Source organism: Ornithinibacillus halotolerans (genome assembly GCF_014637405.1).
GTDB lineage: Bacteria > Bacillota > Bacilli > Bacillales > Amphibacillaceae > Ornithinibacillus > Ornithinibacillus halotolerans.
This window is the reverse complement of record NZ_BMEY01000004.1, coordinates 1-57671: the sequence shown is the minus strand read 5'-3', so window position 1 is coordinate 57671 and position 57671 is coordinate 1. Positions and strand designations below refer to the sequence as shown.

The window sequence follows — 57671 nt, the reverse complement described above, 5'->3', positions numbered from 1 at the left end:
AATTGAGGTAGGGACAAAAACTAAATTTTCTATTTTTAAAACCGACAATACGATACATTAGCTTCGGAAATATACGTAGACTCCTTGAAAAAGAAGAACGCTTTTTCTCACGAAGATGTCTTGCTGTCGAAGCATTCCTTGGGACTGGGACTGCGATTACTCGCCCCATCGAAAACCGTCTGCCCAGCGGGAGGAAAGGCATCGGTGAGACCCCGAGAATGCACCTGCGTCTGCAAGTATTGCTACGCAGTGTGTTTCCTCGGTGCAAGGCAGCAAGGAAGCAAATTCTTTGTAGTAGCCTGGCTCAACAGCCGCCTTAGGATGCGCAAAGTATATTTCCGGGGCGTGTTTGTTGCAGTGATTTAATAACACATTTCTCTATTTTTACATTGTATAGAGTATCTTTAATTGGCATTAAAATGCTAATAAATATTTTTCGACAAAACACCAAATCCCTTTGTCGGATAAAATCGAATAACCATGAAAAATCAAGCAAATTCAAGTAAATAAAAGAAAAAATAAAAAAATACAATGTTTTTCGAAAAAAAGAAGGAATCTCTAAACTTTTGTCGAATACATAAAAAGACATATAGTGAATTAAAGGAGGAGCATTTGTGGAGAAAATATCAGTTTGTTTAGTAGACGATAATAGAGATTTAATTAATTTAATGGAGGAATTTTTCGAAGATCAACCAGATATCGAGGTTGTTGGAACAGCATATAATGGAAAAGACTGCCTTACACTAGTTGAGGAGAAGAAACCAGATGTATTAATACTAGATATTATTATGCCGCATGTAGATGGACTTGCAGTATTGAGTATGCTGAGAGAAAAAGGAAGACCGAGTAATGATCCGTACGTGATTATGTTAACGGCATTTGGCCAAGAAGAGGTAATGAAAAAAGCAGTCGATTTAGGCGCATCTTACTTTATCTTAAAGCCATTTGATCTAGAAAATTTAGCTGAACAAATTAGACAAGTGAACGGCAGGTCTTCAGTTTCTAGTCAATCTAACTCTGTATTTAAAAAAGATAGAAAGAAAAAGGACTTAGAAGCAAGTATTACGAACATTATTCACGAAATTGGTGTTCCAGCACATATTAAGGGATATATGTATTTACGAGAAGCAATCACAATGGTATATAATGATATCGAATTACTCGGCTCAATAACGAAAGTTCTATATCCAGATATTGCTAAAAAGTTTAATACTACCTCTTCACGGGTTGAACGTGCAATTCGACATGCTATAGAGGTTGCCTGGAGTAGAGGTAATATTGATTCTATTTCTGCATTATTTGGATATACGGTTAGTATTTCTAAGGCGAAACCAACTAACTCTGAATTTATCGCGATGGTTGCCGACCGTCTTCGTTTGGATCATAAAGCAAGCTAATACATAAAAAAAATTACTGTATGTTATGTACAGTAATTTTTTTTATTTCTGGTTTATCTATTCTCTTTTAACTTTGATTTTTTCACCTTTTGATTTTTCCGATCTCGATGAATAATAAAGCCACCAAGAAAGGCCAGTCCAGCAAGGAAAAGTATTAAACCAACCGTAAATTGTATCCCTGTATGAAAGAATATCGGATGGAAGTCATCAAATAATGTGTCTCTCATTAATTTTATACCAATAGCTGCGATAACACCGGGAATAAAGATAATTAAAACTGCAACTAATCTAACCATATTTTCTCCTTCTCAATCTCTTTATTATAACTAGTATATCAGAAGATAATTAGATGGTGAAAATATAATGATTTGCCTAAATTCTGTTCATCTATTATGATAGAAAAGTAGAATTAATTTATAATAATACAATACAGCATTAACCACAATATTTTTTAATATTTAAAAAATATTTTTTATTTGTTGAAAAATAAAGCGCTTACATTTACAATGATAATGGGTTTTATAGTATAATATAAAAGATTCATGTATTTGGAAGTATTTTCTTTCATATGATTAACGTCAGCAAATAATGTCAAAGATAGTCCGTATAAAAATATTACATATTTAGAGGAGGAATTTTAATGGATATTTTTAAAGAAATGGAATTATACGATTACGAGGAATTAGTCTTCTGTCAAGATAAGAACTCTGGCTTAAAAGCAATTATTGCAATACACGATACTACACTTGGACCAGCACTAGGTGGTACAAGAATGTGGACATATGCTTCAGAAGAAGAAGCTATTATTGATGCTTTACGCTTAGCAAGAGGAATGACTTACAAAAATGCTGCTGCTGGACTTAATTTAGGTGGAGGGAAAACCGTTATTATCGGTGATCCTCGAAAAGATAAAAATCCTGAAATGTTCCGCGCATTTGGAAGATACATACAAGGCTTAAATGGCCGTTATATAACTGCTGAAGATGTTGGAACAACGGAAGAAGATATGGATCTAATACATATGGAAACCGACTTTGTAACAGGAATATCAGCTGAAAGTGCAGGCTCATCCGGAAATCCATCACCGGTGACAGCTTATGGTGTTTATAAAGGTATGAAAGCTGCAGCTTTAGAGGCTTATGGCAATGATTCGCTAGAAGGAAAAACAGTGGCTGTACAAGGAATTGGAAATGTCGCTTATGCTCTATGTGAGTATTTACATAAAGAAGGGGCTAAGCTTGTAGTAACAGATATTAATAAAGCTGCTGTTGAACGAGCGGTAGAAGCATTTGGAGCTAAAGCGGTTGACCCAGATGACATTTATGATGTGGACTGTGATATATATGCCCCATGTGCTTTAGGTGCTACAGTTAACGACGATACAATCCCACGTCTAAAAGCAAAAATAGTTGCAGGTTCTGCAAATAACCAATTAAAATCAACAGAGCATGGCGATATTCTTTACGAAAAAGGAATTGTTTATGCACCGGATTATGTTATTAATGCTGGTGGGGTTATTAATGTTGCCGATGAATTAAGTGGATATAACCGAAATCGTGCGATGAAAAAAGTTGAAACAATTTATGATAGTCTTGTAAAAGTATTTGAAATTTCTAAGCGTGACAATATTCCGACATACCTTGCTGCTGACCGAATGGCAGAAGAAAGAATAGAATCAGTAAGACGCTCACGTAACCAATTTTTATTAAATGAGCACCACGTTCTAAGCAGAAGAAAGTAAAGGGGGATACATCATGGCTGAAGAGTATGATTTAGTTATACTTGGTGGGGGAACTGGCGGTTATGTTGCTGCTATTCGGGCCTCTCAATTAGGAATGAAAGTGGCAGTAGTTGAAAAGAGTGATCTTGGTGGGACATGTTTACACCGTGGATGTATCCCCTCAAAATCATTGCTTCGAAGTGCAGAAGTATATAGACAAACTAAAAATGCCAATGACTTTGGTGTTATGACAAGTGATGTCCAACTTGATTTCCGTCGTGTTCAAGAGCGAAAAAATAGTATCATTGGAACACTACATAAAGGTGTTACAGGTTTAATGAAAAAAGGAAAGATTGATGTGTTTAATGGCTTTGGAAGAATTCTTGGCCCGAGTATTTTCTCTCCACTTCCAGGAACGATTTCAATTGAATATGAAAGTGGCGAAGAAAACACAATGATTGTTCCTAAATTTGTATTAATTGCAACAGGTTCTTCACCAAGAACGCTGCCAGGACTAGAAATTGATGGCACATTTGTAATGAGCTCGGATGAGGCATTAGATATGGATGAATTACCAAAGTCAATTATCATTATCGGTGGCGGTGTCATCGGAATTGAATGGGCATCCATGTTAACCGATTTTGGTGTTGATGTGACAGTCGTAGAATATATGGATCAAATTCTTCCGACTGAAGATCTTGATGTGGCAAAAGAAGTAGAAAAGCAACTGAAGCGTAAAGGTGTTACTTTTGTAAAAAACGCAAAAGTATTAGCTGATACACTTCAGAAAGATTCAGGTGTAACAATTAACGCTGAGATTGGTGATTCTGTACAGTCATTCGCTGCAGATAAGATATTAGTATCTGTTGGTCGCCAAGCAAATGTCACTAACATTGGTCTGGAGAACACAGATATTGAAGTGGAAAAAGGAGTTATTAAAACTTCTCCATTCTATCAAACAAAAGAGGCACATATTTATGCTATTGGTGATGTAATTGGAGGAATGCAATTAGCACATGTTGCATCTCATGAGGGCATTGTTGCTGTCGAACATATGAATAACACACAAACAGAACCACTGAATTATAACAACATTCCAGCTTGTATTTATTCAAATCCAGAGGCAGCAAGTGTTGGCTTAACGGAAAAACAAGCAAAAGAACAAGGATTTGACATTAAAGTAGGTAAATTTCCTTTTAAAGCAATTGGAAAAGCTTTAGTCTATGGTGAGTCTGATGGATTTGTAAAAATCATTATGAATAAGGCAAATGAAGATCTGTTAGGTGTACATATGGTTGGTCCACATGTAACCGACATGATTTCAGAAGCAGGTCTTGCTAAAGTGTTAGATGCAACACCTTGGGAAATTGCACATACCGTTCATCCTCACCCAACGTTATCTGAAGTGATGGGTGAAGCAGCACTTGCAGTGGATGGACGACAAATACATGGATAATTTATGGTTAACAGTAAAGGGAGGGACTTGTAATGGCAACAAATCGTCATAAAGAACTTGGACTAACAGATGAACAAGTTTTAGAAATGTATAAAACGATGCTTTTAGCACGGAAATTAGATGAACGGATGTGGCTACTAAACCGTGCCGGGAAAATTCCATTCGTTATTTCTTGTCAAGGACAAGAAGCAGCACAAGTTGGAGCGGCGTTTGCACTAGACCGAAGCGAAGACTATGTTGCACCATATTATCGTGATATGGGAGTTGTGCTTGCATTTGGAATGACACCGAAAGAGTTAATGCTTTCTGCATTTGCAAAAGCAGAAGATCCTAACTCTGGTGGACGTCAAATGCCAAGTCACTTTGGACAAAAGAAAAACCGTATATTAACTGGGTCATCACCAGTTACAACACAAGTACCACATGCTGTTGGTGTAGCCTTAGCAGCTAAAATGGAAAAGAAACAATTTGTTTCTTTCGTAACTCTTGGTGAAGGTTCTTCTAACCAAGGTGATTTTCATGAAGGGTTAAACTTTGCAGGGGTTCATAAATTACCTGTTATTACAATGGTTGAAAATAATAAATACGCAATTTCTGTTCCGAGTGAAAAACAATTAGGTAATGAAAAAGTATCCGACCGTGCATTAGGTTATGGAATGCCAGGATATACGGTTGATGGAAATGATCCATTAGAAGTGTATAAAACGGTAAAAGAAGCACGTGAACGAGCTTTAAATGGAGAAGGTGGCACATTAATTGAAGCTGTCTCATATCGATTGACTGCTCACTCAAGTGATGACGATGATCGTGCCTATCGTAATCGTGAAGAAGTAGAAGAAGCGAAGAAATTAGATTCTATTTATACATTTGCTTCCTATTTAAAAGAATTAAATATTTTGACGGATGAAATTGAAGTTGAAATGACTAATGATATTAATAACATCGTAAATGAAGCAACCGATTATGCTGAAAATGCTGCCTATGCAGAGCCTGAAGATGCATTGAAGTATGTATATGAAGAGTAGGGAGGGGAAAACCAATGGCCATCATGTCATATATACAAGCTGTTACAGCTGCATTGCGTGAAGAGATGGAGCGTGATGAGAAAGTATTTGTATTAGGAGAAGACGTTGGTAGAAAAGGTGGTGTATTTAAAGCCACAGAAGGTCTTTATGATCAATTTGGAGAATATCGAGTATTAGATACACCACTAGCAGAATCTGCTATTGCAGGTGTTGGTATAGGGGCAGCAATGTACGGAATGCGTCCTGTTGCAGAAATGCAATTTGCAGATTTTATTATGCCGGCAGTAAACCAAATTATTTCAGAAGCTGCAAGAATTAGATATCGATCAAATAATGATTGGAATTGTCCAATTGTAATTCGTGCTCCATATGGCGGTGGAGTGCATGGGGCACTATACCACTCCCAGTCAGTTGAAGCTATCTTTGCAAATCAACCTGGTTTGAAAATTGTTATGCCTTCTACACCTTATGATGTCAAAGGACTATTAAAAGCAGCTATTCGTGATAATGATCCGGTATTATTCTTTGAACATAAGCGAGCATATCGACTTCTAAAAGGGGAAGTTCCTGAAGAAGATTATGTATTACCAATTGGAAAAGCAGATGTGAAAAGAGAAGGATCTGATGTTACCGTCATTACATACGGTCTTTGCGTACACTTTGCTTTACAAGCTGCAGAAAAATTAGCAGAAGAAGGTATTGATGCACATATCCTTGACTTACGTACGGTCTATCCACTGGATAAAGAATCTATTATCGAAGCAGCGAAAAAGACTGGTAAAGTGCTTCTAGTTACGGAAGACAATAAAGAAGGTAGTATTATTGGTGAAGTTGCTGCGATTATTGCAGAAAACTGCTTATTTGACCTTGATGCACCTGTTAAACGTCTTGCTGGACCTGATGTTCCAGCAATGCCATATGCACCTACGATGGAAAAATTCTTTATGATGAATCCAGATAAAATAGAAAAGGCAATTCGTGACTTAGCAGAATTCTAATAGATTGGAGGGTATTTGATGGCTCTTGAAAAAATATTAATGCCTCAACTAGGGGAGAGTGTAACGGAAGGTACAATCAATACTTGGCTAGTTCAGGTTGGAGATAAAGTTAATAAATATGATCCGATTGCAGAAGTAATGACAGATAAAGTAAATGCTGAAGTTCCATCTTCATTCACTGGTACAATTAAGGAGATTGTTACAGCAGAAGGCGAAACTGTTGCAGTTGGTGAACTCATTTGTTATATCGAAACAGAATCAAGCGGCACTGCTGATACAAAAGAAGTAGCACAAGAGAATACAGCTGCACCAGAAGAAGTTTCAAATGAAAGTTCGGACCAATCGATGAAAAAGCGTTATTCACCTGCTGTATTAAGATTGGCTCAAGAAAATAATATTGATTTAGAATTAGTAACAGGTACAGGACGAGGTGGAAGGATTACTCGTAAAGATATCGAAAAAATCATCCAATCTGGTCAATTACCAACAAAATCAAGTGAATCAGTTGAGTCTGTCGTTGCTCCAGTAGAGCAAGAAACTGCAAAAACGTCTGTAACGAAAACAGTTCCAGCTGCACCACAACCTACATCACAGGCTGGCGATATTGAGATTCCGGTTACAGGAGTTCGTAAAGTTATCGCTCAAAATATGGTTCGTTCAAAAACAGAAATTCCACATGCTTGGATGACTGTTGAAGTAGATGTAACTGATTTAGTAAAATTCCGTAATAGTATTAAAAATGAATTTAAGCAAAATGAAGGGTATAATTTAACGTATTTTGCTTTCTTCGTCAAAGCGGTTGCGCAAGGTCTGAAGAAATTCCCACAATTAAATAGCACATGGGCCGGGGATAAAATAATTCAGCGTAAAGATATTAATTTATCAATTGCAGTAGCCAAAGACCAGGAATTATTTGTTCCAGTCATTAAACATGCAGACGAAAAAAGTATTAAAGGCATTGCGCGAGAAATTAATGAACTAGCCCAAAAAGCACGTTCCAATAAATTGTCACCTGAAGATATGCAAGGTGGAACATTTACTGTGAATAACACTGGTTCATTTGGTTCTGTACAATCGATGGGAGTTATTAACCATCCTCAAGCTGCAATATTACAAGTGGAATCAATTGTAAAACGACCAATAATTATTAACGATATGTTCGCTGCACGCGATATGGTAAATCTATGCTTATCACTAGATCACCGAATCTTAGACGGATTAGTTTGTGGTCAGTTCCTCGCATATGTGAAGGAAACGTTAGAAAATATGAATGAAAATACAATACAAGTGTATTAAACCAAGCTATTAGGTTTGAATTTTACAACTAAAATTGATAACCTAGGTGTTAGGTAACAATAACTTAACATAAGGGGTGGCAAATATGGATTTTAATCTATTTATGAATGATATAGTTGATGCTGCAAGAAAAGATATTACAGAAGCAGGATATGAAGAATTAAAAACTCCTGATGAAGTCGATGCTGCATTAACACGTGAAGGTACTACATTAGTTATGATTAACTCTACATGTGGTTGTGCAGGTGGAGTGGCTCGTCCTGCAGCAGCAAACGCTATCCATTACGATAAACGCCCAGACCATCTAGTTACAGTTTTTGCTGGTCAAGATCGTGAAGCTACAGAGAAAGCTCGTACATACTTTGAAGGATATCCTCCTTCATCTCCATCTTTTGCATTTTTAAAAGATGGGAAAATTGTTACGATGCTAGAGCGTCATGAAATTGAAGGTCATAGTGCAATGGAAGTAATGGGCAAGCTTCAAGAAGTATTCGAGAAGCATTGTGAAGAATTATAAGTGAATGACTATAAGGCTGACCTTTGTATAGGCCAGCCTTATTTCTTATGGTTAGAAATAACTTGCGAATTTGTTGAAAAAGAGAGAAAATAAAAAAAGACTGAAATATGTAAATACATAATCAGTCTTATCCTTTAGTTTACAATCCGATAAAATAAGCTAGGCCCATCGTAATCGTAGAGATTACCATTGCAAAAATCATAATGTAAATAGCTATTTTCATGCGTCGCTCACGTTTTGATTTTCTTCTTGGAGCAACGTTGTTAGTATTTTTTGCAGACATTTTTAAGTCCTCCCTTAAATCCCATGTGCTTTATTAATTTTAACGTTAAAATGGGAATAGGACAAGTGAAAAATAGTAGGAAAGTAATATTTTCGAAAAAATTTTCCTAAAATTAGCCTTTTTTTATTGAATTTACGATTCATCTGAAAGAATGGGGGAGCAAGTATGACAACAGAAAATAAGGGGATTGAACAGAAATGGAAGGATTCCGTCGAACAAATAGTTAAGCGCTTTCCAGAGCGTAAGCAATCGTTCCAAACATCGTCTGACATTGAGGTTGAGCGCCTATATTATCCGGAGAATGATGATACATATCACGAAAAACTAGGATTTCCAGGGGAATACCCGTACACAAGGGGAATTCAACCAACCATGTATCGGAGCAAATATTGGACGATGCGCCAATATGCCGGATTTGGTTCTGCGAAAGAAACGAATAAGCGGTTCCGCTATTTACTGGAACAGGGGCAAACAGGACTTTCCGTTGCTTTCGATTTACCAACACAGATTGGATATGACTCAGATGATCCGATGGCTGAAGGAGAAGTTGGAAAAGTTGGTGTAGCGATTGATACATTACATGATATGGAAGCATTATTAGATCAAATTCCACTCGATAAAGTTAGTACATCGATGACGATTAATGCACCAGCTTCCATCCTACTTGCCATGTATATTGCTGTTGGAGAAAAACAAGGTGTACCAAAAGAGAAATTAACTGGGACTATTCAGAATGACATTTTAAAGGAATATATTGCTCGTGGAACATATATTTTTCCACCTAAACCATCCATGCGCCTGATTACAGATATTTTTGCATACTGTAAGGAGTACTTACCGAAGTTCAACACAATTAGTATATCAGGTTATCATATCCGTGAAGCTGGTTCAACTGCAGTTCAAGAAGCAGCCTTTACGATTGCAAATGGTATGGCTTATGTGGATGCAGCAATTGCATCTGGTTTGGATGTAGATGACTTTGCACCGAGACTAGCATTCTTCTTCAACGCTCATAATAATTTCTTTGAGGAAATTGCGAAGTTTCGAGCGGCGAGACGTGTTTGGGCGAAAATCATGAGGGAACATTATCAAGCAAAAAATCCGAAAAGTTGGAAATTACGCTTCCATACCCAAACAGGTGGCTCCACACTTACTGCACAACAGCCAGATAATAATATTGTACGAGTAACAATGCAAGCATTAGCTGCTGTGCTAGGGGGAACCCAAAGTTTACATACGAATTCAAGAGATGAGGCACTTGCTTTACCAACAGAGGAATCTGCAAGAATTGCCTTACGTACGCAGCAAATAATTGCAAATGAAAGCGGTGTAGCCGATACAGTAGATCCATTAGGTGGCTCATACTTTGTAGAGGCATTAACAGACCAAGTTGAGGCTGAAATTGAAGCTTACTTAAAACAAATCAAAGAATTAGGCGGAGCGGTAGCGGCAATCGAAGAAGGCTATATGCAACGAGAAATTCACCGTACAGCATATGAAACACAAAAACGGATTGAAAAAGAAGAAGAAATCATTGTTGGGTTAAATAAATATAAAATTGATGAAGAAGTAAACCCAGAACTATTAAAGGTTGATGAGGCATTAGAAAGAGAACAAAAAGCTTCTTTACAAGCAACGAGAAATGAGCGAGATAATGAATTAGTCGAAAGTGTCTTAAAACAACTAGAATGGGCAGCAAAACAAGAAGATGAAAACCTCATGCCTTATATTGTCAATGCAGTAAAAGCATATGCTTCTGTGGGGGAGATTTGTCACGTTCTTCGTGATCAATTTGGAGAATATGGAAGCATCTAATTGCAAAAGGGGAAGGAGAACATCACATGGCGAAAATAAGGGTATTAATAGCAAAACCAGGCTTAGATGGACATGATCGTGGGGCACTTGTTATTTCACAAGGATTAAGAGACCATGGAATGGAAGTTATTTATACAGGGTTAAGGCAATCCCCAGCACAAATTGCCAAAGCTGCTATTCAGGAAGATGTTGATGTAGTTGGTCTATCATCATTATCTGGGGCACATCGAACATTATTCCCAAAAGTAGTAGAAGAATTAAAAGCCAATAACGCTGCGGATATCCCGGTAATTGGTGGGGGCGTCATACCGAGTGAAGATATTCCTTTTCTATTAGAGCAAGGAATTAAGAAAATCTTTACAAGTGGCTCTTCAATTGATGAATTAGCTAATTATATTCAAGAACTTATTCAACCAAATCAAATAGAACCAATTAAAAAGATATCTCATATCGGAATTGCTGTACATTCGATTGAAAAAGTACTGCCATTTTATACAAAACAGTTAGGACTACAACTCGAAGGAATAGAAGAAGTCGAATCGGAGCATGTAAAAGTGGCCTTCTTGAAAATTGGGGAAAGTCGCTTTGAATTATTAGAGCCGACGAATGAAACTTCTCCAATCCATACTTTCTTACAGAAAAAAGGGGAAGGAATCCATCATATTGCCCTGGCAATAGATGATATTGAAGCGAGACTACGAGCTTTATCGAAAGATGGAATCCAACTAATAAATGAGGAACCGAAGTTAGGGGCACATCAAGCTCAAATCGCATTTATGCATCCAAAGTCAACACATGGGGTATTATTCGAACTTTGCCAAGAAGCTGGGGGAGAAGAAACATGATGGATATGTTTGACAAAATAAACGAACTCTATGATAAACGACGTATGGCTGAACTTGGTGGTGGAGACGAGCGTATTGAAAAACAGCATGCCAAGGGAAAGTGGACAGCAAGAGAACGAATTGACTACTTACTTGATGAAGGAACTTTCGTTGAACTAAATGCTTTTATAGAAAGTCGCGGAACCGATTTTGAAATGAATGGATCGAGTGGGGCTGGTGATGGTGTTGTCACTGGGTATGGAAAAATAAATGGACGTCCTGTTTATTTATTTGCCCAAGATTTTACCCTTTATGGTGGAGCTCTCGGAGAAATGCATGGGAAGAAAATTGCTTCCGTCATGGATCTAGCCGCAAAAAACGGTGTCCCATTTATTGGGCTCAATGACTCTGGTGGTGCACGTATTCAGGAAGGTGTCTCCTCTTTAGATGGTTATGGACATGTTTTTTACCGAAATTCGATTTATTCCGGTTATATACCGCAAATATCTGTCATTATGGGGCCGAGTGCTGGTGGTGCCGTTTACTCTCCAGCCATTACTGATTTTGTTATAATGGTAGAGAAAACATCACAAATGTTTATTACCGGACCGAAAGTAATTGAGACGGTTACTGGGGAAAGAATTTCTTCAGAAGAACTTGGTGGAGCAGATGTTCATAATAGTAAAACGGGAAATGCTCATTTTAAAGCGGAAGATGAAGCTGCAGCATTAGACCATGTCAAGAAGCTACTATCATACATACCAAATAATAATCAAGAGAAACCAGATCTTGCTGATTTCCAGGATGATGAATTAAGTGGATATCGACCTGATTTAGTTGATATTGTTCCATTTGATTCGACTCGTCCTTACGACATGAAAAAAGTAATCAATGAAGTAGTAGACGAGGATAGTTTTTACGAAATACATCAAGATTTTGCTAAAAATATTGTTGTTGGGTTTGCTAGAATTAACGGACAATCAGTTGGATTAGTTTGTAATCAACCAAAGCATCTTGCAGGTGGACTTGATATTGATTCAAGTGATAAAGCTGCTCGATTTATCCGCTTTTGTGATTGCTTTAATATACCGATTATTACTTTTGAAGATGTCACAGGGTTCTTTCCTGGCATAAAACAAGAACATGGTGGTATCATACGTCATGGAGCTAAAATTCTTTACGCCTATTCAGAAGCAACTGTTCCAAAACTAACAGTTATTGTTAGAAAAGCTTATGGTGGTGCATATGTGGCATTAAATAGTAAAGCAATTGGAGCAGATCTTGTATATGCATGGCCAAATGCGGAAATTGCTGTTATGGGTCCAGAAGGTGCTGCCAACATCATATATGCTAAAGAAATTGCAGCAAGTGAAGACCCAGAGAAAACGCGTCAAGAAAAAATTGATACATATCGAGAAAAGTTTGCGAATCCATATATTGCTGCAAAGCTTGGTATGGTTGATGACGTAATTGATCCGCGAGAAACAAGAATGAAGCTTATCCAAGGATTAGAAATGCTTGCAAACAAACAGGAGGAACGACCTAAGAAAAAGCATGGGAATATTCCACTGTAACATAGGAGGTAAAATTAGTGGTTAATCAAGACAGAGTCGTAACAGAATTTATGGAACTTGTCCAAGTTGATTCAGAGACAGGTTATGAAGCAGAAATTGCAGAAGTATTGAAGAAAAAATTTACTGATTTAGGACTAGAAGTAGTAGAAGATAATGCTAAAGAAATTACGGGACATGGTGCTAATAATTTAATTTGTACATTAAAAGGAACAAAAGAAGGGGTAGAGCCAATCTACTTTACTTCTCATATGGATACAGTAGTTCCTGGTAAAGGAATAAAACCATCGATTAAAGATGGGTATATCGTTTCCGATGGTACAACGATTCTTGGTTCCGATGACAAAGCAGGACTTGCAGCAATGCTAGAAGCAATTCGTACCTTAAAAGAGAATAATATCGAACACGGCGATGTTCAATTTGTCATTACGGTAGGGGAAGAATCTGGTTTAGTTGGAGCAAAAGCACTAGACCCATCGATGATCCATGCGAAATTTGGTTATGCATTAGATAGTAATGGTGATGTTGGCGATATTATTGTTGCAGCTCCAACTCAAGCAAAAATCAATACAATTATTAAAGGTAAAACAGCTCATGCTGGAGTTGCACCAGAAAAAGGCGTTTCTGCGATTACCATTGCAGCTAAAGCAATTGCAAAAATGCCTCTTGGTCGTATTGATGAAGAGACTACAGCAAACATTGGTCGTTTTGAAGGTGGAAAACAAACGAATATTGTTGTAGACCATGTTGAAATTTTAGCGGAAGCTCGTTCACTTGTTCCTGAGAAGATGGAAGCACAAGTTGCGAAAATGAAAGAAGCATATGAATCTACCGCAAAAGAAATGGGCGGGGAAGCGATTGTCGATATTAAAGTGATGTACCCTGGATTTAAACAAGGTGCAGGAGATCAGGTTGTGGAAGTGGCACGACGTGCTGCAACTTCTATCGGTAGAGAAAGTAAACTACTGAAAAGTGGTGGCGGAAGTGATGCTAACGTTATTGCTGGCTTCGGCATTCCTACCGTAAACCTTGCTGTTGGTTACGAAGAAATTCATACTACGAATGAACGTATTCCAGTTGAAGAACTTGTCAAAGTAACAGAACTTGTAACGGCCATAATTCAGGAAGTTGCGAAGTAAATTTATAACAAAATACTATAAGAGGGCTACTAAATTGTACAAATTTAGTAGCTTTTTTGTTTTTTGGAACGTGAAACAAAGTCTTTGAATCATACGTCTATATAGTAAGGTGAGGGATGAGGAGAGATGCAATGAAGAAAATTGTATTGTTTGTGTTCATGGTTTTAGTTCTAATTGGTTGTAGTGGTTCATATAAAAATTTAGTTCAAATAGATGTCCATACGGCAGATGAGGATAGAAATTACAGTAAGCTTATTTCTATTACGGATATAGAAACATTGGAGTCCATAAAAAATATATTAGAGGAAATAATTTGGGATCCGCATATTGATCCGGAGATGGCTAGGTATGAGGATATTACTATGATTCTTACATTTGAAGATGCTAATGGCGAAGAATTAGAGTATAAGATTTGGTTTAATCAAGGTGGTACGGCCAATTTCATTAGTTCCAATGATAAAGAAGGCTATGGTGGATTAATAACGACAGAAGCGGATAAGCTGAAAGAGATTTTGAGGACAGTAAGTGGTAGTGAAATCGATTTTTAGTGAAGAGAGGAGTGATGATTTGAAGCAATATATTTTTTTATTTATCATGTTATCGGTAGGAGTGGTTCTCATTACGGCTTGTGGAAGTGCTAATCAAGGTGCATCAAATAAAGAATTAGAATTGAGCACTTATGAAGTTGTTGATAATCTTGATGGTGTATCTATGGAGGTAAAAGAAGGAACTGTTACTTCCACTGGATTGATAGTTATCTTAGAGAATACAACGGATAAGCGTTGTGTGTATGGAGAAGACTTTTCATTAGAGAAGAAAGTTGATGGGAAATGGTATAAAGTTCCTGACGTTGTAGATGGTAATTATGGGTTTAATGATATTGGATTTGAATTATATAAAGATGAAGTACAAGAATGGCCAGTTGATTGGGAATGGTTGTATGGAAGTCTTGAAAAAGGAGAATTTCGAATCGTGAAAGATATAATCGATTCTAGAGAGCCTGGAGATTATGACCAATACTTTTTGACAGCGGAATTTGTTATAGAGTAGCTATTTTAAATATTAATCTACATGACGTGGCCAAACTGGTCATCTTTTTTCTCTTAATAATATAGTGATATTTAAAAAGGTGCTTGACATAATTAATCGCAACATTCTATAATATACAGAAATATTGAACACGATACACAGGCTATGAAGAGAAGAGTAGTTTTGATGCATTATTGAACAGAGAGCTCCGGTTGGTGGGATGGAGTAATAATGATCTTAATGAAAAAAGACTCGGAGCTTCGCACGGATCTAAGGATTGCTTAGTGATACTGCGACGGGATCTCCCGTTATAGAGATAGGGTATAAACAATTATGTATTGTCGTACCTGAAGAGATTGGTATGGTGACATACCAATAAACTGAGGTGGTACCACGAAAGTTAAAACTCTCGTCCTCAAGATGAATAATCTTGGGGTGAGAGTTTTTTTGTTTTCCAAAATTCGTAATCGGTGATTTTTGTAAATTAATTCTAGGATGGAGGAGTCATAAATGAGTAATGGAATCAATGAAGTAAGAAATGAAAAGCTAATGTCATTAATACAACAAGGTGTCCCCGTATATCCAGACCAGTTTAATACAAATTATGAGCTACAAGAAGCGGCTAAACTCGATGATGGGGTTAATCATGTTCGAGTAGCAGGAAGAATAATGGGAATACGTCGATTTAAGAAGTTAACATTTATAACGATTTCTGATATAGCAGGAAGATTACAACTGTTATTAAAAATGGATGAGATTGAGGAAGAATTATATCGTCAGTTTCAAGATTATATCGATATAGGGGATTTTATCGGTGTTGAAGGGCGAATGTATTCGACAAAGACGAATGAAAAAACGCTTCGAATAGAACGTTTGCAGCTTTTGGGAAAAGCACTTCGGTCCCTTCCAGAAAAATGGCATGGATTAACCAATGTGGAAACAAGGTATAGACAACGTTATTTGGATTTATTGATGACTGAAGAAACACAGAGACGGATGTTAGCACGAATTCAGATGATAAGCGCTCTACGTAGATTTTTTGAAGATCATCAATTCCTAGAAGTAGAAACGCCAGTGTTGCAGCATACGTCTTCCGGCGCGATTGCTAAGCCTTTTCAAACCCATCACCGTGCTTTAGATACGGAGTTGAATTTACGTATAGCACCAGAAACGTATTTAAAACGTTTAATTGTTGGTGGATTTACAAAAGTATTTGAGTTTGCGAAATGTTTTAGAAACGAAGGAATTAGCCCACAACATTTACAAGAATTTACGATGGTAGAAGGATATGCTGCTTATTGGAATTATGAAGATACGATGAAACTAATGCGAGACATGATAATACATGTGTTAAATGAAGTATTTCATACAACAACGATTTCTATTGCAGGACATACAGTAGACTTTTCTGAAGAATGGGAGGTCATCTCTTTTAGGGATTTAATTTTTAGGGATACTGGAATAGACATTGACCTTTATCCTACTGTAGAAGCATTACGGGAGGAAACAAAACGAAATGGTATCGAATTGGAACATGCAGATATAGAATCTTTAGGACGAGGAAATTTCATTGATATTCTTTATAAAAAAGTAAGTCGTCCTTATATGATGAAGCCAACATTTTTAATCAATCATCCGATTGACCTTTCACCACTAGCCCGTGCAAATGATATGAATCCGAGTATAACGGACCGATTCCAATTAGTCATTAATGGTGCTGAAGTAATTAATGCTTATTCGGAATTAGTAGATCCAACCGAACAACGAAGTAGGTTAGTAGCTCAAGCTATGCTTAAGAGTAATGGGGATGAAGAAGCAATGGAAATGGATGAAGATTATTTACTTGCCATGGAGTACGGAATGCCACCAATATCAGGATTTGGATTTGGGATTGAACGATTGTTGATGGTCCTTACTGATAGCGAGACAATTAAAGATTGTGTGTTGTTTCCATTGACTAGGAAATTATAAAACTACAATACAAAATAGATTGTACTATTGGAGGTGAAGCGATGACTGAAGAATTTCCTGATAAAAATATATTCATGATGTGTAGAGAATTGAACAATGAGATATCGTTAGTTCTTCGTTAGTAGAAGAGTTTTAAACTGGATGAATAGCATTAAACATGGAATAACAAATTGTAATGAAAAAAGTTAATATAAATAGGTATAACGGTCTATTGTTAAAATACCTTGAATGTAATAGATTTGGTTTGAAAGAATTGTACTTTCAAATTGAAGCAGAAATATAAAATTAGGAGGTATGAAATGGAACTAAAAGGAAGGTATTATATCCTTGCTTTACTGTTAATTTCGTATACTTTTTTCGTAACGGTTGTTTCGACAGTCGGTGGAACGAAAGTTGTATATATCGATCTATTACTATCAATTGCTGTCATTCACTATTTGCTTTCTAAATTTTTTACGATAAGACAGTATAGACGTAAGTTTTTTAGTGTGAAAATGAGAAAGAGAAGTGAATTTCTTTAGCTATCCAGTGTAAAGGCGAACCAGTCATGTAAAATGATGCTGGTTCGTTTTTATTTTTATGAATAAAAAAGGCAGAATATTTTAAAGTGTTATTGATTTCTTGTAATGGATTTATTAAAATAATAGTAATTAATATTTGAATATTGAATATTGGGATAAGGGAGTGATGTTATGGAAAGAAATCTACTCATAAATACATATCCACAATCAAAATTAGTCATAGAACAATCATTAGGGATAAGCCTTTTGACTAACATTCAATTAGTTGATTACTTCTTAAATAGTTCCGCCAACCAAATTGAGTCCATTCAATATCTATCAGATTTATTGCCTAAGGAAGTTAAAGAAAATCTTCACATTTTGCGTACGGTGTTTGCACATGGAGTTATTTTACGTGACTTTTATATTAGTAATGTGAATGATATTAATCAAGATTGCGAGGGCTTTATTGGATGGTGGGAAGCTCTACAGGAAGAGGAAGTAGTAGATTTGATGATCTATGGAATACAAGAGGCTATCCATTATTACAATCAGTACATACCAAAAATTGAATCCGTAGAAAAGACGTTGCAAGAAGTTACCCTTACAAATGAACATTTAAGGAATGTATCGAACCGACGAAAAGCTCTCAAAGCAGTTTTGCTCAGTTGGTCGATTGAAAATGTAGAAGAAGTGTTGCCTTTTTATGATGATATCGGAGAAGTGAAAGAAAGGATATTAAATTTAATTCACGAATTTTGGGAAGCGGGTTTTAAAGATATTTGGCAGCTCCAGAAGAATAAGCTAGACGGATGGCAATCTAAAACTACTTCTCTATTACATAAATCTTATGGAACAAATGTAGAAGGTATCTATGCCATTACTGGTTTATATCCGGATACAAATGACATCGAGAAGATTAATAGAGCACATCTTATAACGTTCATTCCTGTTCCAAATATGGGCAGGTTGATGACGTATTTTCAGTTTGAAAATCAAATGTTTCTTATGTTTGAACCGTCCGTAGATGAGCATTATGAGGATCAAACGGTAATTCAAAATGAAGATGTGTTTACTACATTTGAAGGATTAGGGGATGCAACAAGGCTACAAATTATTAGTTTGCTAGCTAAACAAAAAGAAATGTATGCCCAACAAATCATTACTGAATTGGGTTTGAAGCAAAGCACCGTTTCACGTCATTTAAATCAACTACACCAAGCAAATCTTGTTTTGATTCGTCAAGTTGGAAATACAAAATACTATTCGATGAATCAAGCGGAAATTAGAAGAGTGATGCAAGTATTAGAAGATATGTTGAAATAAGGGGGAAACTTTAAATGGTCGATTTTAAGATTGAAAAACTCAACACCATTGTCATTCCAGTAAAAGACCTAGAGAAATCAATTTATTTTTATGAGAAAATATTGCGATTGGAAAAGGGATATGTTGATGAAAGTATGGCATATTTTCATATTGGAACGGACAATAAATCTCCAACGATTTTACTTCATATTATTGATGAGCCAGAACCAGTTGAAAAAGGTATCGTTATTGAATTTTTAGTAGATGATGTTCATTTCGCAGTTTCATCCATTCAAGAAGCTGGTTATGATATTGTCCAAGCACCGATTGATCGAGATTGGGGTGTTAAAGAAGCAGTGATTGCGGATCCTGATGGATATAAAATTTGGATAGTACAAGCTATTTAAAGAGGTGTGAACGATGAAGGTATCGATTAAACAAGCATCTCCAGAGCATACAGAAGAGATTAGTAGAATTTGTTCGGTTGGTTGGCGGCAAACTGTTCAAGGAATATATAGTGAGGAATACCAACAGAAAAATGTAGAACATTGGTACAATCACAAACGAGTACATGAGGATATTGTAAAAGGAGTTTATACTCATGTAGCTCTAGTTGGTGACCGCGTTGTAGGTACGATTGGTGGAATGATGACTGAACCGACGATTAGTGAAATCTATGTATTTTATATTGATGAACAATATCGCTATCAAGGAATAGGTACAAAATTATTGGCGGCTTTTACTGAGGAACATGTAAGGAAAGGTGCAATTGAGCAATATGTGTCAGTCCAAGAAGGAAATAAATATGGCATACCTTTCTATGAATCTAAAGGTTTCAGGCAGAGGGATGACAATAACCGATATTGGAGGAATCTGTTATGCCAGAAATAAATCATAGTACGTACATAAAAGCACCTGTTGAAAAGGTGTATCAGACGCTGACTTCTGCTGAAGGGTGGAATGCTTGGTTTACAGATAATACGATGTTAGAAATGGATTATAAAGGAAACGGCGAAATAATACTGCGGTGGGAAAATTTTGGTAGTGACCAAGTGGATATAGAAGATGGTGGCAAGATACTTGAGGTTGTATCCAATAAACGATTTGTATTTCAGTGGTCACCTGGAGAACAGCCTTCTACCGTTAGATTTGAGCTAGAACCTTATAGGGAAGGGACTGCAGTTACACTTTATGAGACAGGGTATACAAATTCTGAGAAGGATTTAAGAGCTTGTATCCAGTGTGCGGTTGGCTGGGGAGAAGCCCTTACTCTTTTAAAAGTATATTTAGAGCATGGAATTGTTTATAAAGAAGACTTATAAAACGTGTTTGTATTTGGGATGTTTATTATGGTTCTCATATTATGTATGAGTGCCGTTAGCACTGTGATTATTTGTTTAACGGTCACTCATGTGGCTGATGAGTGCCCGTAGCATCGAGATTCGTCACTCAACGGTCACTCATAAGGTTAATGAGTGCCCATAGTACCGCGATTCGTCATTCAACCGTCACTCATATGATTAATGAGTAACCTAAGCACTAATAATTTCATAATAACAGTACTCATCCACCAATTCTAAATCATAATTCAAAATAGAAGGGGAAATTTTCATTGGAAACTTGTATCTTCTGTGATATCATTTCTAAAAAAGAAGAGGCTTACATTGTTTATGAAGATAAATTCGTATGCTGCTTCTTGGACAAATATCCAATTACCAACGGTCATATATTAGTAGTTCCGAAAAAACATTATCAAGAATTTAGTGATGTGGATCAAGATAGTTTGGCACATGTTATTCATGCCGCTCAAAGAGTTGCCATAGCTCTTGAAAGATTACTAGAAACAGATGGAATTACAGTTTTACAGAATAATGGTCAGTTCAAAGATGTAGAACATTATCATATGCACGTTTTTCCACGTTATATAAATGATGGGTTCTCTTGGATCGAGCCAGATAATTCTGTTTCAAAGAAAGAATTTGAAATGATAAGTACTAGTTTAAAAAGGATTTTAGAAAAATAGGTATGATCTAATCCAATTGAGGGGAGTAGTTGTTGTAAATTGAAAAGATATGTACATACTATTTCAGTAGCTATTTTTACTTTCAATGTGATACTTTATTTACTATTTTTAAATGGCGTTCATTTTGTACCAGATGAGGCAGTATTTCCATTTCTAATAATTGGTTCCATCATTGGTATTATTCTTCCATGGTTTGGAGGCAAAGGAACAATCAGAAAAATTGGTATCATTGGAAACATCATTGTTCTCCTTTTGACTTTCATTGGACCACTCTTATATGGCGTATTATTCTGGAATGAACCATAAAAAATCCTCTCAGGCATGGATAGCTTGAGAGGATTTTTATTTTATTATCCAGCCGATCAATGATGATGGTGATGATGATGGCCACTAGATTCGGCTTGCACATTACAAAGGATCGAATTGTCATGAATGTGGGCGGAAGTTTCTAGCTGAATCGTCATATGATGTATATTTTCGTGTTCCAAATCATGTTCAATTTGACGAAGCACTTGTTCACTTTCAGCAATCGTCATTTTATCATCGACTACAGCATGGCATGAAAGTGCATTTAATCCACTCGTAATAGACCAAACATGAAGATCATGAACAGCTTTGATCCCATTAGCACGACTTATTGTTTGTACTACCTTTTCTATATCCACATTTTTCGGTGTTCCTTCCATCAGAACATGAAGACCTGACTTAGTAACGAAGTAGCCACTTCGCAACACAAGTATAGCAACGATGACACTTGCTAGTGGATCAGCCCAACCCCAACCGAAAAAGATAATAAGTAATGCAGCGATGATTGCACCAATGGAGCCTAGCATATCGCTAATTACATGCAAATATGCTCCACGCATGTTCAAGTTATCTTCAACATCTCCACCACGCATCATAATCCAGGCTACTATAATATTAATGAGTAACCCTATACAAGCGATAATTAACATACCAGTAGAAGCTACTTCCGGTGGATTTTGGAAACGAATGATTGCTTCATAAAAGATAAAAATGGCAATTATTATTAGTGTTACTCCATTTAACACAGCAGCTAATATTTCAAATCGTTTATATCCAAATGTTTTACTATAATTAGCAGCCTTTTCACCAAATGTAAAAGCGAGTAAAGCAATACCAAGTGAGATAGCATCACTTAACATATGTCCTGCATCTGCTATCAAGGCGAGACTATTTGTTAGAAATCCGCCAATCGCTTCGACAATCATATAAAGTGTAATAATGATAAAACTAATTAACAATACTTTCTTATTTGCCCCATGAGTATGGTCATGACCATGATCGTGTCCCAAACTGTTGTCCTCCCTTATTATTAATGATGCTCCGCATGGTCAATTGCTTGCTTCAATAGATTCATCACGTGATCATCATCTTCTGAATAGTATAATGTTGTTCCTTCTCTGCGAAATTTAACTAAACGTAAATTTTTCAAGAATCGTAATTGATGGGAGACACTAGATTGGCTTAGATTTAACGTCTCTGCGATGTCAGTTACAGAATGTTCTCCAGTACATAAGAAATTTAAAATGCGAATTCGTGTTGGATCACTCAACGCTTTGAATGTTTGTGATACAACAAATAACGTTTCTTCATCTAAGTGTTGATCTTTTTCGTTAAAGACCTTTTCTTGAACCTGTTCTCCACTCATCGCTTATTCTCCTTTTTATATGAATAATTTAATATATAATTATATGCTCATATATAGAATAAGGTTACATGTTGTGAATGTCAAAGGATATAATTCCTATTTTATTTGAACTAATAGTAAATATCGATTTATAATAAAGGAAACGTAAGGGAGGGTAATGATGGCCAAGCATAGGATTTATAAAATGAGTTTCGCAGGTGTATATCCGCATTATGTAACAAAAGCAGAGAAAAAGGGACGCACGAAATCAGAAGTCGATGAAATCATCCGTTGGTTAACCGGTTATAGCCAGGAGCAATTAGAAGCACATATTGAAAATAAGACAAACTTCGAAACATTTTTTGCTGAAGCACCTAACCTGAATCCATCACGAGCATTGATTAAAGGTGTCATTTGTGGTGTTCGTATCGAAGAGATTGAGGACCCTTTAATGAAAGAAGCTCGATATATGGATAAGCTGATTGATGAATTAGCAAAAGGTAAGGCAATGGAGAAGATTTTAAGAAAACCATAAATAAGAAACACTGATTCCAAGTTGAAAGGAACAGTGTTTTTTGTTTATTTACATATTATTTTCGAAATATTATGTTAGTATTGTGGTAGAAATAGTATATTCTAAGGGGATCAAAACAAAATGCCAAAATGTATGTCGTGTCAAAAAAATATTCAGTGGAAAAGTGTCTACATTTCAACATGGTTTCCTAATAAAACAATACAGTGTAATACGTGCGATTCTATCTATAAAATAACATCTCATAACTATATATCACTAGCTATATTGATTCCGATGATGGTATCGGGTTGGTATATAAACCGTTTCTTACCTCTCCCTTGGAGTATCTTTATCGGATTACCATCCATAATTCTTTTAGGGTTAGTTATTACATTAATTGTTCCTTTTTTTGTGAAAGTAGAACGTATATAATATTGTTCTTTTTTTGAGAATGACAGGAAGTTAGAGGAGGACGTAATAATGATTAACATATTGGAGAGCATTTTCCAAATATCGGCAGTCATATTACTTCTTTGTGCAATCTACTATTATCGTCATTTTAAAAAGATAAGAAGAGAAAGAAAATTAACTTCTCAGGAAAGATTTGTTTATATTGTAACGCAAATTGCAATAAACCTTTGTATAGTTAGTTATTTACTATTATTTTTGGACCGTAATTTTGGATGAGATTAATTGGAAAGTTACCAATGTCATGGAGGCTGTATGATGCAGGTTAAGAGTTATATTGAAAGACCAATTCCAGCTAAGCAAGTTAAGGAACTATATAACCATATTGGTTGGTGGGAAGAAAGAGAAGAAAGCGATATACAAAGGATGTTAGAGCAAGGGATTTCTGTTGGTGCATGGCAAGGCAACGAACTGATAGGTTTTGCAAGAGCTGTTACGTATGGTAAATTTAGAGCTTATATAGAAGATGTTGTGATTCATAATGATTACCAAAAGTCAGGAATAGGTAAGGATTTAGTTTCCTTCTTATTAGAAGAACTCTCTCATATTGATGTTATTAGCTTGTTTTGTGAAAGTGAACTGATTCCATTTTATGAGACTAATAGCTTTAAGCATAGTAAAAAACAAGTTGTCATGCATAGGAAGTAAATTTATACAGACAAGGAGTATGAAAGTGGTAAATTACGGCAGGGAGTTATTTAAAGGAACAGCAACCTATTATGCTCGTTATAGACCAATGTATCCCTCCTCTCTTATTCGCTTCTTAGTATACAAATTTTCATTAGATGGAAGTGGTAGGATGCTTGATTTAGGATGTGGGACTGGGCAGTTAACTTGTCGATTTTCTGATTGGTTTGATGAAATTGTAGGCATTGACATGGAACCAGAAATGATAGAAGAGGCAAAACGAATTTCAACAGAAACAAGAGTCGAAAACATTGACTGGTACATTGGTGAATTGGATACATATACCGATAATTTCAAACAAACGTTTCGATTAGTCACCATTGCAAAAGCATTTCATTGGATGGATAGAGAAAAGGTGCTGGCTGATTTATATGAGTTAGTCGATAATGGTGGTGGTGTGGCAATCATTGATCATTATAATCCAAGTCAAGAACCATTACGTTGGCAAAAAAAAGTTACTAGCCTTGTAAAACAGTGGTATGGTGCAGAGAGAAGGGCAGGAAAAACAACTTACAATCATCCTAAAATGACCCACGAAGAAGTGGTAAGTCAATCAAATTTTGAACTTGAAATACATAAACTTCCAGCTTATGAACAAAAATGGACGATCGCTTCCATTCTAGGAAACTTATACTCTACATCTTATGGTAACAAAAGGTTTCTTGGAGAAAATGTAAAAGCTTTTGAAGATAACTTAAAAGATGAGCTTTTAAAGATTAATCCTACTGGAATCTTTAAGGAGCAAATAGATTTATCTGTTATATTGGCGCTCAAGAAATAGCTGAAAGTCAAGATAGAAAAAACTCACTACAAGAATAAAGAGAAAATAAGAAAGAAGTATGTTCTATGTAACGGACATACTTTTTTTGTCGAAAAAATTGACGAAATACATCAAAGGAAATTGTTAACTGAAAAATATATAATTATCTAAATTTTATATTTACTTTATAGAGTAATTTATGTTACTATGTAGTTGAAATTGAGGTTGTTGAAATTGTGTCCGGACCACAATCGATATTCAGCTATTTCCCACAAAAACCTAAGAAAAGGTGGTTTATAACAATGTCCAATATTTATAAGCTAGAGCCTACGGCAGAGACGTTACATGGATTTTTTAGCAAAGATTTAGAACCTGCACTAACGATTCAATCTGGAGATACGGTCATTTTTCGAACATTAGATTCTGCATGGGGATTAGAAAAGCGAGAAGCTCCAGGTGCACCACGGAAGAAATTTACTGGTTTAAAGCCTGAACGACAAACTAATCAATTTGGTCATGCATTAGTTGGTCCAATCTATATTCAGAATGCTAAGCCTGGGCAAACATTAGAGATCCAGATAAAAGAGATTCAGCCTGGTATATGGGGCTGGACTTCAGGAGGTGGATTTCCAAGCTATTGGAATAAGAATTTAGGGTTTGAGCAAGAGAAAGAAGTGCTTTTTGATTTTGAGTTAGATATAGAAAATATGATTGGAAAAAGTCAATTCGGTGATTTTGATTACAGAGTTGCACTACGACCATTCATGGGGATTATGGGCATGCCTACAGATGAGGCTGGGCAGCATTCTACATTTGTTCCTCGAAACACGGGTGGAAATATCGATTGTAAAGAATTACAAGCCGGTAGCACATTATATTTACCAATAGCCGTTGAAGGCGGATTGTTTTCTACAGGTGATGGCCACGCTGCACAAGGGGATGGTGAAGTGTCTGGGCCAGCATTAGAATGTCCAATGGAACGAGTCAGCTTAACATTGACAGTTAAAGAAGATATGAAAATTGAAAGACCTCGAGCTAAAACAGAGACTGGATGGATCACGATGGCATTTCATGAAGATCTAGCCGAAGCGATGTGGCTTGCGTTAAGTGACATGATTGATTGGATGACGGAATTATTTAATATTTCCCGAACAGAAGCCTATACATGCGCAACCATGGTTGTTGATCTACGTATTACACAAGTTGTAAATTTTTCGAAAGGTGTTCATGCATTTTTACCTTTTGATGCTTTAATCAAATAATAGAAACCTAAGGAGGAAAAAGATTGGAGCGTTTGAGTAGAAAAATAAAGCTGAATGGAAATATCTTTCATTATATGGAGAGTGGGAATCTAGCAGCACCAACAATAGTTGCATTACATTCACTAGGAACAAGTTCTGATTCTTGGGAACAAGTAGCTGCTAGATTAGGAGATTCCTATCGTTTTCTAGCGCTGGATCAACGAGGACATGGTGATAGTGCAAGAACGAAGAACTACTCTTTTGAGGAGATGTGTGAGGATTTATTTCAATTCGTAAATGAATTGAAATTGGATAAATTTATCCTTTTAGGCCATTCAATGGGAGGGACGGTTTCCTATTTATTTGCACAAAAGTATGCATCAAGATTAGAAAAGTTAATCATAGTCGATACACCGCCACCATTTCCAGAGAGCTTTAAGGAAATTCCACCAAAGCCAGACTACCCTTTGCCATTTGATTGGAATGTCTTTCAATCTATTATGACTCAGTTAAATGAACCAAATCCAGAATGGTGGGAGCAGCTCCCAATAATTTCAACACCAACGCTTATTATTGGTGGTGCTGATAGTAACATTCCTCAAGATAAACTACGTGAAGTAGCTGAGTTAATACCTAATTGTGAATTTGTATCTATTGAGGGGGCGGGACATCGTGTACATCATGATAGAATAGAAGAGTTTTTGAATAGTATAGTAGAGTTTTTTGGGCGTTTATAGGAGGGGGGAGTGCCTGAAGCAAGGGGGAATTCATTGTTACTGTCATTCATGGGGTGTATGAGTGCCCGTAGCGAAGGAAAATTCAGTGTAACCGTCACTCATAGCGGTAATGAGTGGCCGTAGCAATGGAAAATTCAGTGTAACCGTCACTCATAGCGGTAATGAGTGCCCGTAGCAAGACAAAATTCGTTATAACTGTCACTCATGAAGCGTATGAGTGCCCGTAGCAAGACAAAATTCGTTGCAACCGTCACTCATGAAGTGTATGAGTGCCCGTAGCAAGCTAAAATTCGTTATAACTGTCACTCATGAAGCGTATGAGTGCCCGTAGCAAGACAAAATTCGTTGCAACCGTCACTCATGAAGCAAATGAGTGCCCGTAGCAAGCTAAAAATCGTTGTAACGGTCACTCATGAAGCGTATGAGTGCCCATAGCAAGATGAAATTCGATGCAACGGTCACTCATAGCTGCAATGAGTGCCCGTAGCAAGACAAAATTCGATGCAACTGTCACTCATGAAGCATATGAGTGCCAGTAACAAGACAAAATTCGATGCAACGGTCACTCATGAAGCAAATGAGTGCCCACAGCAAGCTAAAAATCGTTGTAACGGTCACTCATGAAGCGTATGAGTGCCCGTAGCAAGATAAAATTCGTTGCAATCGTCACTCATAGTGGCAATGAGTGCCTATAGCAATCAAAAATTCGTTGCAACGGTCACTCATCCCGCCCCATAGCCAAATACGTTAATAATCCAAAGCAAAAGTCCTTCATCACCACTCAAATGAAGGACTTTAAATTAATTTAATAGGAAACAACTAGTCACATTACTTCATTCAGTGATCCAATATACAACAGCTTCTCTGATGATAGTTCATCTACTTGTCCATCAATAATTCGATTCACATCATCAAGCACGACTCCTAATGAAATAGAAGCACCTTTCTTTTTTGTATAAGGTTCTGCCACAAAGAAGCGTTGTGTCAGATAAGCTTCTAGTCGCTCACCTCTTTTATATATTTCTTTATCAGCAAACTGTAATCTATCAAAACCAAATGCATTAACCAAGAATCTTAGTTCACGATAGCGGCGGAGTATTTTCCTTGCTTTTTGTAGTAATTCCATATGTTTCTTATCATTTTCATTATTCTCCGTAATCATGGAAGTGGAGGAAATCGGATTGATAGCAGGGAATAGTTTTCTAGAAATTAATTCCGTATCAAAGACAATATGAGAATCCAATGGACCATAAGGAAGCTCTTCATCTACGGCCTCTCCAGTTGGATCGACAAGGAATGTAGTTGTTGATAGACCATCAATTGCATTTAGTTTATCAAGTAAGGAATAGATTTCACCAGTAGCAACCAAAGATTTATCAGCAGCAAGTATTACATTACCGTTTAAATTAGGAATCGCTTCAAACGCAGAAGTTAAATTACGAATTAGGATGTCAGACGACTCAATTACTTCTTTTAACTCAGGACTACTAGTGTCTGGCATGAATAGCATTGTCGTGTAGTTCTCTTTTTTTAATCGGTAAAGTATTTCAGCAAGAAGGACGAGTTGTCCCATGCCTGATCTTGCAATGAATCCATTAATTCCTCCCCTAGTAATTGGAGAAAAGAAGTCTACTATTTTAATCCCTGTCTCAATCATTTTCATTTCATGACCACGGATAATTAAATCATCAATTTTACATTCTGCAAGTTCGGCTAATGCGACAATTGTACGAAGTTCTGCGCGACCAACTGGGGTCTTCCCGGTACATAAATTAGAAACAGTTGCTGGCCGTAACCCTTTTTCTTTCGCAGCAACGGTTAAATTAGGAACTCGTTTACGTAGCAAAGCAACATTAAGTGTTAAATTTTCCATCAAGCTCGCTCCTTCCAAAGGAATCATATATGTATGAAATCTAGTAATTTATTTTATCATACACTATTTAGCTGAACGAATGTAGTTGGAATTTATAGTTCATTGTTTGAAAATTGTGTTATTGTAGAAAGTGGGTCTAACCAACTCTTTATAAAATTAAATTAGGGGGATAAAAAATGACGAAAGCCGAAAAACCAACGATACTTGTTCTTGGGTCCGATCATTTCGGGAATCCAAATCAAGATATGTTTAACACACAATTAGATGATATTTTATCAAATACAAGGCAACAAGAAATGCAGCATGTGGTTGAATGTTTGAAAAAATTTCAACCTACAAAAATCGCACTGGAGCAAACTACTAAACTCCAACAAGAAATGAATCAGCAATATTTGTCTTATTTAGATGGATCATATCAATTAACAGCAGATGAACGTGATCAAATTGGTTATCGATTGGCGAAAGAAATGAACCTTCATGAAATTCATGCTGTGGATTGGAATGAGGACATGGAGGGTTTACCTAATTTAGAGGAAGAAGGAAGGACTGAAGAGACTGTATTTTTTAGAGAAGCGATGGAAAAGGGACAGCGCATAGCGAATGAGATGCAAGAGTATTTTAATAATCATACGATCGGTGAATTTTTGCTTTGGTTAAATGATCCGAATACGGTAAGAGAGAATCATGAACTGTATATGACTCTTTCGTTAATGGGGAGTAAGGAGAATCCAGTTGGGGCAAAATGGACAGCACATTATTGGTATTATCGGAACTTGCTTATCTATAAGAATATCGTTAATATGGCTACCTCTAATGAAGACCGAATTTTTGTTTTATATGGGGCAGGGCATATTCATTTGTTATTGCAGTTCTTACAAGAAAGTGGACGTTTTCAGGTGGAAAATGTAAGAGACTATTTAACACGTTGATGTATTGCATTAGAATAGAGATAGAAAGAAAAGGAAGTTTTACCTAGGGGGAAAATATGTCAAAAACAACAAAAGTAATTACAGCAAGTATTATAAGCTTAGTAGTAATCTTTATCCTGATCATGACTTGGTTTTATCCATTTTCAATCTTTAGTGTTTACAAAACATATTCGTATTCCCCTGATCCAGTAATGGTTGGTGAATACGTAAGAGATATAAATGATTTTGAGGAAAAACTGGAGAATGATTTAAAAGATTTGTACTCAAACCAAGATTTTGATTTAACTTTAGACAGATCACAATACATATTTCCATTTTTTAAGCAGGATTGGTTATTAAGCAAAGATCCATTAAAAATGAAAAAATCTGATTTAGATAATTTATTATTTGACGTAGAAAATACGAGAGATAATCTTCTAGACTTAGTGGAGAAAGTGGATTATTCAATAGAAAGTAAAAACTATTTAATGCAGAGTATTAGAGATATATTAGCCTTAGAGAAAGACCTATTGAATTTGAAGAATAATAGTTTCGCTTCCAAAAAGGACTTACGCATACAATTTCATAACCTTCATGTCAGCTATATGAACAGTTTTATGATGTTTTCTAGTTTTTATGATGCCTCACGAGATGAAAGGCTAGCATTATTAAAGTAAGATGAAACAATCTTCATAAAAGAACCGTCTGATAGTATAGAAGTACCGATTTTTCAATGCTGTTTGGAGGTTATGACATGAAAAAGTTATTACCCATATTAATTGTCCCGCTATTTTTATATGGTTGCCAATCGATAACTCAAATCAACCCGAATAATCAACATATTATCATTGATTGGGTAGATTTTATTAAATGGGATGGAGTAGAATACAATTATTTATATGATGCAGTAATAACGAGTGATGAATCAATTGGTCAGGTAATAGGGGAAGTACAATTTAATGTAGAAAAAAATATTAAAAACCCTAGTTACGCCATTAAAGATGGGGATGCAGCATTTCTGGACGAAGGGACACCTTTGTATGAAGTGAAAGGACATCCGAATTTATTAGCGGTTGAATCCGATGATGAAATTAATGGTTATCAACTCTATTATTCAGTTGATGGGGATTATAAATGGCATTACGATGATATGGCTCATGATGAAGTGGAGAAAATCGATATTTATCAACATCTATGGCCAGACTATCAATTACTCAATGAAGTAACTAAACAAGAAGATATTCATAGTTTACTAAACTATTTAGATGAAGGAGAAGTTACTCCATATTTTCAGCCTAATACCCAGAATGGTGATCCAATTTATTATAAGATGATATTCTATACTGGAGATGAAATAGCCTATCAATATGGATTAAAATATGATGGTTATACGTATTACTGGCATCCTTGGGACACAAATGTTCTTAGTGACGATATGGAACAGTTTATTAACCCGGACAAAATAGAATAACAATTTGTTAGGTCGTTTACACATGTAAAGGGCCTTTTCATTTTGTGTTATAATAAAGTAAAGAAACAACTGTTCGGAAAGGTGTCTAGTCGAAATGAAAGCTACAAATGCGCGGATTATATTTCATTTAGATATGAATAGCTTTTATGCTTCTGTGGAAACGGCGTACAACCCTGCTTACCGTGGTAAGCCTCTTGCGGTAGCTGGTAATCCAGAAGAAAGACGCGGAATTATTATTACAAGTAATTATGAAGCTCGTGCTAAAGGAGTAAAAACAACAATGCCGATTTGGGAAGCAAGAAAGCTTTGTCCCGAATTAATTGTTGTTGGACCAAACTTTGAACGTTATCGGATGGCTTCCAGTGAAATATTTAAAATTATGTATCAAGTTACTCCTTATGTAGAACCAGTATCTATAGACGAAGGTTATATGGATGTAACCGATGCAACTCCACCGTCGAAAACGGTCGAGCTAGCTAGAAATCTACAGGCAAAAATAAAAAAAGAGCTAGATTTACCTTGTAGTATTGGCATAGCACCAAATAAGTTTCTAGCTAAGATGGCTTCCGATATGAAGAAGCCGATGGGAATTACGATATTAAGGAAACGTGATATTCAAAACGTTCTCTGGCCTTTACCAGTTGGTGAGATGTATGGTGTCGGTAAAAAAACGGCAGAAAAATTGAATGGAATTGAAATTTATACGATAAAAGATTTAGCAGAAGCAGATGTCTATCAATTGAAACAGTTACTTGGGATTAATGGCGAACGGTTAAAAAACCGTGCCAATGGCATTGATTTGAGGCCGGTTGATCCCGATGCAGTGAATGATTTTAAAAGTATTGGTAGTTCAGAGACATTACCAATGGACACAACCGATGAACAAGAAATACGCGCTTTATTTTCTTCCCTAGCTGCGAATGTGGAAACTCGGCTAAAGCGAAAAAATGCAGCCGGTCGTACGGTTCAAATAACTGTCAGGTTTCATGACCGAAAAACGATTACGAGAAGTAAGAAATTGCCTAATTTTATCGAAAAGAAAGAAGATATATTAAAAGTTGCGTTAGAACTTTTTAACCAACATTGGAATAATGAACCAATCCGATTGTTAGGAGTAACGATTCAAGATATAGAAGAAAAACAGAATATTGTGCACCAATTAGATCTATTTACGTATAAGAAAGACGCAGAAAAAGAAAAACTTTATACAACAATAGAACATTTAACAGAGAAGTTTGGAAAAAATCCATTCGTTGAAATAAAAGAAGAAATAAAAGACCAACCACGAACAAGCTTTCAGAAAGATTTTTTGGATGATTTTAGGAAGTAGATATCTTGTATTCATAAAAATAAACCAATGGCATATTAGCTATAAAGCAGATGTGCAGACACTAGCCCCGGAATATACGGAGACTCCTTGAAAAAGGAGAACGCTTTTTCTGCGTGCGATGTTTCGCTGTCGAAGCGTTCCTTGTCCTGTGGGAGGAAAGGCATCGGTGAGACCCCGAGATGCACCTGCGTCTACAAGTAACGCTACGCAGTAGGCTTCCTCGGTGCAAGGCAGCAAGGAAGCAAACTCATTGTAGTTGCCTGGCTCACCAGCCGCCCACGGAAAGCGAAGTATATTACGGGGCGGGTTTTTACGCCCAAATAAAAATAAATATAATTTTATAAAGCCAAATGTTACTTTTAACTGTCTAATAGATAGAGAGAAAAAAGAGGGGGTGTCTGTAACTTGAAAGATTTAGTCAAAAAAGCCCAAAAAGGCAGTGATCAAGCATTTCTAACTTTATTCCAACGGTATGAAGAAGACATTTATCGAATTGCCTTTATCTATGTGAAAAATCAAAATGACGCCCTAGATGTTGTACAAGAGACAGCCTACCGGTCATTTAAAACAATAAAAAAGTTAAAACAACCGAACTACTTTAAAACATGGTTAATTCGGATAGCGATAAATTGTTCACTTGATTTATTAAAGAAACAACGAAAACTTATTCACTTACCGAAAGAATATGAGGATCAATTAACCGAAGAGTTGAATGATGATATTGAATTAGATTTATCTCTCCAGGATTTAATGGAATATTTACATCCAGATGAAAAAAGTATTATAATTTTACGGTTTTATGAAGACTTAACGATGAAAGAAATAGCCGAAACTTTGGAAATGCCGTTAGGTACAGTTAAAACAATACTTTATCGAGCGCTAGCCAAGCTACGAAAAAAGATGAAAAGAGGTGATGATGATGAAAAATAAGATAAAACAAGAAATGGAAAAGATTGAGATTCCAAAGAACTTACATAAAAGAAGTATGCAAGGTGTGAATCAAGGAAAGGGCAAGGCGTTATTTTACATATTTTTTATTATTTTAATTCCATTTAGCTTTTATTTTTATGCTAATTTCTTCGATAGGTACTTTCCTTGGAATACGCGGGATTTTACACTCATAGCCATTTTATTGTATGTATTAGCGGTCATCCCACTTATGGCTTTTTTAGCTGAGAAAATTGCAGTATTTGCGTTAAGAAGAGGGCTGAATAAAGGAAAGAATTTTATTATCTTTCTCGTCATTCTTATTGCTATTCCTATCGCCATCACTATTAATGATCATAGAGAAAAAGACCTAGATGATGTGATTAATTTTAATACTAATAAATTTGAAGAGTTATATGTGAATCACTATATATGGTGGACAGATAAGAGGGAACATGCGGAAGAAATAAAGGAATTCTTCAGTCAATATCGTGTTAAAAAGATGAAAGACAGGGAATGGGATAAGTACGATTTATCTCAAGAGAAGAAGCATTTTAACATTACTATTTATTCAAATGGGAAAATCACTTATGCTTCAGTATATGAAAATCGACTATATATTATGGGAACGAGAGACGGTTATTATAAGGTATTAAACGGTCCAATTAATATCGAATGGATCGAGAATTTAGTAGAAGAGGAATTTATGAAAGCTGAGTGGAGTGAATAGATTTCTTTAAGAATAATAAAAATACATCCGTCAATCAATTTGGCGGATTTTTTATGTGATTTTTCCTCTTGTTAGATGTGAATTATGGTAATATTTAGTTAACGGATTCGGTAGATTGGATAAAAAGGAGAGGTTTGATGACTACGAATAATAATGGCAATATTAGAACTATCCAAGCAGTTCCACTTTTTACACCAAATTTGGAACAGTCTGTTGCATTTTATAAAAGCACTTTTGGAGAATAGAGTTGTTTCAATCGAACCAAATAGATGGCTCAAATATGGTTGGTCTAACATTTATTGATGGTGGTGCAGAGTTTGTATTACATGATAGTGAACAGTTTAAAGATCCTGATATCGAAGTACTAGTGGAAGACGTAAAAGATTTTTATCAAACACATCAAGAAAATGAAAAAATTCACTGGATACAGACGCCGATTGAAAAGCCGTTTGGTGGCCATCTTGCGGTAATGCGTTCTAAAGTAGATAACATTGTGTTAATAGTAGTTGGAAACTAATCATATATCAATAGATAGAAAGTTTGAATGTGGGAGGATGATTTGAATTGGAAACGATTAAAGGGAAAAATGAACTTTGGCAATGGACAAAGGCATTGATAATTGCTATTTTAATAGCTTTTTTAATTCGAACATTTTTATTTACGCCAGTTATTGTGAAGGGCTCTTCGATGGAACCAACGTTACATAATAAGGAACGAATGATAGTAACTAAATTAGGTGAACCTGAAAGGTTTGATATTGTTGTATTTCAGAAGTCAGAAACAGAAGATTACATAAAACGTGTCATCGGGTTACCAGGAGATCGTGTTGAATATAGAGACGATATTTTATATATTAATGGGATCCCTTATGAAGAGCCTTATCTAGATACTTTCAAAGAAGAGGTAGATGGTCCTTTAACTGGTTCCTTTACATTAGAAGAAACTGCTGTAGGTAGTGAGGTTGTTCCAGAAGGACACTTGTTTGTACTAGGAGATAATCGACAGAATAGTAGAGATAGTCGCCATATAGGAGCGATCCCGATGGATAAAGTAATCGGAACAACAAATATTGTATATTTTCCATTTAAAGAAATAAAGATTATTGGAAAGTAAATATAAATGTTGTTTAAAAGAATCTTTGGATGGAGTCAGTACTTGAATAATAGCTAAGTTGTTTAATGCGATAGGTATTAATTGTAGTGGAGGTAGTTATCATTAAAATATACTCTATTCCATTCTTATTTTTAATCCTCATTGGCTTTTGGGGTGGGAGTTTCAGTCTTCTACGAATGAATAGTATTATTATCTTATCGTATTCATAGTAACCATCATGTTAATGATAATCCCAACAATAACTAAATGTTGGTTATGGATTCGACCTAATTCGAAGCCAATCCTATTTACATATATATCGTTTGTATTAAATGTGGATTGTCACCATACTTAATGTTTACCCTTTACTTTATATGGCAGGACTTTATCATTCCACTCGATTATTACCTCATGCTATTTACGATGATAAACTCCTTATTCAACTTGGTTTTCAGACTCGAATAGAAATAGATATGGGTAATATAGAAAATATTAAAACAGCTAAAGCACAGAATGGATTTGGAGAGAAGACTCCAAAGGATACATACTATGCCATGTTGAGTATAGATACTCCGCAATATGAAATTCTATTAAAGGAAACTGCATTCATAACAAGTGCTTACGGAAGAAAGAAATTTGTTAACTCTATTGTATTTAGGTGTGATGAACCAGCAAAGATATTGCAGGAGATTAATTTCAATTTAAATAACTTAAATGAAAACGATACATGAAAATTGTTTTTTATTGTTTAAATTCTAATATTATTAGAAAATTATGTTAGTATGTAAATAACAACAGATTAATAGATAACGTGTTCATTTGGAGGTATAGAAGTTGTATCAATATTTCCATGGTTTAGTATTAAGAGAGGGAACACAAGGTGTACCTGCTGAGTCTGCTGAAGCATTATTTAAAGATGCCGGATGGACTAGAAATGTACCAAATTGGCAAAAAGAAAAAAATAGTCTCATATTCGAAAACTCAACCTGGGCATTTACCGTTTGGGACGAGGAACGAATGATTGCAATGGCCAGAGTTATTTCTGATAAGATTATGGCTGCCAATATTATGGATTTAGTCGTTTTATCGGAGTATCGTGGGAGAGGGATTGGGCAGAAGTTAGTCGAACTCTGTGTTCAGAAGCTCCCGCATGGCGATTGGTTTGCACATACTTCTGCGAATAATTTTAGTTTTTATGAAAAATGTGGGTTTGAAGTGAAAGACTTAAGAGAGAATGGAAATTGTGTCTATTATGGCTATATTCCAGCAAGGAAAGATGGACATAGATAATAACAGGATGTAAGGGGAAAATACTTTGATATTTATTATTATACTATTAAGTTTAGTCATTATTTATATTCTTTATAAATTATCGACCATTAGTAGACAAGTAGAGTTAATAACGAAAAAGCTGTTAATTGGTTTGAAATACCTGTAATTGGAAAAGGAGCTCTTTTGAAACTAGAATGAAGGAAAGGATGGTATAAATCTTGGAATTCAAGGATTTTTCCGCGGCACAAGTTAGAATAGCTAGGCCAACAGATAAGTTTGAAGAGGTCATTGATTTTTATGAGAATGGGCTAGGATTAAAACGAATCGGTCAGTTTGAAGGACATAGGGGCTATGAAGGAGTTATTTACGGATTGCCAGATGTTAACTACCATTTAGAATTTACTCGTCATATAGATGGTAGTCCATGTCCTGCTCCAACGAAAGATAATTTACTCGTTTTCTATATCATAAACAAAGATGAAATTGTAAAAGTAGCAGAACGACTGCATAACATGGGTTACCCTGAAGTAGAGCCTGAAAATGAATATTGGAAAGAACTTGGCGTAACCATTGCTGATCCAGATGGTTGGCGCATTGTGTTAATGAATCGATCGTTTAGTTGAGAAAATTGGTAGTTTAATAGAATATACTCAGAATATGAAGCACGATTTATTAAAGAGACAAAATTAGGAGAGACGCATGAATAAAAAAATATTTGTAGCAATCACATTAGTAGGGATCGTAGCAATTGCAGCTTATTTCTTATTTTTTAATCAGGATAAATTTAGTTCTGAAAGATGGAAAAATGAACCGAAAGAACGCGGTGAAATGGTGGATGATTTTATTTCTACCTATGGAATTATCGGGATGGATAAAGCAGAAATTATGGAATTACTTGGGGAACCTGAGAATGTTTATTTCGAAGACCCGAAAAATATTGTGTATTACCTTGGCGATGAACCTAGCATGATTAAAATTGATAGTTACTGGTTAATTATATGGTTTAATGAGGATAATGAAGCGGTAGATTATGAGTTGAAGACGGATTAGATAGAAGTAACTTATGCGAAGAAAAATAAGAATATAGTAGACGATAAAAAACCGATAGAAAGTTACATAGACGAAGTGAACACTGACATAATTGAATAAGTGAAAATTCGAATATGGAGGGATATTTATGCTTCATGTAACATGTTTTTTATGTAAAAAGAACTATACAATTGATCATTCAGACTCTCAGTATCAGAAGATAAAGAGAAATCCCAAAGCATATTATGTGTGCAAAAAGTGTAATAAATCAATGAAAGAAGAAGTACAACAAAAAACAGGAATCAATCCAGACATGATAGATAAGTATGATAAATATTTATAACGTAGTTTGAAAGATTTTAGGAGGAGCATGATGTACACCTATGAAGAATTTGATAGTAGTAAGGTTGATGAGTTAGTAGAATTTCTAACTTCTGAACAATGGAAGTTCCATGGGCAAGAATATCCTACGGAGGAATCGATTAGAGAAAATGTTGCTAATGGATATTATAATAGAGACGGGAACCGGACATTTTGGATGGTAGAAGGCGAAACAAAAATTGGTTTGATTAGAATATTTGATTTAGAAGATCCAATTTGTTTATTTGATTTGCGATTAAAAGAAATAGCTAGGGGCAAAGGTATTGGTAGACAAGCTCTACTATGGTTATGTAATTATATATTTGAAAATTATCCACATATGATTCGAATTGAAGGACATACAAGATGTGATAATTATGCAATGAGGAAAACATTTTATAATAGTGGATTTGTTAAAGAATCCTATCATAGAAAAGCTTGGAGGCAAAATAGGAATCTATTTGACTCCGTTGGATACGCAATGATAAGGGAAGATTGGGAGAAGAATACGATAACTCATGTTGAGGATAATTTTCCTTATTAATAGCTTGAAATGGACTACTTCCTTTTTATTGAGAAAGGTGACTGATTGTGAAAAAGAATATGACCATCTTAGTGTTAAGCCTGATTGTTATTGGCTTGATGATTATTAGTTCTCATTTTTATAAAGAGAATAAGCGAATGAAAGTTGATGTTGGATATGATTATTATGCGATGATTCAAAGTACAGGGTCTATGGTAAGTAGTATGGGGGAGGTAGATTTAAACGAGGCACTCCAAACTGAACATGGTAAGAAGTTAATAGAGACTTTTCGGGGTGGGTTGTATCAAGCAGAATCTAATTTCCTCTTTAGTCAACCGGCTCCTATAAGTGATATAGGCTTGATGTTCAATGAGTTAATTCAATTATTAAATAAGGCTTCAGAACAAAAGAAAGTGTCTAATGAAGACATCGAGATTTATAAAGAACATGTTAGAAAACTCACTTTAATTTTGATGGACCTTGAACATTACGTTGGATCAAAAGGAGAAATATTCGATATGTTTCATGGGAAAGTTCCTCATGAGATAGTTGATAAGATTAATCAACGGTTAGAAGGGGATTATTGATTAGTAGCGATGACCAAAAAAAGTGATAGACGGAATTGGCAGTATTTCCATCTATCACTTTTTTCTATCGTTACTTCATAATCTTCTTAATCACCGACAACGCCAATTTCCCACCTCCATATCGAAGTGGTAAATCGAATTTAGTCGTATGTTTTAAAATACTTTTCTGATGGGAGAATGTATTAAAACTATGTTTTCCATGATAGCCACCCATTCCACTCGACCCAACCCCACCGAATGGTAAATTCGGATTTGCTAAGTGGTATAGTGTATCATTTATACAGCCACCACCAAAAGAAAGGCTCGTCATCACTTTCTCCTGTTTCTTTTCTTTTTCTCCAAAGTAATAGAGTGCTAGCGGTTTTTCACGTTGTTTTAAGTCAACTATTACATCATCTAACTGTTCAAACGTTAAGACAGGTAAAATTGGACCGAAAATTTCATCCTGCATAACCGGATCATCCCAACTGACATCTTCCAGAACAGTTGGTTCTATCTTCAATTGTTCAGGGTCTGTGTTCCCTCCGATAGCTACTTTTCCGTTCGATAAATAGCCAGATAATCTATTAAAATGTTTTTCATTAATAATTCGAACAAAATCATTGTTTTCGAGTGGTTTTTTGCTATATAGACTTGTAATCTGCTTTTTTATTTCCTTTAGTAGCTTATCTTTAATTTTATGATGAACATATACGTAATCTGGCGCAACACATGTTTGACCAGCATTCGTATATTTACCCCAAACAATTCGCTTCGCACTAAGGGATAAATTAGCGTCTTTATCAATGATTGCTGGACTTTTCCCACCAAGTTCTAAAGTAACCGGTGTAAGGTGCTTACTTGCTTCCCGCATAATAATTTTCCCAACAGCAGTACTTCCAGTAAAGAAAATATAGTCAAAGCGTTCATTTAATAATGCTTCACTTGTTTCCTGTGCACCTTCCACAACGGCAAAAAACTTTGGATCAAACGTTTCTCCAATCATTTTAGCAACTAGGGAAGAGGTCGATGGGCTAAACTCGGATGGTTTGACGATAACCGTATTTCCTGCAGCGATTGCTCCAATTGCCGGTGCAAGTGTTAACTGCAGTGGATAATTCCACGGTGCGATAATTAGGGTTACACCATATGGCTCTTTCCGGATAAAACTTTTTGTCCCTTTATGAGTCACTGGTGCATCAACAGGCTCATCTTTCATCCACTCTTTCAAATGTTTTTCCGTATGTTTAATCTCATTGTACACAAATCCAATTTCTGTAGTGAAGGCATCATATTGTGCTTTATTTAAGTCTTGTTTTAATGCTTGGTAAATACTTTTTTCGTATTTTTCAAGCATGGATCGCAATGCGCGTAATTGCTTAATACGGAAGTCATAATCAAACGTAGCTTCACTTAAGAAAAACTTACGCTGTGATTGAACTAATTCTTTTATTTGTCCCACTTTAAACCTCCTATTTTGACGGAATTGTTACTTTACTAAAATCATGAGCAATAATCGTATTCGGGAAAATGGCTCTTGCTTCTAGTAAAAGTGATTCGAGTTCGTCCTCTTGATATCTGGAAGATATATGATTTAATATGAGCTGTTTCACTTGACCATCTTTTGCAAGTGATGCAGCTTGTTCGGTAGTGGAATGAAAATAGTCTCTCGCTAACTTCACTTTTTCTTTATCAAATGTAGCTTCATGCACAAGTATATCTGCATTCTGTACAAACTGTTTATTTTTCTCCGTTGAACGTGTATCACCGAGGATAACTACATGTCTACCTTGTTTGTTCGGACCTATAAAATCTTCCCGTCTAATTTCTCGGCCATCTTCCAAGATAGTCCATTCATTTTCTTTAATCTCCTTATAAATAGGTCCTGGTTGAATACCTGCTTCCTTCAATTTATTTACTTGTAACTCTCCAGGCTTATCTTTTTCTTCAATTCGAAACCCGTAACTTGGAATACCATGCTCTAATTTTTTACAGGTCACGATAAAATGCTCATCTTCTAAAATTTTCCCCTCGTTAATAACGACAAAGGAAAGGGGGTAGGTTAAATGAGTACCACTAATATTTAGTGATGTTTCTACATATTCCTGAATTCCTTCAGGCCCATAGATTGTCAGCTCATCATCGCCACCTTGAAAAGAACGCGAACTTAATAAACCAGGAAGACCAAAAATATGGTCACCATGGAGATGAGTAATGAAAATTTTATTGATTTTTCGTGGTTTAATTGATGTATGCAAAATCTGATGTTGAGTAGCTTCCCCACAATCAAAGAGCCAAATGCTATTCACTTCTTGAAGTAGCATTAGTGCTAGGGAAGACACGTTCCTCTCTTTAGAAGGAACACCAGAACCTGTACCAAGGAAAAATAGTTCCATAATTAATTCCAACCTCTTACATATTGTTTTGGTGCTTCCAGTTTGTAACCTAACTCATCGGCAGCTTCTTTCGCCCAGTATGGATTTTTCAATAATGCACGACCGATAAAGATGAGATCGGCACGATCATTTTGTAAAATCTCTTCAGCTTGGATACCTGTTGTAATTAGACCAACAGCACCGGTTGGAATACCTACTTGTTCTTTTATCGTTTCACAACGTTTCACTTGATAGCCAGGGTATGTATGAATACGTACTGGAGCAACACCACCTGAACTACAATCGATTAACTCAATTCCTAACTTTTTCATTTCAGTAGTGTAATAAAGAAAATCTTCTAATGTATTACCATCTTTATGATATTCTTCAGCAGAAATTCGTACAAAGATTGCTCCAGTGAATTCTGCTTTTACTTCTTCAATAATTTCTTTTAGGAAGCGGAAACGATTTTCGCGATTTCCCCCGTAAGCATCTTCGCGTTTATTCAATAACGGAGATAAGAATTGATTAATTAAGTAACCATGTGCACCATGGATTTCAATCATATCAAAACCAGCTTCAATAGCACGTTTTGCTCCAGCTCGAAAAGCTTGAATCACTCGATTTATACCTACTTCGTCTAATGGAGTAGGAACTTTATATCTGTCATTAAAAGTAGTAGGAGATGACGAATACGTAACTTCTTCATCTTGTGCTTTTAGTCCAGCATGTGCTAATTGGATACCTGCTTTTGAACCAGTTGCTTGAATTTGTTGAACTAGCTCTGTTAATCCTATCGTATGTTCATCGTCCCATATTCCTAAGTCGTGAGCAGTAATCCGTCCAGCCGTTTCGACTGCAGTTGCTTCTAACATAATTAGACCAACTCCACCGATCGCACGGGATACATAATGTGTCATGTGAAAAGGAGTTACTTTTCCGTCCTCATTATCACAGGAATACATGCACATTGGGGACATTACAATTCGATTTGGTAGTGTCATATTTTTAAATGTAATTGGTGAGAATAATTTAGCCATGTTAATACCTCCAGATTTATTGCTGTAATACTTTTCTAGCATTCATTGCTTTAAATGGAACATCGGTAAAAATTCCATCACAATTCGTTCGGAAACAATGCATCATCTGTTTTAATTTATTTACTGTGTAAACACGTACTGGCATGCCAGCATTATGAGCTTGTTCTATTAAGAGTTCTTGTACTAGTCGATATTTAATATGTAAGGCATTTGCACCGAGCTCTTTCGCATAATCTATTAGATTTGGATGTCGTTTAGAAGTAAGGAACGCTATTTCAACGGCTTCTTTGTAGTTTTTTAGCCTTTGTACACTATTCGGATTAAATGTAGATAAAGTTGTCCGTTCCAATATACGATGTTGTTTTAAGTGGTCGAAGACGATTGCTTCTAAGTTCGGATAATCAATTTTGTTGTTTTTTAACTCGATATTAATATATAAATCTTTTGGCTTTACCCATTGTAAAAATGAGTCTAAGGTAATAATTCGAGCTTCTTTAAATTCAGCGGAAAACCAAGAACCAGCATCAAGCTCTTTTAGTTCTTCATATGTATAATCTTTTACATATCCTGTTCCGTTTGTTGTACGTTTAACCGTTTCATCGTGTATAAGAACCGGTATGTGATCTTTTGTTAATTGAACATCGGTCTCAATACCTTCTGCGCCGAGTTTATAGGCTAGTTCGAAGGCATACATCGTGTTTTCCGGTGCTAATTTACTTGCACCACGGTGGGCAATAATTTTAGTTGTCAATAACGTTCACCTCTAAAATTGATTTTGTTTGAAAAGGATAGGAAAGTCAACTGATATACAGGGTATGCTTCATGTGGAGAAAATTTGATATGTGACTTATTTTTATTTTAGCGTTAAAATAGAGATAAGGGAATGAATCGTTATTCATTTTTGTGAAAAAATCTTAATAGATGTAAATAAAAATAGATCAAGAAGTAATTATGACAAAGCGAGGGGAAGTTAATGGCAGTTATTAATAAAGCGATTTTTCAACTAACCGTCCCAACTCCATTTGCAGTGGGAGATGCACATATATATGTTTTAAAAGGGGATGTACTTTCCCTAGTAGATGCTGGCGTTCGTACGGAAAAAGCATGGGAAGCATTGGTGACTCAATTAAAGGATCTCGGCTATACACCGAATGATATCGAACAAATTATTTTAACACATCATCATCCTGATCATACAGGATTAGTGGATCGTTTCGAGCGCGTAAAAGACATTGTTGCTCATGCGAATGTAGAACCATGGTTAACGAGAGATGAAGCTTATTTTGATCATTTTGAAGAGTTTTATTATGAGTACTTTGATCAAAATGGTGTTCCAGAGCATTTTCGTTCGTATTTGCAGAAGCTAAGGGCTCAATTAGATTGGGCAGGGGTAGGACAGTTAACGAAAAAGATTAATGAAGGTGACAAATTGCCAGGTCATTCTGAGTTCACAGTTGTGGAGACGAAAGGGCATGCCCAAAGCCATCTATCCTTTTTGAGTGAAGATGGAACGTTTATCGGTGGGGATCATTTATTGGAACATATGACTCCAAATCCGATTATGGAGCCGCCTAAAATCGGCAAGAAAAATCGACCAACACCATTATTACAATATCGAGCGAATTTACAAAAGTGTTTGGAATTAGACATTAAAAAGGTATTGCCAGGCCATGGGAAAGTGTTCAGTAATGTAGAAGAAGTAGTGGCTAGAGGGTTTGCCAAGCAAGAAAACCGGGCTAACAAAGTATTAAACTTGTTAAAAGCATATCCTCAAACACCGTATCAAATTTGTGAGCAAATCTTCCCAATGCATTACAAAACTCAAATTGACCTAACAATGTCTGAGACTATTGGACAGCTTGATTATTTAGAGGATAAAGGATTAGTAGTAAAAACTGTAGAGGACGGAGTATTATATTATCATGCAGTATAAAGGGAAAAAAATAGTTGTAACAGGTGCTTCCAGTGGAATTGGGGAGATGCTTGTTAAAAAAATAGCCGCAAATGGCGGTATTCCCATTATGCTTGCCAGATCCATCGAGAAATTAAGACAAATCCAGAAGCAAGTGGAAGAAGAGTATAGAATCAAGGCTTTCTATTACCAAGTAGATCTAACAAATCATGACGAAATGGATGATGTTGTTCGTGTTATACGAACGGAGCATGGGAAGATTGATGCATTAGTTAATAATGCGGGAATTGGTGTGTTCCAATATGTTGATAAAACGAAATGGGAAGATGTAGAGATGATGTTTCAGTTGAATGTGTTAGCAGTCATTCGAATGACGAAGCTGTTTCTACCGCATTTTCTTGAAAATAATGATGGTCATATTGTGAATATTGCTTCACAGGCTGGAAAGATATCGACTCCGAAATCTGCCGTATATGCATCGACAAAGCATGCCATACTAGGGTTTACGAATGCATTGCGACAAGAATTAATGGGTAAATCGATTCATGTGACTGCTGTGAATCTTGGTCCAGTAAAAACTAACTTTTTCTCCCATGCAGATCCAGAAGGAAGTTACCAAAAGAATGTAGGAAAATATATGCTCGACCCGGAAAAAGTCGCAGAAAAGATCGCAAATCATCTGTTCACCGGTAAACGCGAAATCAACATGCCACTCTGGATGGACTTCGGAAGTAGACTATATCAACTATTTCCAAGTATGATGGAAAAAGCACTCAAGAAGCAGTTTAATAAGAAGTAACGGTGTGGTGGAAATGGTGTGGCGGAAAAGGTGTCAGGCACCACCCGAAAAATGGTGAATTATGTCGAAATGCGCAACTTTGGGGTAGTCGTTCGACAGTATCTGTCAAAAACCGACAGGTGTCAGACACCAAAGAAATATAGGAAGTGGGGATTAAGATGAAATTGACAATTACAGAATTGGCAATGGATAAGATAAATGAACTTAAGGGAAGTAGTAATCCTTATTTATTATTGCAATATGATACGGATGGTTGTGGGTGTGGGGTAAATGGTGTACCAACAATCGATTTCGTTGCAGATAAGTATGAAACCCATATGGAAGTTGAGAATGAATCGATTCCTACAATAGTTGACAAAATGCAATCAGTATTCTTCGCAGAGAATATGAAATTGGATTTTGTCAATGGGATGTTTCGATTATCAGGTCCAGAAGGAATGTTAAATCCGTTTATCTCAACTCCAGTGTGTACTATATAAAGTGAAATTATGACGATCATTTGTAATGGTCGTTTTTTTATGTTAAAAATTCGGAATTTATGTTGACAATAGGTATTCGAATATTTACAATATTATAAAGTTAATAAATGAAACACAATGATTAGGAGTATTAAGTATTCGTTATTGCTAAGAGAGCTATCGGTTGGTGTAAGATAGTCAGTAACTTCCCCAACTTACCTAAGAGTGGATAGATAGTAAAAAATCTATACGGCTAACTTCCGTAATTAAGTTAGAAGATGTTTCATTTATTTTATGAAACAAGAAGAGTGGTACCGCGATAATAAACCTATCGTCTCTTTATGAGATAATAGGTTTTTTTATATATGAATTAGGTGACGGCCGTGCTATTTTGCTTGGGGAACATCTAACGAAATCAGGTGAAAGAGTCGATATTCAACTAAAAGGATCCGGGAGAACGCCATACTCTCGTGGAGGGGATGGTCGCGCAACTCTTGGTCCGATGCTACGAGAGTATATTATTAGTGAAGCGATGCATGGACTTCATATTCCCACAACGCGCATTTTAGCAGTTGTGACAACTGGAGAAATCGTTATGCGGGAGCTACCTTTACCAGGTGCGATTCTAACTCGCGTTGCAGCAAGCCATATTCGAGTTGGTACGTTTCAGTATGCAGCAAGGTGGGGAACAGTCGAGGAATTACGTGCATTAGCAGATTATACAATTAGTCGCCATTATCCAGAGATTGAAGGTGCAAAAAATCCATATCTTTCCTTGCTAAAAGAAGTAATTAAACGTCAGGCTAAATTAATTGCAAAATGGCAATTAGTTGGATTTATTCATGGAGTCATGAACACAGATAATATAACAATTAGCGGAGAAACGATTGATTATGGGCCATGTGCATTTATGGATACGTATAATCCAGAGACTGTGTTTAGTTCAATTGATCGGGAAGGACGTTATGCGTATGGTAATCAGCCAAAGATTGGTGCTTGGAATTTGGCTGCATTTGCAGATGCGTTACTGCCATTAATTCATGATGTGGAAGATAAAGCAATAGAAATAGCACAACATGCCTTATTAGACTTTTCACGACAGTTTGAATTCAATTGGACATCTGGTATGAGAGCAAAGTTAGGGCTAACTATAGAAGAAGATGGGACCAATCCATCATTGATAATCTCTTAAAAATGATGGAAAAGTACCGAGTTGATTATACGAATACATTTCGCGCGTTAACTTTAAATCGTATAGAGGAGACGGGCATGTCTGACAAGCTTGAGTTTCAGCAATGGTTTAATAAGTGGCAGAAAAGACTTGAGATGCAACAAGAAAGTAGAGAAGAGATCAACGAATTAATGAGAAAAAATAACCCATCTATTATCCCACGCAACCATCGTGTAGAAGGGGCTTTAGAAGCAGCAGTAAAAAACAGTGATTTCTCTGTAATGGAAGCATTACTAAATGTACTATCTAACCCATTCGCTCCAAAGAACAAGTTGAATATGCCAAACCTCCCCACCCTTCTGCAGTACCATATCAAACATTTTGTGCGATTTGAAATCAAACGAGAAGTAATTAGTAGGATACATTACAAAATTATATCCTGAAACAAATAACATGTGGAACAGTACCTAAGGAAGGGCGCTGTTCCTTGCATTTTCAATATAATTAAATAGTCTTGTATTTATCTGACTTTGAAAGATTTATAGTATTTTAGAAGTAGCTAATATCAAGTGTTTCATGAGTCTTTCGTATACTTTTGAATGGAAAAGGTATGGAACAAATAACGTTATATTATAATGGAATGAGATGTTCACAAGTAGATAATTCAGAGTCTTAGTACAATTCTGTATCAGTATTCACTTTAATGATATTTGAACATCAAAAATTGTTCAAGGAGGGAAAACATGCGGAAGGTAAGGTTTATTGTATTATGTATTTTACTTATGTTTCCACTGCAAGGATTTGCAATGTCTCAAGATGTGAACGGGAATAAGGTAGAAGAAATTATTAAACTAATGGATCATCAAGTAACAAAAGATTTTGTCATGGATCAACTGGAGGATATTGCAAAGAATTCAGGAATGAGTTTAGATGAAGCTGCAAATATCATATTGGATGAGTTACTCATTCAAGAAGAACTAGCTAAACAAGAAGAAAAGATTAATTTGCAAGGACCTGGTGGAGGCGGAACAACAGTGATTGGTAGTAGTGCGAAAGGGAATATTTATTATGAAACAGCTGCAACAGCAGGAATTCAGCATGGGCATGTTGGGATATATTATTCTAGTAGTACATTGGTAGAATCAATGCCGAGTACTGGTGTCCGTAGAATCGCTCGAACTAATAAACAAGTTGCCTCAGGTGCTAGAATTCAAACAGTTAGTAGTACTTCGTCAACCCAAAAGTCCAATGCAGCTAACTGGGCAAATGGTAGAGTAGGAGAAAATTATTCCTATAATTTCTTTAATAATCGTAGTACGTCCTGTGTTGGGGATAAAAATTGTTCTAAATTAGTATGGTGTGCTTATAATCTAACAATGGGACTTGATTTAGATCATAATGGCGGCCTAGGTGTTTACCCGAAAGATATACGTGATCATAGTAGAGTATTAACTTTAGTACAGTACTAATCAAATTGGGCAGCTAGAAGTTAGCTGCCCTCTATTTATCATTATAAGATATTAGTTTTACTAGGTTGGGGGAGAATCGTATGCGACGTCAAAAAATAGTATTATATGTTGGCTGTATTTTAGTATTGTCATTGATAGCATTTATAATGATTATTTTTACTAATAAAGATAGTGATTCAGATAATATTACTATTTCCAACGTGAAAGCAGTAGCCTATTATGGAGTCTCTGCTTTAGCAGGTCCAGTAGATAGCCACTTAGTATTTATCGATGAAGATGGGGATGTAGACCATTTGAAGACGGAAAATGTTGAGTGGGGTACAGTTATTAATACGAAGGACAAAATCGTGATGAACGGCATAAAGGAAATTATGAATTGGGATAAACAAACAGAAGAAATGAAACAAATTGCCAGTGAATGTGAAATATATGCGAGCTACGGTTATTCTTCTGACTATTTAGAAGCAAAAGACATCTATTACGAAATTTTCAATCAAGGATTTCAAAATCCAGATTCAAACCTTGTCGATTATCGTTCTACCATTCGTTGGGGGAATGAAGCTGATCATTATTGTGAGGACATTCCTGTGTATAGTATTGCCGATGGAAATGATGAAGAACATGTCTATGTGATGACCTCAGAGATTGACGAATTGGGTATTCCTAAAAACTTAGAAATTATCCAGTACAATATGGAAGATGCTTCTTTATCTGATAACCGAACTTTTTTACGGGAGGAAGGATTTGAAATTAGTCATTCCAGGATTGTTAGTGAAGGTGATTTCTTATACGTTCTTTACTTTCAATTTGCGGATGTAAATGATGTAATGGGAGAGCGGCAAATGAGATTATTAGAAATTAATAAAGAGGAAATGCAAATTACAAATGATTATGTTCTCCATACATATAATTATGAAGAAGATCCATATTATTTTCCTTATAATAAAGATAGTTTAACGATTCATGATGGAGTTTTGTATTATAGTAATGGATATGGTGAAATTCATACCGTTGATTTGGAAACAGGCGAACAAAAATTGCAATTTAGCTTACCTGAATCAGAAATAGGTATGTATGATAACCATAAAAATATCCAAATTAACGGTAATACAATTTATTATTTTTATTATGATGATGATCAAGAAATCCATGTTCTTGAAAGCTATACATTAGATGGGGAAATGGTAGACCGTCTAGAAATAAGTGAATTGATGAAGGAGTTGGGGGAGAAAGGTCCAGAGAAGTTTTTATTTAACTTTAAAGTAATTGATTAATTTTACCATGATTATGGGGACGTACACTTGGTGATGTGTTATGTCTCTTTTTTATTCCTACTCAATTAAAACTTTTATTATACAATGCAAGTAAATGCAGTGTCAACAGGAAATTTGCGGTTTTTAAGAAATAATGTTACAATAGTTTTACAATTGTTTTTAGAACGTATTTAAATTCCGATGTATTTGTTTTGCAATAAGGATAATAGGTACAATTTTTTTATCCTTTTTAAATGGGGAAGTAGATAATTAAATGATAAATTTGCAAAACCCCTCGGATGTAAACAATTGTGTGAGCTTTAAAAAAAGATGGATGACAATCAATTTCCTATTTGATAGCAAATTGAGAAAACTATTAGGAGGAATAGATGAATGAATCTAGTCAATAAGAAAGTAACACACAAGCGTTTTGGGACGGGGAATATAGTTGGACATGATGATTCAATCATTGAGATCCATTTCGGTGAGGAACAGAAGAAGTTTATTTTTCCAGATGTTTTTGGAAATCATCTAAAATTACATGATGAAAAAGCAGCTAGTTCGCTTGAAAAAGTCATTCAAAAGCAAGAAATAGAACGGAAAAAGATTGAATGGCAAAAGAGGAAAGAAAAAGAACTTCGGTTGAAAGAGCAACAGTTACGTATGGAGCATGCAAAACTAATGAAAAACCATAAATTGCATCCTCAATCACAAATGGTATTTTGGTGTGATGAAGAGGAGCGTAACAGCGCGCTAACTGACTGGCAAGTCTTTTCTGGTGTGATTAAAAGCGGAAATAATAAAGGAAAGCCAAATAAGCCTATTCGTTTGCATCAAAATAGTGCTGTACTTCTGACGGAAGTAAACCCGAAGACACCGGAAAAAGATAGACGTATATTAGGTGTATATATGGTGAAGGAAGAATTTATCGGTAAAATTTGTGAAGATGGTATGATTCCAGCACATTCCGTCTATAAGCTTAAGCTTACAGAGGAAGAAGCAAATCAGATGCTTTTCTGGAAGTACTATATTAATGAAAAATATCCAGAAAAGACAACCTGGAATACAGGGAAATATCGATATTTTGATAATTTATGGATGGCGCAAATTTTAGCTGATATTGTGTCCATGAAAAAGGAAACAGAGGAACGAGAGCTGGCAGAAAAATTCCTGAGTCATTTTTGTGCATTGAATCGAATTAAGGAAGAAGAGATACCAGAGCCGAATGGTGTGTTAATGCGAGCTTAATGAAAAATATGAGAACAGGTCATGCTTCATTTATAGTGAAGTGGATCTGTTCTTTTTTTCTCGTTATCTCATCAAATTCTAATCTTTTTATATCTGTTCTCTCATTTTAAAAGGATATAGTATATATAACAGATTAAGAGGAGGAAATAAAACATGAACAAGAAACTTATTATTGGTGTTGCAACTGTAGGACTTTTATTAGGAGGTACGACAATCGCAGCAGCAAATATGAATCAAGACGAACAGCCGATTGTGAAAGTAGAAGATAATACAAACAAATCTGAAGTTAAAGTGGATAAAAATGAGCTAATCTCTGCATCCGAAGCGAAAGAAATAGCACTCGCTGAACATGATGGATTTGTTGATAGTGTTGAATTAGAATATGAACATGGTCGTGCATATTATGAAGTGGAAATCGAAACTGAATTTAATGATGATGTAGACATTTATATTGATGCAAATACTGGTGAAGTGTTAGCGGTTGACGAAGATATTAAACGAGAAAAACAGAGCCGAAAAGATGTTATGAGTGTTGAAAAAGCAAAAGAAATTGCGGTTAATGAACTAGGTGGAAAAGTAGTCGAAGTGGACTTAGATAAAGATGACGGTCGTTATGAGTATGAATTAGAATTAAGAACGGAAAACGGTGAAGCGGAAATTACAATTGATGCGGTAACAGGTGAAATTTTAGAATTAGATATTGATTAATATACATGAAGAGGCTGGGACAAAACTATTTCTAACATAGGAAAAACCGAACATTAAAGTTAGAGCATCAGACCCGCCCCAGAAATATACTGCGCTTTCACTTCCAGTACCGGGGAGACATCTGCTCGGAAGTACCATCGCGGTGTCTACCTTGCACTTTCGAGTACAGGGGCGACATCTGCTCGGAAGTACCATCGCGGTGTCTACCTTGCCGTGGGCGGCTGGTGAGCCAGGCAACTACTTGAGATTGCTTCATTGCTGCCTTGCACCGAGGAAGCACACTGCGTAGCGATACTTGCAGACGCAGGTGCATTCTCGGGGTCTCACCGATGCCTTTCCTCCCACAGGACAGACGCTTTACGATGGGGCGAGTAATCGCAGTCCCAGTCCCAAGGAACGCTTCAACAGTGATACATCTTCGTGAGAAAAAGTGTTCTCCTTTTTCGAGGAGTCTCCGTATATTTCCGGGGCTAATGTGGCGATTGTTCGTCTTTTATTACCTTTGTTTTAGATTTGTCCCGGCCTCTATTTTTTAATTTACTTGTATCCATTTACAAAGTACTCTACAATTTCCAAATCATCTTCGGTCAAGCCACGTCCAAAAGTACGTGACATATCCTCTTTTATTGCTTCCAACTTCCCAACATGCTTATCTGTTAGTTCTGCACTTGTTTTCAGAAGTGTGGCAAATGAAGAAAACTCTTCTCTATTTAATGGAGCTGGGTGATGAGATAAAAAGAAATAGTCTGCAACGTACTGCTCAATCTTTTCCAGTAATTTGGTCATCTTTTCAATTGTGTAATGCCATTTTGTTGCATACATATTTGCATAAAGACTATCTCCAAGGAACAAAGCTTTCTCTTCTGGAATGTATATTAAGTTGGAATCGGGTGAATGATCCCCACCAATATGTTCGATGAAAACAGATACTCCACCTAGATGAAGTTGAATTTGTTTTTCAAAAATTAGTGTAGGGTCAGGTATTTTTATTTCTCGGTTGGTTCCAAGTTCAAGCTTTATTGCATCTCTACAAAACGGAATCTCAATTCCTGCTTCTACCCGTTCATCTAGCTCTTTATCCTCCCATGAATACTGCTGTAATTCCTTTACCTTTTCATAAGTCATGTTGTTGGCGATAGCTGGCATATCCATTTCCTCTAGGCCAAATACATGATCCCAATGCCAATGAGTTAAAGCAAGAAAAGTTCCAAACACTTGATGTGCTGCTAATTGTTCTTTAAATAATTTAGCATGTGCAGTTGAATTCCCAGCGTCAATGATTAGTGTATCATTATCTCCCTTAATTGCTGCTAAGATCGGGCGGTCTGTTTTTTGAAATGGAGAAAGGTAAAATAGTCTGTCTGAGAGTTTATTTAATGTTTGCATAGATTACATGCTCCTTTTTATTGATAGCTATTATTTTATCAAGTGGAGAATGAAATATAAAGGAGGAGAAAGAAGTCTATATTCCCTTCAGATGAAAAATATCGTGAGAAGGTACCATAGAACGGTTCTATAGACCTTTATAAAGGAAAATCTTGTGTAAAGGTAACATAGAGAGAGTCTATATTCCCTTCAGATAAAAAATATCGTGAGAAGGTACCATAGAACGGTTCTATAGACCTTTATAAAGGAAAATCTTGTGTAAAGGTAACATAGAGAGAGTCTATATTCCCTTCAAATGAAAAATATCGAGAGAAGGTACCATAGAACGGTTCTATAGACCTTTCTAAGGAAAAATCTTATGTAGAGGTAACATAGAATGTGCCTATACTCCTTTATCAAGAATATTTATATGCAAAAGTAACATAGAAAGGTTCAATATTCCCTCACTAAAGTTTTTGCAGTAAAAGGTAACATATGTAAATCATTTATAATAAACACATAAAATAACAAGAATTAAATCAAATCCATTTACAATCGGTTAATATTTACAATAAATTTTTGATAAGTTTTAATAAATATTTATTGTAAAACGATAAATATCGTGATAATATAATTTTACAACATGAAATATGCGAGGTGTTTTATATGAAACGAGGATCAACCCTCTTTTTAAAGTTAGCTTTAGTTATTATTGCAGTGCCTGTGCTAGCGTTAGCAATCACTGGTGCAATCTATTTGATCAATCATCCTGCAAATCCAGATTATGATCAAATCCTATATCCGATTGTCATTGGGATGTATGTATCGACGATTCCTTTTTACATGGCAATCTATCAAGCATTTAAATTATTAAACTATATTGATAGAAATAAAGCTTTTTCACAAGTTTCTGTTGCGGCTTTAACGAAAATAAAGTATAGTTCAATTATGTTTAGTGCGATATACGTTGTTATCTTACCATTCGTTTATATGGTAGCAGAGCTAGACGATGCCCCAGGTCTGATTATTATCGGCGGTATTCCTGTTTTTGCTTCGTTAGTAATTGCAGTCTTTGCTGCGGTACTTCAGAGACTACTACAAGAAGCAATTCATATTAAATCAGAAAACGATTTAACGGTCTGAGGTGAAAACAATGGCAATTATTATAAATATTGATGTTATGTTAGCAAAGCGGAAAATGAGTGTAACAGAGTTGTCTGAAAAAGTTGGAATAACGATGGCAAATCTATCTATCTTAAAAAACGGAAAAGCAAAAGCAATTCGTTTATCTACGTTAGAAGGAATTTGTAAAGCATTAGATTGTCAACCAGGCGACATTTTAGAATATAGAAATGAAGAAGATATCGACGGAATAAACTAGACAACAGTTGAGGTGGGGAATATGGTAGGAGAAAAAAAGATCTATCTTCTTTTAACAGATACAGGTACAGCATTTACTCGACTAATCAAGTCCTATACGAAAAAACCCTATAATCATGCCTCGATCGCCTTTGATCCTAATTTAGAGGAAGTATATAGTTTTGGAAGAAAAACACCGAGAAATCCTTTTATTGGTGGATTCGTAAGAGAAGATATTAATTCTGTTTTGTTTAAACGAGCAGATTGTGCAATATATTCTTTAACCGTATCGGATGAAGATTATCAAAAAATGAATCGTTTTATCCAGCTTATTGCTGAGAACAAAGATTTATATCGATATAATTTAATTGGGTTATTAGGTGTTGTAGTTAAGAAACCAATTAAACGAAAAAATGCATTCTTTTGTTCACAATTTGTAGGTTCAGTTTTAAAGGAAAGTGAAAATATAAATTTTGAAAAAGACGTTGCATTAATACAACCAAACGATTTACTACGTTCGGCTAATTTTGAATTAATCTATGAAGGTAGATTAGTAGAATATCAACATGATATGCCGAAAGAAAGAGTTCATTCTTATCCTGTAATCTCTATATAATTGTGTATCTAGAAGCCACTTTGATAATAATCAAAATGGCTTCTTTTTTTATGTAAAAGATTAAAACAAATAAGGGATTATAATGAAAAGTCTGAAATTTAATGTTATTATTAAAACGATGTCAAATTTAGTTCGTTTAAGTAATACGTAAGGAGGAGTCTTTGATTTTGACAGATAAATATACAAGTAGGAGACTTAGTACTGTAATTATTTGGATATTATCTTTACTAGTTGTCACAGTTACCATCCTTTACTTTGTGAAGCGTGAAGATTTAAATAACACAGCAATGTATTTTTATGAGTTAGAGGTGGAAGAACCATTAGTAGCAATTTCTTACCATTTAGGTGTTGAACCATATGAAATAGTAAACTGGGAAGAACCAATTTACGTAGAAGAACTGAGAACTTTAATATCTGATTTAGAGGAAGGAATGCGTCATCTAGACTCTCCCCATCTCGAAGGAATACCAAAACGAATACATAAGGAAATTCAGGAATTACAAGAAACTTTTACTAGCAAACACGGACAAATTATCGCTTACGGAGGAGAAATAAGTGAAGAAACAAAACAATCGCTTTTAGATATTTCAAAGGTAATCGATTCATGCCAAGTAAGAGAATACAATCAAAATTGGAAACAAATTATTTCGGAGATCGAATGCGTAAATAATGGAATATAAGATGGTAAATAAACGGAGAGTGTGAAAATTCATTAAATAAGGGGCTATATATAATTATCGAGAAAGGTAGAGTGAAATATGGGATTTGAAGGATTTAATTTACTAGTCATATTTGGACTTATCTCATTATTTGTCATTTCTTTTACGATGTTCATAAAGAAAATGGTAGTAAATACAACAACAACAACTTATGAAACGAATGAACTTGGGAAAAAGCTTGATATCATTATCGAGCAAAACAATAGAATAATTGCTTTAATGGAGAAAGAAGATTAATTAGTGGACAAGGAGGAAAGTCCTTGTCCAATCAATTGAAAGTGCCATATTTTCATTAACTTTTAGACTGCTCTTACTTTCCGATTTCATACATAATCTCTTTTTCATACTCCTCATAGCTAGCCATGCCTAAATCTTTTGCTGCTCTTAGTTCTGCTTCTCGGTCATAAGGAACACGAACAAAATTAGTCGAAATGGCACCATGTGAACCATCAATTAGGACATAGGTTGCTTCCACTAAATCTAAACCAACACTTCCTACATTAATAAGAAATCCTGTTTCATAATAATGCCTTAACCAAGTCACATGGATATCGCCATAAAAAACATAATCTGGCGTACGTGTTGTATGTAGCGAATTCGTCTCTTCACTATTTTCAAACAATGATAAGCATTTTTCCTTATCATAGTACTCTGGTGCAATTCGTTCAAATTCACTTCTCGGTGATGCATGAAAGCAGCGAATAAGTTTTCCATTTAATTCAAATTCAATATGAAATGGCAAGGAAGCTAAATAGTCGAAGTCCTCAGTAGTCAATTGACTTTGGATCCACTTCAAATGTTCATTATCTGTTTCATCTTGGATAAATACATCCCAATTCCCACGGATTACTTTGTCACAATATTTCTTTACTAATTCGATACAAGCAGAACCACGAGGACCTTTACCGACTAGATCTCCTAAACAATAAATTTTATCTACACCACGTTTTTCAATGTCTGCTAATACAGATTCTAGAGCTGTTAGATTCCCATGAATATCAGAAATAATTGCTATTTTAGTCAACACAAACTTCCCCCAATCTCGACAATATATAAACTAAGTATAGCTTAACTTTTCAAAAAATTGTATAACTTATTAAAGACGCTAATGAAGGAGGACTTACGATGGAGGATTACTATTGGGATACGCAATTGGAATACCTTAAACGAACGAGAGATTTATATTATAACGATGACTACATAGAGTTTTTAATAGAAAAGGTTTGGAAAATCTCAGAACCAGTACATATGATTGATTTTGGTTGTGGGTACGGTTATTTAGGGCTAAAATTATTACCTTTACTACCGGCAGGGTCGAAATATACAGGAGTAGACAAAGGGCAAAAATTGATCCGAAAAGCAAAAGAGTTATTCGCAAATCTTCCGTATGAAACAGAATTCATTGTAGCAGATTCTAATGAAGTGGAGTTAGAGTGCAAATATGATGTTGCTGTTAGTCATGCATTCTTATTACATATGAATAATCCTACAGAAATATTGCAACGAATGATCGATTCAGTAGTTGATAAGGGCAAGATTATTTGCTTTGAACCCCATTGGATTTCAGGAATGGCATCCTATTATTTAAAAGGAAGTAACCAATCACAACTCATTCCACTAGGTATTCTTCAGAAGTTATTCGAAGAAGGAGCTACGCAAAATGGAAAAGATGGGAATGTCGGGATAAAAGTACCACAATATTTAGCAGAATTGGGAGTACAGAATATAGATTGTAGAGCTAGTGATAAGGTCAATTTCCTTCATCCTGATATGGAAGAACAAGAGAAGGGAAGGTTGTTTCGTTCCTTACAAGAGGAAGGTGTTGGAGGCGAGCCACAATACAAAGAACAGTTTATTGAAAATCTACTAAAACGTGGGCTTACATATATAGAAGCACAAGAACAATTTGAGGCGGAGTTGTTATTTTCCAAAGTATTTCATCTAGAATCAACTTTATTATATACGCCAAGCATGAGAATAACATATGGTGAAATTATGAGATAGAATTAAATGTAAAAGGCGTTCAATTTAAACGCCTTTTTTGTTATGTCATTTGAAAACCCCTGGCTATGCCGGGGGTTCCGGAGAGCTTATAGCGTGGTATTAAAATTAAAAAAGGCCTCTCTTCGTGATAAGATATAGTTGGTTTCCCGACCACTACATCAAATAAA

The 57671-nt window shown here is 35.7% G+C and carries 68 protein-coding genes, 1 pseudogene and 2 other annotated features; of the genes and pseudogenes, 58 read left to right on the top strand and 11 right to left on the bottom strand.

Going from position 1 to position 57671, the window contains the following annotated elements; genetic code table 11:
- Positions 1 to 614: 614 nt before the first annotated feature.
- Positions 615 to 1397: a sporulation transcription factor Spo0A gene (gene spo0A / locus IEV35_RS04885; RefSeq protein WP_188383588.1), complete on the top strand. Its 783-nt coding sequence runs from the start codon at positions 615 to 617 to the stop codon at positions 1395 to 1397.
- 53 nt (positions 1398 to 1450) lie between these two features.
- Here spo0A and IEV35_RS04880 read toward each other — a convergent pair whose 3' ends face one another.
- Positions 1451 to 1693 (bottom strand): DUF2627 domain-containing protein, encoded by a 243-nt coding sequence (locus tag IEV35_RS04880; protein ID WP_188383587.1) that lies wholly within the window; start codon positions 1691 to 1693, stop codon positions 1451 to 1453.
- A 344-nt stretch (positions 1694 to 2037) separates the two neighbouring features.
- Here IEV35_RS04880 and bcd point away from each other — a divergent pair, with 344 nt between their 5' ends.
- From bcd to IEV35_RS04850, 6 genes are all read left to right on the top strand, one after another.
- Positions 2038 to 3138, top strand: a complete 1101-nt coding sequence (gene bcd / locus IEV35_RS04875) for a branched-chain amino acid dehydrogenase (protein WP_188383586.1) — start codon at positions 2038 to 2040, stop codon at positions 3136 to 3138.
- Between the two features lie 13 nt (positions 3139 to 3151).
- Positions 3152 to 4573, top strand: coding sequence for a dihydrolipoyl dehydrogenase (lpdA, locus tag IEV35_RS04870; RefSeq protein WP_188383585.1), 1422 nt, complete (start codon positions 3152 to 3154; stop codon positions 4571 to 4573).
- 32 nt (positions 4574 to 4605) lie between these two features.
- Positions 4606 to 5598, top strand: coding sequence for a thiamine pyrophosphate-dependent dehydrogenase E1 component subunit alpha (locus tag IEV35_RS04865; RefSeq protein ID WP_188383584.1), 993 nt, complete (start codon positions 4606 to 4608; stop codon positions 5596 to 5598).
- Between the two features lie 14 nt (positions 5599 to 5612).
- Entirely contained in the window at positions 5613 to 6596 is a 984-nt protein-coding gene (locus IEV35_RS04860; protein ID WP_188383583.1) for an alpha-ketoacid dehydrogenase subunit beta, read from the top strand.
- Positions 6597 to 6614: 18 nt separating this feature from the next.
- Positions 6615 to 7892, top strand: coding sequence for a dihydrolipoamide acetyltransferase family protein (locus IEV35_RS04855; protein WP_188383582.1), 1278 nt, complete (start codon positions 6615 to 6617; stop codon positions 7890 to 7892).
- Between the two features lie 85 nt (positions 7893 to 7977).
- Positions 7978 to 8409 (top strand): BrxA/BrxB family bacilliredoxin, encoded by a 432-nt coding sequence (locus IEV35_RS04850; RefSeq protein ID WP_188383581.1) that lies wholly within the window; start codon positions 7978 to 7980, stop codon positions 8407 to 8409.
- 139 nt (positions 8410 to 8548) lie between these two features.
- Here the strand turns inward: IEV35_RS04850 and prli42 are convergent, their stop codons facing one another.
- Positions 8549 to 8692: a stressosome-associated protein Prli42 gene (gene prli42, locus IEV35_RS04845; protein ID WP_188383580.1), complete on the bottom strand. Its 144-nt coding sequence runs from the start codon at positions 8690 to 8692 to the stop codon at positions 8549 to 8551.
- 165 nt (positions 8693 to 8857) lie between these two features.
- Between prli42 and IEV35_RS04840 the strand changes: the two genes are divergently transcribed.
- From IEV35_RS04840 to IEV35_RS04775, 14 genes are all read left to right on the top strand, one after another.
- Positions 8858 to 10507, top strand: coding sequence for an acyl-CoA mutase large subunit family protein (locus IEV35_RS04840; RefSeq protein WP_188383579.1), 1650 nt, complete (start codon positions 8858 to 8860; stop codon positions 10505 to 10507).
- Positions 10508 to 10533: 26 nt separating this feature from the next.
- A complete protein-coding gene (mce, locus tag IEV35_RS04835; RefSeq protein ID WP_188383578.1) occupies positions 10534 to 11352 on the top strand; it encodes a methylmalonyl-CoA epimerase in 819 nt (272 codons plus the stop codon).
- Positions 11352 to 12905: an acyl-CoA carboxylase subunit beta gene (locus tag IEV35_RS04830; RefSeq protein ID WP_188383577.1), complete on the top strand. Its 1554-nt coding sequence runs from the start codon at positions 11352 to 11354 to the stop codon at positions 12903 to 12905. The genes mce and IEV35_RS04830 overlap by 1 nt, the downstream gene beginning before the upstream one ends.
- 17 nt (positions 12906 to 12922) lie before the next feature.
- A complete protein-coding gene (locus IEV35_RS04825; RefSeq protein WP_188383576.1) occupies positions 12923 to 14041 on the top strand; it encodes a M20/M25/M40 family metallo-hydrolase in 1119 nt (372 codons plus the stop codon).
- Positions 14042 to 14172: 131 nt separating this feature from the next.
- A complete protein-coding gene (locus IEV35_RS04820; RefSeq protein WP_188383575.1) occupies positions 14173 to 14589 on the top strand; it encodes a putative periplasmic lipoprotein in 417 nt (138 codons plus the stop codon).
- A 19-nt stretch (positions 14590 to 14608) separates the two neighbouring features.
- A complete protein-coding gene (locus tag IEV35_RS04815; RefSeq protein WP_188383574.1) occupies positions 14609 to 15091 on the top strand; it encodes an immunoglobulin-like domain-containing protein in 483 nt (160 codons plus the stop codon).
- A gap of 135 nt (positions 15092 to 15226) precedes the next feature.
- Positions 15227 to 15490 (top strand) — a binding site (T-box leader).
- Between the two features lie 90 nt (positions 15491 to 15580).
- A complete protein-coding gene (gene lysS / locus IEV35_RS04810; RefSeq protein WP_188383573.1) occupies positions 15581 to 17041 on the top strand; it encodes a lysine--tRNA ligase in 1461 nt (486 codons plus the stop codon).
- Positions 17042 to 17340: 299 nt separating this feature from the next.
- A complete protein-coding gene (locus tag IEV35_RS04805) occupies positions 17341 to 17562 on the top strand; it encodes a hypothetical protein (protein ID WP_188383572.1) in 222 nt (73 codons plus the stop codon).
- A 171-nt stretch (positions 17563 to 17733) separates the two neighbouring features.
- Entirely contained in the window at positions 17734 to 18867 is a 1134-nt protein-coding gene (locus tag IEV35_RS20080) for an ArsR/SmtB family transcription factor (protein WP_229740654.1), read from the top strand.
- A 14-nt stretch (positions 18868 to 18881) separates the two neighbouring features.
- Complete coding sequence (locus IEV35_RS04795; RefSeq protein ID WP_188383571.1) at positions 18882 to 19253, top strand: VOC family protein; 372 nt, start codon at positions 18882 to 18884, stop codon at positions 19251 to 19253.
- Positions 19254 to 19266: 13 nt separating this feature from the next.
- Complete coding sequence (locus IEV35_RS04790) at positions 19267 to 19737, top strand: GNAT family N-acetyltransferase (RefSeq protein ID WP_188383570.1); 471 nt, start codon at positions 19267 to 19269, stop codon at positions 19735 to 19737.
- A complete protein-coding gene (locus IEV35_RS04785; RefSeq protein ID WP_188383569.1) occupies positions 19725 to 20168 on the top strand; it encodes an SRPBCC family protein in 444 nt (147 codons plus the stop codon). The genes IEV35_RS04790 and IEV35_RS04785 overlap by 13 nt, the downstream gene beginning before the upstream one ends.
- Positions 20169 to 20458: 290 nt before the next feature.
- On the top strand, positions 20459 to 20869 hold the full coding sequence (locus IEV35_RS04780) for an HIT family protein (RefSeq protein WP_188383568.1): 411 nt from the start codon (positions 20459 to 20461) through the stop codon (positions 20867 to 20869).
- 39 nt (positions 20870 to 20908) lie between these two features.
- Positions 20909 to 21175 (top strand): hypothetical protein, encoded by a 267-nt coding sequence (locus IEV35_RS04775; protein ID WP_188383567.1) that lies wholly within the window; start codon positions 20909 to 20911, stop codon positions 21173 to 21175.
- A 56-nt stretch (positions 21176 to 21231) separates the two neighbouring features.
- Here IEV35_RS04775 and IEV35_RS04770 read toward each other — a convergent pair whose 3' ends face one another.
- Positions 21232 to 22185: a cation diffusion facilitator family transporter gene (locus IEV35_RS04770; protein ID WP_188383566.1), complete on the bottom strand. Its 954-nt coding sequence runs from the start codon at positions 22183 to 22185 to the stop codon at positions 21232 to 21234.
- A gap of 20 nt (positions 22186 to 22205) precedes the next feature.
- Complete coding sequence (locus IEV35_RS04765; protein WP_188383565.1) at positions 22206 to 22541, bottom strand: ArsR/SmtB family transcription factor; 336 nt, start codon at positions 22539 to 22541, stop codon at positions 22206 to 22208.
- Between the two features lie 160 nt (positions 22542 to 22701).
- On the opposite strand from IEV35_RS04765, the gene IEV35_RS04760 reads away from it, so the two are divergent.
- The 7 genes from IEV35_RS04760 (at position 22702) to IEV35_RS04730 (ending at position 26927) form a co-directional block, all read left to right on the top strand.
- Positions 22702 to 23055, top strand: a complete 354-nt coding sequence (locus IEV35_RS04760) for a DUF2200 domain-containing protein (protein ID WP_188383564.1) — start codon at positions 22702 to 22704, stop codon at positions 23053 to 23055.
- A 120-nt stretch (positions 23056 to 23175) separates the two neighbouring features.
- Positions 23176 to 23466 carry a TIGR04104 family putative zinc finger protein gene (locus IEV35_RS20430; RefSeq protein WP_188383563.1) on the top strand — a complete coding sequence of 97 codons (291 nt, stop codon included), beginning with the start codon at positions 23176 to 23178 and terminating at the stop codon, positions 23464 to 23466.
- A gap of 48 nt (positions 23467 to 23514) precedes the next feature.
- A complete protein-coding gene (locus tag IEV35_RS04750; protein WP_188383562.1) occupies positions 23515 to 23721 on the top strand; it encodes a hypothetical protein in 207 nt (68 codons plus the stop codon).
- Between the two features lie 36 nt (positions 23722 to 23757).
- Complete coding sequence (locus tag IEV35_RS04745; protein WP_188383561.1) at positions 23758 to 24150, top strand: GNAT family N-acetyltransferase; 393 nt, start codon at positions 23758 to 23760, stop codon at positions 24148 to 24150.
- Positions 24151 to 24169: 19 nt separating this feature from the next.
- Complete coding sequence (locus IEV35_RS04740) at positions 24170 to 24970, top strand: class I SAM-dependent methyltransferase (protein WP_229740653.1); 801 nt, start codon at positions 24170 to 24172, stop codon at positions 24968 to 24970.
- Between the two features lie 281 nt (positions 24971 to 25251).
- On the top strand, positions 25252 to 26211 hold the full coding sequence (locus IEV35_RS04735; RefSeq protein ID WP_188383559.1) for an acetamidase/formamidase family protein: 960 nt from the start codon (positions 25252 to 25254) through the stop codon (positions 26209 to 26211).
- A 23-nt stretch (positions 26212 to 26234) separates the two neighbouring features.
- Positions 26235 to 26927, top strand: a complete 693-nt coding sequence (locus IEV35_RS04730) for an alpha/beta fold hydrolase (protein WP_308419767.1) — start codon at positions 26235 to 26237, stop codon at positions 26925 to 26927.
- 823 nt (positions 26928 to 27750) lie between these two features.
- Here IEV35_RS04730 and IEV35_RS04725 read toward each other — a convergent pair.
- On the bottom strand, positions 27751 to 28800 hold the full coding sequence (locus tag IEV35_RS04725) for an ATP synthase beta subunit C-terminal domain-containing protein (protein WP_188383558.1): 1050 nt from the start codon (positions 28798 to 28800) through the stop codon (positions 27751 to 27753).
- A 176-nt stretch (positions 28801 to 28976) separates the two neighbouring features.
- Between IEV35_RS04725 and IEV35_RS04720 the strand changes: the two genes are divergently transcribed.
- The 16 genes from IEV35_RS04720 (at position 28977) to IEV35_RS04650 (ending at position 39029) form a co-directional block, all read left to right on the top strand.
- Positions 28977 to 29729 (top strand): DUF5694 domain-containing protein, encoded by a 753-nt coding sequence (locus IEV35_RS04720; protein WP_188383557.1) that lies wholly within the window; start codon positions 28977 to 28979, stop codon positions 29727 to 29729.
- A 56-nt stretch (positions 29730 to 29785) separates the two neighbouring features.
- Entirely contained in the window at positions 29786 to 30385 is a 600-nt protein-coding gene (locus IEV35_RS04715) for a hypothetical protein (RefSeq protein WP_188383556.1), read from the top strand.
- Between the two features lie 77 nt (positions 30386 to 30462).
- The gene (locus tag IEV35_RS04710; RefSeq protein ID WP_188383555.1) at positions 30463 to 31179 is read left to right on the top strand and encodes a hypothetical protein; all 717 of its coding nucleotides are present in this window, start codon (positions 30463 to 30465) and stop codon (positions 31177 to 31179) included.
- Positions 31180 to 31273: 94 nt separating this feature from the next.
- Positions 31274 to 32509: a DNA polymerase IV gene (locus IEV35_RS04705; protein ID WP_188383554.1), complete on the top strand. Its 1236-nt coding sequence runs from the start codon at positions 31274 to 31276 to the stop codon at positions 32507 to 32509.
- 405 nt (positions 32510 to 32914) lie between these two features.
- Complete coding sequence (locus tag IEV35_RS04700; RefSeq protein ID WP_188383553.1) at positions 32915 to 33439, top strand: sigma-70 family RNA polymerase sigma factor; 525 nt, start codon at positions 32915 to 32917, stop codon at positions 33437 to 33439.
- Positions 33429 to 34166: a hypothetical protein gene (locus tag IEV35_RS04695; protein ID WP_188383552.1), complete on the top strand. Its 738-nt coding sequence runs from the start codon at positions 33429 to 33431 to the stop codon at positions 34164 to 34166. Before IEV35_RS04700 ends, IEV35_RS04695 begins: the two co-directional genes overlap by 11 nt.
- A gap of 247 nt (positions 34167 to 34413) precedes the next feature.
- Positions 34414 to 34683, top strand: a complete 270-nt coding sequence (locus tag IEV35_RS04690; RefSeq protein WP_188383551.1) for a hypothetical protein — start codon at positions 34414 to 34416, stop codon at positions 34681 to 34683.
- Positions 34684 to 34730: 47 nt separating this feature from the next.
- Positions 34731 to 35279, top strand: coding sequence for a signal peptidase I (gene lepB / locus IEV35_RS04685; protein ID WP_308419766.1), 549 nt, complete (start codon positions 34731 to 34733; stop codon positions 35277 to 35279).
- A gap of 353 nt (positions 35280 to 35632) precedes the next feature.
- Positions 35633 to 35989: a hypothetical protein gene (locus tag IEV35_RS04680; RefSeq protein ID WP_188383550.1), complete on the top strand. Its 357-nt coding sequence runs from the start codon at positions 35633 to 35635 to the stop codon at positions 35987 to 35989.
- A 103-nt stretch (positions 35990 to 36092) separates the two neighbouring features.
- Complete coding sequence (locus IEV35_RS04675; protein WP_188383549.1) at positions 36093 to 36548, top strand: GNAT family N-acetyltransferase; 456 nt, start codon at positions 36093 to 36095, stop codon at positions 36546 to 36548.
- Positions 36549 to 36573: 25 nt separating this feature from the next.
- Positions 36574 to 36696 carry a hypothetical protein gene (locus IEV35_RS20290; protein WP_268237908.1) on the top strand — a complete coding sequence of 41 codons (123 nt, stop codon included), beginning with the start codon at positions 36574 to 36576 and terminating at the stop codon, positions 36694 to 36696.
- A gap of 49 nt (positions 36697 to 36745) precedes the next feature.
- Positions 36746 to 37153, top strand: coding sequence for a VOC family protein (locus tag IEV35_RS04670; RefSeq protein ID WP_188383753.1), 408 nt, complete (start codon positions 36746 to 36748; stop codon positions 37151 to 37153).
- Between the two features lie 76 nt (positions 37154 to 37229).
- The gene (locus IEV35_RS04665; protein WP_188383548.1) at positions 37230 to 37580 is read left to right on the top strand and encodes a hypothetical protein; all 351 of its coding nucleotides are present in this window, start codon (positions 37230 to 37232) and stop codon (positions 37578 to 37580) included.
- A 127-nt stretch (positions 37581 to 37707) separates the two neighbouring features.
- Entirely contained in the window at positions 37708 to 37902 is a 195-nt protein-coding gene (locus IEV35_RS04660) for a DUF2197 domain-containing protein (RefSeq protein WP_188383547.1), read from the top strand.
- 30 nt (positions 37903 to 37932) lie between these two features.
- Entirely contained in the window at positions 37933 to 38463 is a 531-nt protein-coding gene (locus IEV35_RS04655; protein ID WP_188383546.1) for a GNAT family N-acetyltransferase, read from the top strand.
- A 47-nt stretch (positions 38464 to 38510) separates the two neighbouring features.
- Positions 38511 to 39029 carry a hypothetical protein gene (locus tag IEV35_RS04650; protein WP_188383545.1) on the top strand — a complete coding sequence of 173 codons (519 nt, stop codon included), beginning with the start codon at positions 38511 to 38513 and terminating at the stop codon, positions 39027 to 39029.
- A gap of 70 nt (positions 39030 to 39099) precedes the next feature.
- Here the strand turns inward: IEV35_RS04650 and IEV35_RS04645 are convergent, their stop codons facing one another.
- The 4 genes from IEV35_RS04645 to IEV35_RS04630 are packed head-to-tail and all read right to left on the bottom strand — an operon-like array spanning position 39100 to position 43174.
- Positions 39100 to 40470 carry an aldehyde dehydrogenase gene (locus tag IEV35_RS04645; protein WP_188383544.1) on the bottom strand — a complete coding sequence of 457 codons (1371 nt, stop codon included), beginning with the start codon at positions 40468 to 40470 and terminating at the stop codon, positions 39100 to 39102.
- Between the two features lie 10 nt (positions 40471 to 40480).
- Positions 40481 to 41404 carry a ribonuclease Z gene (gene rnz, locus IEV35_RS04640; RefSeq protein ID WP_188383543.1) on the bottom strand — a complete coding sequence of 308 codons (924 nt, stop codon included), beginning with the start codon at positions 41402 to 41404 and terminating at the stop codon, positions 40481 to 40483.
- Between the two features lie 2 nt (positions 41405 to 41406).
- Positions 41407 to 42423, bottom strand: a complete 1017-nt coding sequence (gene namA / locus IEV35_RS04635) for an NADPH dehydrogenase NamA (protein ID WP_188383542.1) — start codon at positions 42421 to 42423, stop codon at positions 41407 to 41409.
- Between the two features lie 16 nt (positions 42424 to 42439).
- A complete protein-coding gene (locus IEV35_RS04630; RefSeq protein ID WP_188383541.1) occupies positions 42440 to 43174 on the bottom strand; it encodes a glycerophosphodiester phosphodiesterase in 735 nt (244 codons plus the stop codon).
- 222 nt (positions 43175 to 43396) lie between these two features.
- On the opposite strand from IEV35_RS04630, the gene IEV35_RS04625 reads away from it, so the two are divergent.
- From IEV35_RS04625 to IEV35_RS04590, 8 genes and pseudogenes are all read left to right on the top strand, one after another.
- Positions 43397 to 44356: an MBL fold metallo-hydrolase gene (locus IEV35_RS04625; protein ID WP_188383540.1), complete on the top strand. Its 960-nt coding sequence runs from the start codon at positions 43397 to 43399 to the stop codon at positions 44354 to 44356.
- Entirely contained in the window at positions 44346 to 45134 is a 789-nt protein-coding gene (locus tag IEV35_RS04620; RefSeq protein WP_188383539.1) for an SDR family NAD(P)-dependent oxidoreductase, read from the top strand. The genes IEV35_RS04625 and IEV35_RS04620 overlap by 11 nt, the downstream gene beginning before the upstream one ends.
- Positions 45135 to 45292: 158 nt before the next feature.
- Entirely contained in the window at positions 45293 to 45613 is a 321-nt protein-coding gene (locus tag IEV35_RS04615) for an iron-sulfur cluster biosynthesis family protein (protein ID WP_188383538.1), read from the top strand.
- 108 nt (positions 45614 to 45721) lie between these two features.
- Positions 45722 to 45934: a binding site (T-box leader), on the top strand.
- Between the two features lie 28 nt (positions 45935 to 45962).
- Positions 45963 to 47157: pseudogene (locus IEV35_RS04610) on the top strand (protein adenylyltransferase SelO); the annotation flags it as partial.
- 349 nt (positions 47158 to 47506) lie between these two features.
- Positions 47507 to 48232 (top strand): hypothetical protein, encoded by a 726-nt coding sequence (locus IEV35_RS04605; protein ID WP_188383537.1) that lies wholly within the window; start codon positions 47507 to 47509, stop codon positions 48230 to 48232.
- Between the two features lie 80 nt (positions 48233 to 48312).
- A complete protein-coding gene (locus IEV35_RS04600) occupies positions 48313 to 49506 on the top strand; it encodes a YycP family beta-propeller protein (RefSeq protein WP_188383536.1) in 1194 nt (397 codons plus the stop codon).
- 372 nt (positions 49507 to 49878) lie between these two features.
- Entirely contained in the window at positions 49879 to 50733 is an 855-nt protein-coding gene (locus IEV35_RS04595; protein WP_188383535.1) for a malate synthase, read from the top strand.
- A gap of 153 nt (positions 50734 to 50886) precedes the next feature.
- Positions 50887 to 51441 carry a PepSY domain-containing protein gene (locus IEV35_RS04590; protein WP_188383534.1) on the top strand — a complete coding sequence of 185 codons (555 nt, stop codon included), beginning with the start codon at positions 50887 to 50889 and terminating at the stop codon, positions 51439 to 51441.
- Between the two features lie 537 nt (positions 51442 to 51978).
- Here IEV35_RS04590 and IEV35_RS04585 read toward each other — a convergent pair.
- Positions 51979 to 52827 (bottom strand): MBL fold metallo-hydrolase, encoded by an 849-nt coding sequence (locus IEV35_RS04585; RefSeq protein ID WP_188383533.1) that lies wholly within the window; start codon positions 52825 to 52827, stop codon positions 51979 to 51981.
- 645 nt (positions 52828 to 53472) lie between these two features.
- On the opposite strand from IEV35_RS04585, the gene IEV35_RS04580 reads away from it, so the two are divergent.
- The 5 genes from IEV35_RS04580 to IEV35_RS04560 all read left to right on the top strand — a co-directional run bounded on the left by IEV35_RS04580 (position 53473) and on the right by IEV35_RS04560 (position 55737).
- On the top strand, positions 53473 to 53949 hold the full coding sequence (locus tag IEV35_RS04580) for a DUF2975 domain-containing protein (protein ID WP_188383532.1): 477 nt from the start codon (positions 53473 to 53475) through the stop codon (positions 53947 to 53949).
- Positions 53950 to 53959: 10 nt separating this feature from the next.
- A complete protein-coding gene (locus IEV35_RS04575) occupies positions 53960 to 54187 on the top strand; it encodes a helix-turn-helix domain-containing protein (RefSeq protein ID WP_188383531.1) in 228 nt (75 codons plus the stop codon).
- Positions 54188 to 54208: 21 nt separating this feature from the next.
- Positions 54209 to 54781, top strand: coding sequence for a hypothetical protein (locus IEV35_RS04570; RefSeq protein ID WP_188383530.1), 573 nt, complete (start codon positions 54209 to 54211; stop codon positions 54779 to 54781).
- A gap of 167 nt (positions 54782 to 54948) precedes the next feature.
- Positions 54949 to 55461 carry a hypothetical protein gene (locus IEV35_RS04565; protein ID WP_188383529.1) on the top strand — a complete coding sequence of 171 codons (513 nt, stop codon included), beginning with the start codon at positions 54949 to 54951 and terminating at the stop codon, positions 55459 to 55461.
- 78 nt (positions 55462 to 55539) lie between these two features.
- On the top strand, positions 55540 to 55737 hold the full coding sequence (locus tag IEV35_RS04560; RefSeq protein WP_188383528.1) for a DUF4083 family protein: 198 nt from the start codon (positions 55540 to 55542) through the stop codon (positions 55735 to 55737).
- Positions 55738 to 55810: 73 nt separating this feature from the next.
- Here the strand turns inward: IEV35_RS04560 and IEV35_RS04555 are convergent, their stop codons facing one another.
- On the bottom strand, positions 55811 to 56527 hold the full coding sequence (locus tag IEV35_RS04555) for a metallophosphoesterase family protein (RefSeq protein WP_308419765.1): 717 nt from the start codon (positions 56525 to 56527) through the stop codon (positions 55811 to 55813).
- Between the two features lie 98 nt (positions 56528 to 56625).
- On the opposite strand from IEV35_RS04555, the gene IEV35_RS04550 reads away from it, so the two are divergent.
- Positions 56626 to 57504 (top strand): methyltransferase domain-containing protein, encoded by an 879-nt coding sequence (locus IEV35_RS04550; RefSeq protein ID WP_188383527.1) that lies wholly within the window; start codon positions 56626 to 56628, stop codon positions 57502 to 57504.
- The last annotated feature ends 167 nt before the right edge of the window (positions 57505 to 57671 follow it).

Bases quoted from the DNA above. Each gene is read 5' to 3' on its own strand.
- IEV35_RS04880 (WP_188383587.1), bottom strand. From the start codon at position 1,693: ATGGTTAGATTAGTTGCAGTTTTAATTATCTTTATTCCCGGTGTTATC.
- bcd (WP_188383586.1), top strand. From the start codon at position 2,038: ATGGATATTTTTAAAGAAATGGAATTATACGATTACGAGGAATTAGTC.
- lpdA (WP_188383585.1), top strand. From the start codon at position 3,152: ATGGCTGAAGAGTATGATTTAGTTATACTTGGTGGGGGAACTGGCGGT.
- IEV35_RS04865 (WP_188383584.1), top strand. From the start codon at position 4,606: ATGGCAACAAATCGTCATAAAGAACTTGGACTAACAGATGAACAAGTT.
- IEV35_RS04860 (WP_188383583.1), top strand. From the start codon at position 5,613: ATGGCCATCATGTCATATATACAAGCTGTTACAGCTGCATTGCGTGAA.
- IEV35_RS04855 (WP_188383582.1), top strand. From the start codon at position 6,615: ATGGCTCTTGAAAAAATATTAATGCCTCAACTAGGGGAGAGTGTAACG.
- IEV35_RS04850 (WP_188383581.1), top strand. From the start codon at position 7,978: ATGGATTTTAATCTATTTATGAATGATATAGTTGATGCTGCAAGAAAA.
- prli42 (WP_188383580.1), bottom strand. From the start codon at position 8,692: ATGTCTGCAAAAAATACTAACAACGTTGCTCCAAGAAGAAAATCAAAA.
- IEV35_RS04840 (WP_188383579.1), top strand. From the start codon at position 8,858: ATGACAACAGAAAATAAGGGGATTGAACAGAAATGGAAGGATTCCGTC.
- mce (WP_188383578.1), top strand. From the start codon at position 10,534: ATGGCGAAAATAAGGGTATTAATAGCAAAACCAGGCTTAGATGGACAT.
- IEV35_RS04830 (WP_188383577.1), top strand. From the start codon at position 11,352: ATGGATATGTTTGACAAAATAAACGAACTCTATGATAAACGACGTATG.
- IEV35_RS04820 (WP_188383575.1), top strand. From the start codon at position 14,173: ATGAAGAAAATTGTATTGTTTGTGTTCATGGTTTTAGTTCTAATTGGT.
- lysS (WP_188383573.1), top strand. From the start codon at position 15,581: ATGAGTAATGGAATCAATGAAGTAAGAAATGAAAAGCTAATGTCATTA.
- IEV35_RS04805 (WP_188383572.1), top strand. From the start codon at position 17,341: ATGGAACTAAAAGGAAGGTATTATATCCTTGCTTTACTGTTAATTTCG.
- IEV35_RS20080 (WP_229740654.1), top strand. From the start codon at position 17,734: ATGGAAAGAAATCTACTCATAAATACATATCCACAATCAAAATTAGTC.
- IEV35_RS04795 (WP_188383571.1), top strand. From the start codon at position 18,882: ATGGTCGATTTTAAGATTGAAAAACTCAACACCATTGTCATTCCAGTA.
- IEV35_RS04790 (WP_188383570.1), top strand. From the start codon at position 19,267: ATGAAGGTATCGATTAAACAAGCATCTCCAGAGCATACAGAAGAGATT.
- IEV35_RS04785 (WP_188383569.1), top strand. From the start codon at position 19,725: ATGCCAGAAATAAATCATAGTACGTACATAAAAGCACCTGTTGAAAAG.
- IEV35_RS04765 (WP_188383565.1), bottom strand. From the start codon at position 22,541: ATGAGTGGAGAACAGGTTCAAGAAAAGGTCTTTAACGAAAAAGATCAA.
- IEV35_RS04760 (WP_188383564.1), top strand. From the start codon at position 22,702: ATGGCCAAGCATAGGATTTATAAAATGAGTTTCGCAGGTGTATATCCG.
- IEV35_RS20430 (WP_188383563.1), top strand. From the start codon at position 23,176: ATGCCAAAATGTATGTCGTGTCAAAAAAATATTCAGTGGAAAAGTGTC.
- IEV35_RS04750 (WP_188383562.1), top strand. From the start codon at position 23,515: ATGATTAACATATTGGAGAGCATTTTCCAAATATCGGCAGTCATATTA.
- IEV35_RS04745 (WP_188383561.1), top strand. From the start codon at position 23,758: ATGATGCAGGTTAAGAGTTATATTGAAAGACCAATTCCAGCTAAGCAA.
- IEV35_RS04740 (WP_229740653.1), top strand. From the start codon at position 24,170: ATGAAAGTGGTAAATTACGGCAGGGAGTTATTTAAAGGAACAGCAACC.
- IEV35_RS04735 (WP_188383559.1), top strand. From the start codon at position 25,252: ATGTCCAATATTTATAAGCTAGAGCCTACGGCAGAGACGTTACATGGA.
- IEV35_RS04725 (WP_188383558.1), bottom strand. From the start codon at position 28,800: ATGGAAAATTTAACACTTAATGTTGCTTTGCTACGTAAACGAGTTCCT.
- IEV35_RS04720 (WP_188383557.1), top strand. From the start codon at position 28,977: ATGACGAAAGCCGAAAAACCAACGATACTTGTTCTTGGGTCCGATCAT.
- IEV35_RS04715 (WP_188383556.1), top strand. From the start codon at position 29,786: ATGTCAAAAACAACAAAAGTAATTACAGCAAGTATTATAAGCTTAGTA.
- IEV35_RS04710 (WP_188383555.1), top strand. From the start codon at position 30,463: ATGAAAAAGTTATTACCCATATTAATTGTCCCGCTATTTTTATATGGT.
- IEV35_RS04705 (WP_188383554.1), top strand. From the start codon at position 31,274: ATGAAAGCTACAAATGCGCGGATTATATTTCATTTAGATATGAATAGC.
- IEV35_RS04695 (WP_188383552.1), top strand. From the start codon at position 33,429: ATGAAAAATAAGATAAAACAAGAAATGGAAAAGATTGAGATTCCAAAG.
- IEV35_RS04680 (WP_188383550.1), top strand. From the start codon at position 35,633: ATGGCAGGACTTTATCATTCCACTCGATTATTACCTCATGCTATTTAC.
- IEV35_RS04665 (WP_188383548.1), top strand. From the start codon at position 37,230: ATGAATAAAAAAATATTTGTAGCAATCACATTAGTAGGGATCGTAGCA.
- IEV35_RS04660 (WP_188383547.1), top strand. From the start codon at position 37,708: ATGCTTCATGTAACATGTTTTTTATGTAAAAAGAACTATACAATTGAT.
- IEV35_RS04655 (WP_188383546.1), top strand. From the start codon at position 37,933: ATGTACACCTATGAAGAATTTGATAGTAGTAAGGTTGATGAGTTAGTA.
- rnz (WP_188383543.1), bottom strand. From the start codon at position 41,404: ATGGAACTATTTTTCCTTGGTACAGGTTCTGGTGTTCCTTCTAAAGAG.
- namA (WP_188383542.1), bottom strand. From the start codon at position 42,423: ATGGCTAAATTATTCTCACCAATTACATTTAAAAATATGACACTACCA.
- IEV35_RS04625 (WP_188383540.1), top strand. From the start codon at position 43,397: ATGGCAGTTATTAATAAAGCGATTTTTCAACTAACCGTCCCAACTCCA.
- IEV35_RS04620 (WP_188383539.1), top strand. From the start codon at position 44,346: ATGCAGTATAAAGGGAAAAAAATAGTTGTAACAGGTGCTTCCAGTGGA.
- IEV35_RS04615 (WP_188383538.1), top strand. From the start codon at position 45,293: ATGAAATTGACAATTACAGAATTGGCAATGGATAAGATAAATGAACTT.
- IEV35_RS04605 (WP_188383537.1), top strand. From the start codon at position 47,507: ATGCGGAAGGTAAGGTTTATTGTATTATGTATTTTACTTATGTTTCCA.
- IEV35_RS04600 (WP_188383536.1), top strand. From the start codon at position 48,313: ATGCGACGTCAAAAAATAGTATTATATGTTGGCTGTATTTTAGTATTG.
- IEV35_RS04595 (WP_188383535.1), top strand. From the start codon at position 49,879: ATGAATCTAGTCAATAAGAAAGTAACACACAAGCGTTTTGGGACGGGG.
- IEV35_RS04590 (WP_188383534.1), top strand. From the start codon at position 50,887: ATGAACAAGAAACTTATTATTGGTGTTGCAACTGTAGGACTTTTATTA.
- IEV35_RS04585 (WP_188383533.1), bottom strand. From the start codon at position 52,827: ATGCAAACATTAAATAAACTCTCAGACAGACTATTTTACCTTTCTCCA.
- IEV35_RS04580 (WP_188383532.1), top strand. From the start codon at position 53,473: ATGAAACGAGGATCAACCCTCTTTTTAAAGTTAGCTTTAGTTATTATT.
- IEV35_RS04575 (WP_188383531.1), top strand. From the start codon at position 53,960: ATGGCAATTATTATAAATATTGATGTTATGTTAGCAAAGCGGAAAATG.
- IEV35_RS04570 (WP_188383530.1), top strand. From the start codon at position 54,209: ATGGTAGGAGAAAAAAAGATCTATCTTCTTTTAACAGATACAGGTACA.
- IEV35_RS04560 (WP_188383528.1), top strand. From the start codon at position 55,540: ATGGGATTTGAAGGATTTAATTTACTAGTCATATTTGGACTTATCTCA.
- IEV35_RS04550 (WP_188383527.1), top strand. From the start codon at position 56,626: ATGGAGGATTACTATTGGGATACGCAATTGGAATACCTTAAACGAACG.